This window comes from Paenibacillus sp. D51F (genome assembly GCF_053345695.1).
In genome coordinates this window covers 390,805-448,475 of the sequence record NZ_JBKFAO010000002.1, presented here as the reverse complement: position 1 = coordinate 448,475, position 57,671 = coordinate 390,805, and the positions used below count along the sequence as shown (strand labels likewise).

Sequence of the window (57,671 nt, the reverse complement as noted above, 5' to 3'; positions counted from 1 at the left end):
AGGAAAACTACGACGTGTCCTCGCTGGAGCCGAATATCCGGAGCTATTACACGTTCGACGGCAAGCAGTACTCGATGCCATTCAATACGTCCAACCCGATTCTTTATTATAACAAGGATCTGTTCACAAAAGCCGGACTTGATCCGAACAAGCCGCCTGCGACTTACCAGGAGGTAGCCGAAGCGGCCAAGAAGCTGACCGGCGGCGGCGTGACGGGAGCTTCCTTCGCCATCTACGGCTGGTTCGTGGAGCAGCTGCTGGCGAATCAGGGCAAGGATCTCGTCAACAACGGCAACGGCCGCGACAGCGCCGCCTCCGAATCGCTCGTGAACCAGGAAGCGGCCGTCAACACGTTGACCTGGTGGAAGGGCATGGTCGACGACAAGTCCGCGCTGAATCTCGGACGCAAGACGGACGACACGAAAAAAGCGTTCCTGGCCGGCCAGATCGGCATGACGCTGGATTCGACGGCCTCGCTGCGCGGCATCGTCGACGGCGTCGCAGGCAAATTCGAAGTCGGCACGGCTTTCCTGCCTAAGCCGGACGCATCCTCCGAAGGCGGCGTCGTCGTCGGCGGCGCGAGCTTGTGGGTTCTGAACAACAAGCCGGCCGAAGAGCAGAAGGCTGCCTGGGAGTTCATCAAGTATTTGGCTGAGCCGGCAGTACAAGCAGAGTGGCACATCAACACCGGCTACTTCCCGATCACGACGAAAGCTTACGACGAGCAGATCGTCAAGGACAATCTGACGAAGTACCCGCAGTTCCAGACGGCAGTAGACCAGCTGCATGCCTCCAAGGCGGGCACGGCCAGCCAAGGCGCCGTCATGGGCGTCTTCCCGGAAGCGCGCCAGACGGTTGAAGGCGCGATCGAGGAAGCGTTCACGGGCAAGAAGGACGTCAAGGCCGCGCTTGACGATGCGGCCAAGCAGATCACCGAGAAGATCGGCATCTACAACAAGACGGTAGCGAAATAAGGGGCGAAAGCTTCTGAACAATCAAATAGCCCTGGGATCGATGATCCCGGGGCTGTTTTTTTATCAGTACCGCCGGTCTCCGTAGGAGCCGTCGCCGCGAATCAGCAGATAGACGATGAGTCCGAGCATCGGCGCTACGAGCAGGGCGAGCAGGACGATCAGCGCGTATTCGCTGCTGTGCCCGCGCCTTCTCGCATCGCGATAAGCCCATGCGCAGAGGGCGACGTGGAGGGCGAAAAACAGGAATCCGATGAATAGAAATCCGATTCCGAAAAGTCCGACTCCCGAATACATTCAAATCACTCCTTAATATTCCAATGATAAGATAAATTTACATACGCTGAATCCATCCAGAGGTTTCGAACCGATCGAATCGGGAGCGTCCCGTCCGGGAATCGGAGGGCCGTTTATGGTATGATGGAAGCAACCATGAACAGGACGAGGTGCCCAATGGACAAGTGGATATTGATCGACGGCAACAGTATTGCCAACCGGGCTTTCTACGCCATGCCGCCGCTGACGAACGCAGCGGGATTACATACGAACGCCGTATACGGCTTCACGACGATGCTGCTCAAGGTTCTTGAAGAAGAGAAGCCGACGCATGTGCTCGTCGCCTTCGACGCCGGCAAGGTGACGTTCCGCACCGAGAGCTTCGCGGATTACAAGGGAACCCGCCAGAAGACGCCTTCCGAGCTGTCGGAGCAGTTCCCGCTGATCAAGGAGGTCGTGGCTGCGTTCGGCATCAAGCAGTTCGAGCTGAGCGGCTACGAAGCGGATGACATTATCGGGACGATGACCCGGCTGGCGGACGAGAAGGGGGTCAAGACGATTGTCGTGTCCGGAGACAAGGACATGCTGCAGCTGGCCTCGGAGCAGGTGACGATCGCCGTGACGCGCAAGGGCGTAAGCGAGACGGAGCTTTACGATCCCGCAGCCGTCAAGGAACGCTACGGCCTCGTGCCCAGCCAGATCATCGACCTCAAGGGCTTGATGGGCGATACGTCCGACAACATACCGGGCATTCCCGGTGTCGGGGAGAAGACCGCGCTCAAGCTTCTGCATGAATACGGCACGGTCGAAGGCGTGCTGGAGCATTCCGGCGAGCTGAAAGGCAAGCTGAAAGAGCGCGTGGAAGAGAACCGTGAAGCCGCGCTCATGAGCAAGCAGCTGGCGACGATCTTCCGCGAGGTTCCTCTCGAGGAAGAAACGGCAGACTTTCCTTATAGCGGCTTCGAGCCTTCCGTGCTGGCGGATGTGTTCGGCCGGCTTGAATTCCGCTCCTTGATGGAGAGGCTGGACCTGTCGGCTGGCGCAGGTGGAGGAGCTGCGGATACGGCTCCGAGCCGTGAGCTGACCATCGTACCGGTCGAGATCGGGGATTCGGAGGCCAAGTCGGCGCTGGAAGCCGCGCTGGATGAATCCGGAGGCTTTTTCCTGGAATCGCATGGGGACAACCCCCATCATGCCGATATTCTCGGAGCGGCTTATGCGGTGGAGGACCAGGTGTTCGTCATGGATGCGGATTGGCTCGCGAGCGCGGACGCGGACGGCTTCAAAAGCTGGCTTGCCGACCCGTCCCGGCCGAAGACCGGCTGCGATCTGCACCGTGCGGAGCTCGTCCTGAACCGGATCGGCGTCCATCTGCAGGGAGCCGGCTTCGACATCGTCCTGGCCGCCTACCTGCTCGACCCGACGGATACCGACCAGAGCGTCACCGGCATCGCCGCCCGCAGCGGCCTTCCATCCGTGCCGTCGGACGAGTCGGTCTACGGCAAAGGGGCCAAGTTCAAGGTGCCGGACAAGGAGACGCTGTACGCCCACCTGGCAGCCAAGGCCGAAGCCGTGCGCGGGCTTGCGCCGCTGCAGCGCGAGAAGCTGGAGCAGAGCGGCATGAACCGTCTCTACTTCGAGCTGGAGCAGCCGCTGTCCGGCGTGCTGGCGGACATGGAGAAGCTCGGCATCTGCGCGGATGCCGGCGCGATCCGCGAGCTGGGCCAGGAGCTCGAGAAGGGCATCAGCGCCGACGTGGCCGAGATTTACCGCCTTGCGGGGACGGAATTCAACATCAACTCTCCGAAGCAGCTTGGCGAGATTCTGTTCGACCGTCTGGGACTGCCCGTCATGAAGAAGACCAAGACCGGCTATTCCACGGACGCCGATGTGCTGGAGAAGCTGGAGCCCTACCATGAGATCATTCCGCTCATCCTGCATTTCCGCCAGCTGCATAAGCTGCAGTCCACCTACGTGGAGGGCTTGCTCAAGGAGATCCGCGAGGACAGCGGCAAGATCCATACGTACTACCGGCAGACGATCGCGGCTACAGGCCGGCTGAGCAGCCAATTCCCGAACCTGCAGAATATCCCGATCCGCCTGGAGGAAGGACGCAAGATCCGCAAGGCGTTCGTGCCTTCCGAGCCGGGCTGGAGCATCCTGGCGGCCGACTACTCGCAGATCGAGCTTCGCGTGCTGGCCCATATATCGGGCGACGAGGGACTGACCGAAGCTTTCACGCATGACATGGACATCCATACGAAGACGGCCATGGACGTGTTCGGCGTGCAGGAGTCGGAGGTCGATTCCAACATGCGGCGCTCGGCGAAGGCGGTCAACTTCGGCATCGTGTACGGCATCAGCGACTTCGGCTTGTCCCAGAACCTGAACATCACCCGGAAGGAAGCGTCGCGTTTCATCGAGCAGTACTTCGAGGCGTTCAGAGGCGTGCGCAAATACATGGACGATATCGTCCTGGAAGCGCGCAAGGACGGTTATGTGAAGACGCTGCTGGAGCGCCGCCGCTATTTGCCGGAGATCAAGGCGTCGAACTTCAACCTTCGCTCGTTCGCCGAGCGGACCGCGATGAACACGCCGATCCAGGGAACGGCGGCCGATATCATCAAGCTGGCGATGGTGAAGATGCAGGAGCGGCTGCGGACCGACGGCATGAAGAGCCGCATGCTTTTGCAGGTACATGATGAATTGGTGTTCGAGGTGCCGCCGGAGGAGCTGGAAGTCATGAAGAAGCTCGTGCCGGAAGTGATGGAGAGCGCCTTGGAGCTGAATGTGCCGCTGAAGGCCGAAGTCAGCTTCGGAGCCAACTGGTACGAGGCGAAGTAGCCCCCTTGCAGTCAGAATCTGAGCAATGCGCCGCCAGGATGGTTCCGGTATAATAGAAGCCTAAGAGGTGATGACATCATGCCGGAATTGCCGGAGGTAGAGACGGTAACCCGAACACTCAATATTCTCGCAGGGGGCAAGACGATCGAGAAGGTCGTCGTCAGCCTGCCGCGCATCATACAGCGCCCCAAGGAGCCCGAAGCGTTCGAGGCTGCCCTTGAGGGCCATACGATCCTGAACGTGGAACGCCGGGGCAAGTTCATCCGTTTCGTTCTGGACGGGCTCGTGCTCGTCTCCCATCTGCGCATGGAGGGCAAATACGGACTGCATGCTGCTGAGGACGAAGTGGCGAAGCATACGCATGTGCGCTTCCGCTTCACGGACGGAACCGAGCTGCGGTACAAGGATGTCCGCCAGTTCGGAACGATGCATCTGTTCAAGCCGGGCGAGGAATTCACGATGCCCCCGCTGCTGAAGCTCGGGCTGGAGCCACTGAGCGAGGAGTTTACGTACGAGTCGCTGGTGGCAAGGCTTGCCAAGCGGACGACGCGCATCAAGCCGCTGCTGCTGAATCAAGAATATATTGTGGGGCTTGGCAATATTTATGTGGATGAGGCGCTGTTCCAGGCCGGCATCCATCCCGAGCTGACGGCGGACCGGCTGAAGCCGGCCCAGTGGAAGCTGCTTCACGCGGCGATCCGCGAAACGCTGCAGAGGGCCGTCGATGCGGGAGGCTCCTCCATCAAGTCCTATGTCAACGGACAGGGAGATCCCGGCAAGTTCCAGCATGAGCTGCTTGTGTACGGCCGCAAGAACGAGCCTTGCCGGAACTGCGGCAGGCCGATCGAGAAGAGCGTCGTCGGCGGGCGCGGCACGCATACTTGCGCGGTTTGCCAGCCGCTGCCGAAGGCGCGCGTCCGCAAGAGCGGCTGACGCGCCGCCAAGCAGCGCCGAAGCCGGTGTCGCCCGGCGCACGATGAAGCGACAGGAACAGACGCCCATCCCTTGCATATGATGATCCTAAGTCAAATGCAGGGAGGTAGGGCTGGAACGTGTTCGCCCACATACTGCCGCTGTTGCTCTTGTCATTTGCCGTCAGCGTGGATGGATTCGGCGTAGGAGTCACATACGGGCTGAGGCGTATCCGCATCCCGATGCTGTCCGTGCTGATTATTACGGGCTGTTCGGGCATCGTCATTCTGCTCGCCATGAAGGTCGGGGCTTGGCTCTCCGGATTCGTATCCCCCGAAGGGGCGAAGCTGATCGGGGCCGCCATCCTGGTGCTGATCGGATCTTATACCCTTGTGCAGCAGTTTCGGCGCGGCAAGGAGGACAAAGCCAAGCCGGATGTGAGCTCAGCCCGCGACAATCCGGATCCGGCAGCGATGCCGGGGGTCGGCTCGAACGAGGCTCCCTTGCCGCCGGCCGCGGTGCTTACGTTCGAAATCAAAAAGCTTGGCCTCGTCATTCAGATTCTGAAGACGCCGCAAGCCGCCGATATGGACAGCTCGGGAAGCATAAGCGCGGGCGAAGCTCTTCTGCTCGGCTCTGCATTGTCGCTGGATGCATTCGGCGCAGGTCTCGGAGCCGCTATGGTCGGTCTCGTACCTTGGGTCACGGCATGCTGCATCATGCTGGCGAGCGGACTTTTCCTGGTGGGGGGACTGCGCTTCGGCTTCCGGTTCTCCGGAGTCAACCGGATGAAGGCGCTGAGCTTTCTGCCCGGCGTCCTGCTGCTTCTGATCGGATTCGGCAAACTATGGTAACATCTCCCTATCCCTCCCGCGGCGGAGGGATATTGGGCTTTACAAGAGGAATTATGGCTGCAAAAAGGAGGTTCGCATCTCTTGAGAATAGGACTTACAGGCGGAATCGCCAGCGGCAAGAGCACCGTAGCCCGCTTTCTGCGCGAAACGGGAGCCTTCGTATCGGATGCCGACGAGGCGGCCCGGAAGGTTGTTCTGCCCGGAACGCCGGCATTGGACGACATCGTTGCGGCTTTTGGCCGCAGCCTGCTGCTCCCGGACGGCATGCTCGATCGGGCCGCCTTGGGGCGGGTCGTATTCGGAGATCCGGACAAGCTGAGGCAGCTCGAGTCGATCCTGCACCCGGCGATACGCGCGCAAATGAAGGAAGAAATGGACCGCGCCGAGGCTGAATCTCCCGGAAGGCTCATTGTGGCGGATATCCCGCTCTTGTACGAAACGGGACAGGACAAGGCTTACGACGGCGTCCTGGTCGTTCATGTGCCGCATGAGCTTCAGGTCAAGCGTCTCATGGAGAGAAACGGCATGGACCAGGCGGAAGCGGAGCGGCGAATCGGCCTGCAAATGAGTCTGGACGAGAAAAAGCGGCGAGGGGACTGGGTCATCGACAACAGCGGCAGCCTGGAGGATACCCGCGCTCAGATCGGGCGATGGATGACGGAGCTTGTGCCGGCATGAGATGGCTGGCCAAGAAAAGGGTGCTGCTGATCGTGCTGACGGGATTCGTCCTCCTGCTTTTCCTCAAGTCCGACTGGATGGGCCGGATGATGTATCCGATCTCTTTCGTCGAAGAGATCCAGGCCGGCGCTTCCGATTATGAAGTCGATCCGTATCTCATCGCGGCCATCATCCGCGTGGAATCGAATTTCCATACCGGCAAGGTCTCGAAGAAAGGAGCTGCGGGGGTGATGCAGCTGATGCCCGATACGGCCCAGTGGATCATCGAGACGGCCAAGCTCGAGGCTTTGACCGCAGAGGGAGTGACCTCCGATACGAAGCTCAGCATCCGGGCCGGCTCCTGGTACATACACTCCCTTCATCAGCAGTTCAAGGGCAATTCGGTCGCGGCGGTCGCAGCCTACAATGCCGGCCCCGGCAAAGTGTCCAAGTGGCTGCAGAACGGGACTTGGGACGGCACGCTCAAAAACCTGAGCAGCATTCCATATGGAGAGACGCGCCACTATGTACAACGTGTCGATTATTATTATAATAAGTATAGGGATTTGTATCCCGACATGGCCAGCGAGTCAAGCGCTTCAGGCCGGCTCAGCTGAATGCAAAAAAAACCCGGAACGCCTCCCGTTTCGAGGAGACGTTGCCGGGCTTTCCGATATCAGGCCATAGTATTTGTTTGACCTGCCAGGGATTGCTCGCCGATCGTTACCAGGCGTTTCGTGATGTAACCGCCAAGGGAACCTGCGTCATGCGTCGTGAAGCTGCCGTAGTAGCCGTCCTGCGGGATGGCGATACCCAGTTCTTGAGCAACTTCGAATTTCATTTGATCCAGTGCCGCGTTTGCGTTTGGCACGAGCAGTTGGTTGCGGCTGCCGCTGTTGTTGTTAGACATTGTTGTTCACCTCCTCGCTGTTAGTAAAAGTATTATGTGCGGAATTTGCCGGATCATACGGCGAGCTCGGCAATAATTTGTCCGACAGTCCACCAATTCCGCAACCGAGCGGATTTCAGATGAAAAAAGGCCATCACACCGAATCAAGGGAGGGAATCCCCATGAAATGCCCATATTGCGAGCATTCCGGAACGAAGGTGCTGGATTCCCGTCCCGCCAACGGGGACAAGTCCATCCGCAGAAGGCGCGAATGCGAGCGCTGCAGCCGCAGGTTCACGACCTTCGAGATGATCGAGGAGACCCCTCTGATCGTCATCAAGAAGGATGGAAGCCGGGAGGAGTTCAGCCGGGACAAGATCCTGCGCGGGCTTATCCGTGCCTGCGAGAAGCGTCCCGTCCCTGCCGAGAGGCTGGAGGAGATCGTCTCCGAGGTCGAGAAGGAAATCCGCACGACCGCCCAGGCGGAAGTCGAGAGCCGCGATATCGGCGAGATCCTCATGCAGCAGCTGTATCCGGTCGACGAAGTCGCCTATGTGCGCTTCGCATCGGTGTACCGGCAGTTCAAGGACATCGACATGTTCATGAAGGAGCTGTCCAGCCTGCTGTCCAAAAATCCGGCGGATGCTTGATTTTCCGGCAGATGAAAAGACCTTCGCTGCTTGCAGCGAAGGTCTTTTGCATGGGTCAAAGCAAGGAACAGAACGCCTTGCGCGATGTCTTCCGGCTTGCCGAGGCAGGCAGCGGAGTCTGCATCAGAAACCATTGAACCATCTGCTCGTCCTTCATCAGATCGACGGTCATCGGCGTTTCGATGGAGCCGCCTCCTGCTTCGATCATATGAGGAATTACATATTTCTGGCCAAGGAAGATGCTCGTGACGTTGACCGTCATCATGCGCTCCCAGCACTCAACGCTCTGATCCATGAATGGAACTGCGTCGGAGATGCCGGCGTTGTTGACGAGGACATTTTTCTGGCCGAACTTGGCGATCGCAGAGACGACGACGGATACCCGGTCCTCTTCGGAGGCAACATTATGCTTGAGGCCCAGCGCGTCTCCGCCGAGGGCTTCGATTTCCTTTACAACTTCCTGGATTTTTTCTTCCTGGAGGTCGGTGATGACAATCTGTCTTCCTTGGCGACGGTTTAGGTTTCTTGGATTCGCTTATGGAGGTGGGTGATAAATTTCTTCATACGATTGGATCAGGAGATCCATTTCCCCGGATGAAAATTCGGTCCACAACCCCTCGGTCAGCTGCATGAATCGGGCTATAAGTCTTTGCTCGGCCGCATGACCGACTTGCGTAATGCGAAGATTCACTTGTCGCCGGTCTTCTTTGCTGAAGACGCGATCGATGTAGCCTATGTCTACGAGCTTGCCGCTCAGGTTCGTCACGGCCGACGGGGTCACGCAAGCATGGCTGCCAGCTCGGAAGAGGTTTGCTGCCCTCATGGGCGAGCGTCTGCAGGATGGAGTACTGAAGAGCCGTCATGTCGGCATCCTGCAGCTTGGCGTAGCTGTCGACAATCGTCTGCATATGGAGACTGATCAGTTGGGATATTAGTCGATCCTGCTATTTCAGATAAACCTGACTGAAAGCATGGTCAATTTTTTTAATTAACAGTTGACACTTATAATATTCCCATGGTATGATCTTTCTTGTCGCGGTACTGGTTTGTTTGAGGGAATGGAGAACAAATACATAGTCGAGACCGATCATAAGGGGCCTTAGCTCAGCTGGGAGAGCGCATCGCTGGCAGCGATGAGGTCAGGGGTTCGATCCCCCTAGGCTCCACCAATACTTTAAACACAAACGGCAGAGATGTCGTTTTTTTTATTTTGATTAATATGTTTTCAAATTCCACGCATGTGGAGTTTCAAATATTGATGGTTCTAAATCAATAGATAAGCAGTGGTAATATCTTGCTCATATATTATTGGGGGAATTGAATATCAAAACACAATTTAGCAGACGCAATGATTTAGATTGGATCCGGGTGCTGGTAACGCTCATCGTTATTTTGTATCATTGTTCAATGTTTTTTAATCCGTTACCTTGGCACCTGAAAAATAATGAGCTTAACTCGACTTATATATACGCCTACACGCTTTTGGTCGGGAATTGGATGATGCCGATTTTCTTTGCGGTATCAGGGATTAGCGCCTATTATGCCTTGCAAAAAAGGAGTGCATCCAATTTTATTAAGGAACGCTTGCTACGTCTCGGCTTGCCACTATTGTTTGGTGTATTTATTCTATGTCCACCTCAGGTTTATATGGAGCGAGTGAGCCACAACCAATTTACCGGGTCGTTCTGGCAGTTTTTTCCTCACTACTTCGACGGAGTATATCTCGATATTGGTGGACAAGGGAACTTCCCGTTTTTCGGTCTTCATCTTTGGTTTTTGTTTGTTTTGCTTACTTTTTCGATCATATCGGTGCCTTTATTTGTGAGGAAACGAGAAACTAACCCTCAAAAGCAATTCAGTGCGACAAGGTTTGTGTTCTTACTGCTGCCGTTGCTCGTTCTAGGCATGATTTTAAATGATATCGCCAACTTGGGCGGATGGGGAATAATTTTTTATTTGGTGATTTTTCTGTATGGCTATTTCGTTTTCTCGGATCTGAATTTTATCGTATTTGTAAGGAAAACGGGCATGTGGACAGGGGCAATTTCGCTAACCAGTACGATCGTATTTATGGGATGGGTGCTTGTTTTTGACATACCTCAGAACGGGTCGATCACTTCACTGCTCTTCTCACTGTTACGGGTGTTGAATGTTTGGTTTATATTATTTTTCATTTTTTATTTGGCGGATCGCTATTTGACGGGGTCTAATCGTTTTTTACAATATACGAGTGAGGCGTCCATGCCACTCTATGTGCTGCATCAGCCGGTCATCGTCGCGCTGGGCTTTCTGATTTATACATTGGATTGGTCGGTTGCGCTAAAAATCTTATTTTTAGCATCGGCGACGTTCATGATAATCTTCTTTTTATATCATGTGATTATTAAGAAATTAGACATATTCAGAATGTTGTTTGGAATGAAAGGTGAAACACATAAGGTGAGGAATTCCAATCGGATAAGCGTATAAGGTGGTTTTTCTTTTGGTCAAAAATCAATAATAAGCACTCGACACATGTTGAGTGCTGTGTGTTGCTCGTGAGAGCATAGTATTCGGAGCCGCATTTACCCGAATGTACTATAATTTGTGCCCCAAGCGGACAAACGCTTGGGTTTTTATTTTTTTCACGCCTAGCCAGGCTAGCACAACTAGTCGGTGTAAGTCTGATCGAGGTAAGAGACAAGTCGCCTCGTAGCTGACAGGCAGCTGGTGGAGAGATCCTAAGGTTGAGGCCCTCTGACAAAGTAACTCCGAGAGGAGTGCGAGCAAAACAATAGGCCGTAACATCAAGGGAATCCTGCCGCGCAGTCAAAAAGAACCTGAAAAGGACAAGAGAGAGTCGAGCCCCGAGAAAATGGGTGAAGACCATGGAATGCGTGATGCCCTTGGAAGTGCAGCGCAGAAGAACTCTCCGACATATAGGGAGCGGCATGTTGTGAAAGTTGTGTTTGGAACTAGGGAGACCCTCCCCCGCACAAGATTTTTATTTCGTAAAGAGCGAACCTATAAACCCGAAAGGTGAAGTGGCGAGCTGCGGAAAGGGAGTCGGAGGGGGTTGTATTACCGATGAAGTGAGGACAACAAAACCTCATGGAGGGAAGAACCCCTGCTTTGTTCAAGCAAGTGGAGGAGGTAAGAGGGAGTGAATTCAGTTAACCCTGCTAACTACGCCAAAGTAATAGCTCAAGAACTTCAAAACAAGCTATATCTTGCCGCCAAGGAAAATTTAAAGCGAAGGTTTCATGCTCTCTGCGACAAGCCGCACACGAGTTGAGAGAACATGCAGGCACTCAGTTTGACCCCCAACTCGTACAGTTCTTTATCTTGTGGATCGAGAAAGCTTCCGCAAGGGACTCTCAATAAACCTAAAAAAACCCTAAAAAACCCTAAAAACCCGAAATAGACTTATCGGCATACGTGTTTTTACCGATATATAAAATAATATGATCAGAAGAGGGGAATTGCTAGTTTATGAGAAACATGAGTATCGGAACCAAAATAAGTCTAATCGTAATCGGTATTTTGTTGGCATTTTCGGCAGTCATAGCTTATGACGTGATTGGTGAGGTGCAGAAAGGGATTAAAACTTTCGCAACGGAGAAAGCCAAAAGTGATCTTGAATTGGCGCATGGCTTCGTTGAGCATAAATATCCCGGTGACTGGCAAGTGAAAGACGGTCAGCTTTATAAGGGCAATACAAAGTTGAACGAAAATTTCGATTTGGTCGATGAGATCGGAAACATGACGGGAGATACGGTAACGATTTTCCAAGCGGATAAGCGAATTGCTACCAACGTCATGAAAGAAGGGAAAAGGGCCGTTGGAACCACGGTTTCCCAGCAAGTAGGGGATGTCGTTTTAAAACAGGGTCAAAAATATTTCGGCGAAGCGGTAGTGGTAGGACAAAAATATCAAGCGGCCTATGAACCGATCAAAAATCAAAAAGGTGAGATTATCGGAATTTTCTATGTAGGCGCCTCTCAAAAATTGATACAAGATATCGTTAAGTCGGTTATGAACAGCTTTTACGTTGTTTTTGCAGTTTCCATTGTGATCGTCGTTTTAATTATTGTGTTATACATACGAAAAGTGAAAACTAGAATTGTCCGGATAGCTAAAGCGATGCAAGGCGCCGGGTCTGGCGATTTCACCATCACGATTACGGACAGAACCAACGATGAGATCGGTCAGCTCAGCACCAGCTTTAACCATATGAGAGAAAGCTTGAGGGAGCTTATACAGCAAGGACTGACTGCCTCGAAGAAAGTTGCTTCTTCTACCGATCAGCTGATGACCATTGCAGAGCAGACCACCAAAGAATCGAAGCAAATCGTTTCGTCCATTGAACAGGTGGCGGCCGGAGCAGAAAGTCAGACGCAAAGCACGGCAGAAAACTTAAGTGCCATGGAAGAAGTTGCGGTGGGAGTACAAAAGATCGCCGTGAGTGCGGCAGATATTTCGGAGGCTGCTGTGTTTTCCAAACAGCAAGCGGAAACAGGTGAAGAGCTCGTTCATAAAACGGTCGGGCAAATGGCAAATATTCATCAATCCGTTCAGGAAACCGATGCTGTGATCAAATTGCTTGAAGAGAAATCAAGGGAGATTACGGGCGTTGTTGAGATTATCAGCGGCATTTCAGTTCAAACCAACCTGCTGGCATTAAATGCCAGTATTGAGGCTGCCAGGGCAGGAGAACACGGCCGGGGATTCGCAATTGTAGCTTCCGAGGTCAGAAAGTTGGCGGAACAATCCGGACAATCGTCGGATCGTATTGCTGATTTGGTTAATGAAATTGAAAGCGACATGAGGCATTCTATTCAAGCGATGACTCAAGTGATACATGAAGTAGAGACAGGACTTCATCTTACGAATGAAACCGAACGCAGTTTTATCGGGATCGTGAATTCAAACGGGCGAATTGCAGAGCAGATCGAAGAAATGGCGGCAACCGCCGAGCAGATGTCAGCGGGTGTGGAGCAGATAACGGCTTCTGTCACAGAAATCGCCCAAATTGCTAAAGTCACCAGCTCAAATTCTCATCAGGTGGCCGCTTCTACATCAGAACAGCTGGTGGCGATAGAGCAAATTACTTCATCCTCAGCTTCCTTGTCGGAAGTGTCAGATGAACTGCAGAGGACACTTGGAAAGTTTAAAATATAAACCGGCAGCCGTAATCAATGCCGTGCACAACCTTATAAATTGATTGTATGAACTCCCCATGTTTGCTGCATCAGCAGAATGGGGAGTTTTTCTGTCCAAATGGTAAAAGCGGTCCGTTTACTCCGAGATTCGCTTGGAATGCCAATCCGGGGTCTTGCATCTTCAAACACAGATTGCCCAGGTGGCCCCTCCGTACATTGACTTCCCGGCATGGAAAAGATGACAACTTTGTTCTCGAACCCATTGCAATGTCGGAGAATGGTTCTATTCGGACAGGCCAAAAAGGCTGCTCCAGCAAAAGATTTGCGCTGGAAGCAGCCTCGAACCTCGATAGGCTTGGTTAAGCTTCTGCTGGAGTCTGCTGAAGCGCCTGGAAGGCCAGCTTGGAGATGCCAAGCCTATACCCGTAAGAGCGGTAACGGATGCGCTGGTTCCCATCTATCGCGTAAACCGCTGGCAGCGCGGCGCTTTCTTCCGCTCCATCTTTATCTGCGATCCCGTTCGGAGTTACAGTCTGCTTGAGGAACGTAATCGTCGAGGGCAGCGAATCGTCGCCCAAAAGCCCCGAGGAGGCTTCCCATTTCTCTTCCCCGATCAGGCAGGCAATCGCAACGCCGCTCGCTTCCCATTGATCCTTCATCTCGCGCAGCTCCCGGAGCAGATGCTTGGAAGGCTCGCGATCCGGCTCCAGCCACGCGAGAAGAATTCCTGCATCTCCGCCAAGACCCGGGAAGGCTTGCAAATCGGCCGCCCCCAGATCGGATATTTCCTTCTGCGCCTGTCTGAATACAAGCGGAATCTCTAGATGCTCCGCAGGGGCCAGCTCGAAATGATGCAGGCGGACGAGCGTCGTGCCGTCCTCGAGCCGGACGCCGGTCGTAAGCCGGTAATGTCCGGCTTGCAGCTCGAACGGTTCGTTGAACACGTCCGTTTTTCCGAACTCGTAGGTCAGCGTCCGATAGACGCCGTTCTCCCATCTGGCCAACGAGAAATTCAAGAAATAGGCCGCTTGTTCGCCGGAGTCGACGTCTCGGATCCAGGATACAGTACCTTTGGCCGATGAATCCTGAGGCTCGGCCTCATTGTCGCTTCCAAACCGGGCATCGATCCAATCCCCGCCGCTTAGAAATTGGGGACGCTTGTCGCTTGGCTCCAGGCGGGCGGGAATGCCGCAGCTGCGGGCAGCAGCGACAAAGAGAATGTCGCGTGACTGCCGGTCGCCCTTCATCAGCTTGCAGCTGCCGGCTGGAGTGGCGGATCCCTTGTAATGCGTCAGGTCGTCGATAAGCTCGAACTCGCCGCCGATCCACGCGGCAAGCTGTTGAGGATCATCTGCATACCTCGACAAGTCCTGGCTGCTGATTTTCTGGCGGAAGAAGGACCGATAAGAAGCAATCATCTCGAAATCGACGCGCGGGTTCAGGATGTAGGAGGCGAACGTGGAATCATCCCATTGTCCCTGCAGCGGCAGGGAATGGATCAGATGGTCTTCCAGCACTGGGCGGAACGTATCGGTCATATCCTTCTCTCTCATCGCCTCGAGCAGACGAAGAGGCCATTCGCCGTAAGCAGGCGTCTGTTCGCGGAGAAACGCAGCGATCTCATGGCTGTTGCCGCGTGCGGGGCGCAGCACGCTCCAGACGCGTTCCGCCGGCAGTCCGCACTCGGCTGCAAGGGAAGCGGCATCCTGCTCATTCAAGAACGTTCCCTCATAAGCGGCCCGGATCGCAGCTTCTTGCTTGATTCTGGCTTCATGGATTGTCCTCATGTCATCCGAGACAGGCTTGCCCTCGAAGTCGGGCAGCTCCGGCGGCGGCACCATGTCAAGCTCTTGCGTCGTACCCGAAAGCATACGAGACGACAGCCGGATCAGAACCTCTTTCGTCTCCTCCATTCGGAATTTGGCCTGTCCCCAGCCGCAGCTGCCGCTCGCCCATATGAACACATCGCCAAGGCCCAGCGTAACCGACAGCCGGCCGAATTCATCCGTCTGCATCGGGACGATCGTATAAAGCTCGGCCTGGTTGTAAAGCTGCAGCTCCACTTTGGCAATGGCCGGATCGAAGTTCTCGTCGACAACGGAAATGGCGAGCTTGCCGGTGGCCGCATAATTGTGCAGCAGGTTCAGCTCCGAGTACCACGGCCGGGCAAGCGTAACTTCCTCCGGACCCGGATAGTTCACTGCGGTCCGGGTATGGACGAGCATAGCTCTGCGGGCTGGCTGGCGGAACCAGCCTTGGTCGAGCACGGGATCCGGCTCGCAGGCTCCGAGGAAGCGCCAAGTCCCGTCGGCCCAGGCTTCAACCCAGGCATGGTTCGAATCGCAGTGTGCCCAACGCGGCGTATACACCTGTCGGGCCGGGATGCCGATGCTCCGCAGCGCGGCGACGGCAAGCGTCGACTGTTCGCCGCAGCGGCCGAGCGCGGTACGCATAAGCGTGAGAGGGGACACAGTGCGGATATCGTTGCCGGCATAGTTGGCTTTCTCATGGCACCAGTGGTTCGTTTCCAGAATGGCATCGTACATCGACATATGCTCAACGCGCGGATAAATATCGGCGAACAATAAAGGACCCGCCGCCTCAATATTTTCGTTGTTCACTCGGTATGGCAGGACGAAATGGAAAAACAGCGAGTCGGGAATACGCTCTCCCCATGGTACCGTATTCCGAACATGCAGGGCATGCCTGACATGGGCAAGAAACAGCTCGCCGTCATAATCGGCCATATCGTTGAGCGGCATATAGGCATACAAATATTTGAGTGCGAGCAGCTCGTCATCAGTAAGTAGCTGGCTGAAAACGCCGAAAAGCTCGGTCTCCCTGGCTGCGCCCAACTGGCGCTTGTAGGCCAGCTTCTCTTCGATCACTTCCATCAGTTCCAGATCGTCCATCCTAAGGGGTCTCATTTGTCCGTTCAAGCCATTCACTCCTTCCATACTTTACCTTCGTGGTCGATATATAGCCGGGCATCTCCATCCGAGGAGGGAAGGGAGGCGAGGAACATGCGTGCGGTTGTCTCCAGAACGAGCTCATCGAGCGGTACCCGAATGGAATCCCCTACAAGCTCTCGGAGGGGAGTCTTAGCGGACTCTCGTCCAAGCTCTTCATGCCGCTGCATTTCGAGCTCCATCACCAGCTCTCCTTGTTGCAGCTGCTCCAGCTCCCGCGCCCCGGCCGCGAACCGTCCGTGCTCAGCGAAGAAGCGGCGCTGGCGATAATACAGCCGCCTAAGCTCCCATTTCCGATGCTCATCCTCCGGCAGCTCAGGCAAAACCTCCCCTGGTGTCTCGTCGCCGAAAAAGACATACCCCCACAGCTCGGGATAATGCATGTTGACGATTCCCATCGGCGACCAGACCCAGTTGTCCTCCGGATAGGGCCGGCCGGTGGCAGGATCGGTTCTCTTCACATAACTCCCGTCGACCGTGTCGACCTGCCACTGCACTCGGGAAAAGTTGACCCTCCAAAACTCGCCGGGAAGAGGGGGACGTCCGCCATGGGCGCATTCCTTCAACGCTTCCCACGGCATCGCTACTTCCACGCTCCAGGACCGGTTCGGAGCGGAAGGATCGTTGAGACGGCCGTCGATGTGGACGGCTGACTGCAGGCCGCGGATATCCCAGCCGTTCACGGGCGGCCCTCCGTCCCGGTAAGGCTTGACCAGCAGCAGGTCCCAGACCGTGTTCATGGCGTTCATTTCAAACTCGTAGTAGCGGTGGGTATCTCCGTCGGGATCGATAAAGATTTCAAAATCGTTGTCATGGAAAATGACGGAGTCCCGCTCGGTCAGCGTCGCCCAGATCTCATCGTCCTCAAGCTCGGCGCCGAAGTAAAAGAAATGGTCGTCCCAAAGCATTTTGACTCTCGTTCGTTTGGACGGGACAATGTCGCTCGCGATATCGACGAAATCGCCGCTCCATTCGGCCGCGTTCCAGAACGGCTTGTCCAGTCGGCCGTCGAGCTCGCCTGCAGGATGAATCGCCCGGCGGCATAGATACCGCCTGGGAGCATATACGGGAATGTGAGGCTCCGGTACCGCGCTTCCGATGACAATCACGCTCCTCATTGGATATAACCGCTTATGGGGAAGATGGAAATCTATGGTCTATGATAGATCATGGACAGCCCTCTTGTCATCCCGGCAGTTGATAAAAAGGTATATTTAATTTAAACTATACTTCAGAACTAGGTATGACCAAAGAATCAGATGAAAATGCAACGGAGAGAAGTGAACGGCGTGACATCGACCAACAAACCGCTATATATGAAAATATTGGAAGAACTGAAAGGGAAGATCCAGGGCGGCGAATACGAACCGGAAACGCAGCTGCCTACGGAGGTGGATCTCGCGGACCAATACGGGGTCAGCCGTATCACCTCCAAGCGCGCGCTGATCGAGCTGGAGCGGGAGGGACTCATCTACCGCAAGCGCGGAAGCGGCAGCTACGTCAAGCAGCAGGAAGGGCCGGCGAGCTATGCAGGCATTCAAAGCTCGAGCCCGATCATTGCCATGGTCCTCCCTTATATGGCGACCAACGAGCTGGCTTACATCAAGGGAGCGAGCGATTGCCTGGATGCCAAGGGGTACTTTTTGAGCATTCACAACAGCAACTGGAGCAAGGACAAGGAGAAGGAGCTGCTCATCAAGCTGCAGAAAAGCGGGATGACGGGCGTGATCCTGTATCCGATCAGCACGATCGGCAACGTTGAAATCGTCCACGCGCTGAGCAGCAACAATTATCCCATCGTGACGGTGGACCAATATTACGACAATCTGTCGGTGAGCAGCGTCGTGTCCGACAACTTCCAGGGCGGTTATGATGCGGCGTCGAGGCTCATCGGGCTCGGGCATCGGCGGATCGCCTTCGTGTCGAGCATCGGCATCGAATACCGCAGTTCGGTGCGCGACCGTTATATGGGGTACTGCCAGGCGCTCAAGGAGAATCGGATCCCGATCGACCCGGAGCTTGTCTACACCGACTTCTACCGCGATGTCACGGAGCACAACGCAAAGGAATTCTACCAATCGCTTCTGCAGAAGCTGCTGGATGGGCAGGCTACGGCTATCCAGGCCGAGCATGACTATCTGGCGGTCGAGCTGCTCAAAAGCGCAGCGGAGGCGGGAATCCGCATCCCGGAGATGCTATCGATCATCGGGTTCGACGACGCCGACTTCACGAAGCATCTCGAAGTGCCGCTCTCGACCTTGGCGCAGGATTACTACACGCTTGGCCGGCAGGCGGCCGAGCTGATCATGGAACAGATCGAAAAAGGAAACGCGGAAACCCGCCAAGTAAAGGTTCCGGTCACGTTGATCGAGCGCCAATCCATCGGAGACCGGATGGAGCCGAGCGATCAAGCGGAGGTTCACTCGATGCCATGATCACCGAATTCGACAGGTAGGCCCAGACAGCCGCATGAGGCGGCTGTCCGGGCTTTTTTTGCATGGATTTGCCTTCGCCTTGGATTGGCACGGGTTCGCTTAGTTTGGCAAGGATGCGCTTGGAATTGGCATGGATTCGCCTAAAATCTCCTTCGATCGAAAGGATATATCAAAACGGGTTATATCCACAGTTGAATATTTTTTAAAATGATATATTCTATATTTACAAATTCATACACTAAATATATAATGGGCTCATGCTTCAAATGATATGGTATATCTAATTAATGAGACAGAAGATTCCTGCGTTGGGAGGCGGAGGAGAGCTTTACCGGGCAAGCAGCATGGCAGCTGCTTGCAGGTACGATACTTTCAAACCATTTCGAGATCATGGAGGGGTTTAAAAATGAAAGCGCTTAAATCATCTTTTCTCACTGCGGCTGCTCTAACGCTCGTGCTCTCCGGCTGCAGCGGCAATGGAACGAATGAGGCAGCCAACGCAGGCAACAATGGAGCTTCGAACGAACCTGCCGTCAATTCCGGAGCAGCCGGCAATGCCTCTGAGCCGGCGGTCAACAATGCGTCTCCCGAGCCCGAGCCGGCCGCGGCCGATCTGGGCGGGCAGACCGTGAAAATCGGCGTCTGGTGGGACGGAGCTGATCCCCGGACGGTGGCCGAAGCCGAACGAACCCCTGCGGTCGACCTGCAGATCAAGAAGATCGAGGAAGTCGAGAAAAAGTACAACGGCAAGATCGAATTCGTCAAGTTCGGCGACTACGGCAAGTATGTGGAGAACTTCACGACGACTTCTCTGGCCGGCCAGCCTTTTGCAGACATAGTCGTCATGGAGCTGTTCTGGGCATTCCCGACGCTCGTCAACAAAGGCTTTATTCAGCCCATCGATCAATGGATCGACGTCAGCGACAAGAAATACATCGACTGGATGAGGGACGGCGGCAGCTACAAGGGGCAGCAATACGGCATGGTCGACTCCGCGCCTTCTCCGTACGGCTTCTTCTATAATAAAACGCTCGTGCAGAAGCTTGGCCTGGAGGATCCGTACGAGCTGCAAAAAAGCGGCGCATGGACGTGGGATAAATTCCGCGAGTATGTAAAAGGCGCGACCAAGGATACGAACGGCGACGGCAAAACGGATGTATTCGGCGTAGCTGGCGCTTATGGCAAGGTTAAAGCCCTCACGGAGCAGTTCCTGTACACGAACAACGCGGCCGTCGACAAAGACGCCGGCGGCGACATCAAGTTCTCGCTGAACAGCGAAAATGCGATCCAGGCGCTGCAATACGTATCCGATCTGTACAACGTCGACAAGTCGATCATGCAGCCGGTTCCCGAGGACGCAAGCAAGGAGTTCATCGCCGGCAAAGGCGTGCTGTACGGCGGCTTCAGCTGGGAGCTCAGCGGGCTTATCGACAATATGAAGGGCCAGGAGATCGGCTACGTGTTTTTCCCGAAAGGTCCGAAAGCCGACAAATACGTATCCTATACGCCGTTCGGCAACATGTACATGGCCGCGAAATATTCCAAGAACGCGGAAGTGGCCGTGAAAATGTTCGATGAGATTTCCCTTCACCAGGAAGGACGCGATCTGTCCCGCCAAGGCTGGGAGACAGCATATCCTTCAGCGGAATCGCTCGATACCCGCATCCAGATGGCGGACAGCATCAAGTACATTTCCTACTACGCGATTCCGGACGGCGAGAAGCTGTTCGAGGGCGTGGTCAAGGACATCACGACCGGCAAGGTGTCGCCGGCTACGGCGGTCGACAAGGTGAAGCAGCAGTACGAAGCCAATATCGCCAAGCTTGTGGATGCAAGCAAATAACAGGTGAGCCTGGCAGGCGCCCCCAATCCCACAGGCACGCATCGTGGCGGTTGGGGGTTCTGCTTACCGAGAGGAGGAAGGCCATGCGGCGGCCGATCATCCGCACTGCACTCGTAACCGTCCTGCTCGCTGCTGCAGGCGCGGCATTGCTTTCATGGCAGGGCAAGCCCGATGCCGGGACCGCCTCGGCTGCATCCGGAACGGCCCGATCGCTGGAAAGCGTCCAGATGGAGGGGGCTTACCGGAAAGGAAGCTACGACGAATACCGCTCGCAATTTCCAGCAGGAGCGTCGACCGGTCAAGCCGGCTTGACGATTGAAGGCGAAAGCTACATAAAAGCCGAGAATATGCAGGTCTCGCTGGCGGACGACGCGGCCGGGCGGCCAGGGAAGGCGATTGTAACCGGGGAGTCCGGAACGGTGGAATGGCGCTTCGAGGTCCCTGCGGAAGGGCTGTACAATCTGCGGCTGAACTACGACACGCCAACAGGAAAAGAGTCGGATATCGAACGGGAGCTGCTTATCGACGGCAAGCTTCCATTCTCCGAAGCCCGAAGCATCGTACTGGCCAGAAGCTGGAAGAACGATACGAACGACTTTACCCGGGACGACCGGGGCAACGAGCTGATTCCCGGACAGCTGGAAGTATCCGGCTGGAGGGAGACGCTTCTCAAGGATACGACGGGTTATTACACCGAGCCGTACTTGTTCCATTTCACGAAAGGGAATCATACCCTCTCGCTGAGATCGGTCAAGGAGCCGCTCACGATCGATTCGATCCAGCTGACAAGCGAAGACTTGCTGCCGTCTTATGAAGAGGCGGCGGCTCAATATAAGGAGGAAGGGCTCCGCAGCGTCCCGGATGTGATGCTTAAGATCCAAGGAGAGCATGCGTCCCTCAAGTCATCGCCGACGCTGCTGCCGTATAACGACCGCTCCAGCCCGCTCGTCGAGCCTTTCCATGTCTCCAAGCTCCGCAACAACGCCATCGGCGCATGGTCATGGAGAATGCCGGGCCAATGGATCGAATGGGAAGTGGATGCGCCTGAGGACGGCCTCTACCAGATCGCGTTCAAGAACCGTCAAAACTATCTGCGCGGCCAATCCGCGCTCCGTACGCTGTCGATCGACGGCAAGGTTCCGTTTGCGGAGGCGAAGAGCGTGGCTTTCCCTTACGGCCGCGACTGGCAAATGAACGTAATCGGGAAAAGCCCCGGAAGTCCGTACTTGTTCTATCTGAAGAAAGGCGCCCACAGCGTCAGGCTCGAGGCGACGCTCGGCGAGATGGCGCCAGTCATACGTGTCGTCGAATCCAGCATTCTCGAGCTCAATGCGATGTACCGGCAGATCATCAGCTTCACCGGCACCGTTCCGGACACGTTCCGCGATTATCAGCTGGAGGAACGGATACCGGACATGACAGCGTTGTTCCGGAAGCAAAGCAAGCTGCTGCGCGAGGTCGCAGCGGTCGTCGAAGGCCCGGGCGGGGAGAGCAGCGAGCGCACCGCCATGCTCAATACGCTGGCTTACCAGCTTGAAGACATGGCGCGCAAGCCGGAGTCTGTGCCCTCCCGGATCGACCGCTTCAAGACGAATGTCGGAGGCTTGGGAGACTGGCTGTTTTCGTTCAAGGAGCAGCCGCTCGCCATCGACTACTTGCTCGTAAGCACGCCGGATGCCAAGCTGCCGGATCCGAAGGCTTCGGCCTGGAAAAAGCTTGAGGCCGGCTTTCAATCGTTCTTCTCTTCGTTTACGGAAAATTATGACGATTTCTCGAGCGAGGATGACAGCAGCGGATCGGTCACAGTGTGGATCACCTCCGCCCGCGACCAGGCGCAAGTCGTCAAAAGGCTTATCGACGACAGCTTCACGGCCAAAACCGGCATTCGCGTCAGCCTGAAGCTCGTCTCCTCCGACGTCGTGCTGCCGGCGACCGTAGCGGGCAAAGGGCCCGATGTGGCGCTGCAGATGGGCAACGAGACGCCTGTCAATTACGCCACCCGCAATGCGGTCCAGGATCTGTCGGCGTTTCCCGATTTTGGCGACGTCCGGTCCCGCTTCCTGGACAGCGCCATGGTTCCGTATGCGTACAACGGCAAGGTGTACGCGCTGCCGGAGCAGATGACGTTCCCGATGCTGTTCTACCGCCGCGACATTGTGGTGGATGAGCTGAAGGAGAGCATTCCGCAAACCTGGGATGACCTGTATGAGCTGATTCCGCGTCTGCAGAAGCATAATCTGGAGTTCGGGCTGCCGCAGAAGCCTCTCAATATGTTCGGCAACGACATTGCGACGACCGACATTATGACGCTGCCGCCGAGCCCGTCTCTGGCCATGCTTCTCTACCAGAATGACGGCCGGTTCTACTCCGAGGACGGACAGGCTTCCGGCCTGGATTCGGAAACGGCGATCCAGGCTTTCAAAACCTGGACGGATCTCTATGTGAACTACAAGCTGCCGATCAGCGTCGATTTCGCCAACCGCTTCCGAACGGGCGAGATGCCGATCGGAATCGCGGATTATACGATGTACAACAAGCTGAGCGTGTTCGCTCCCGAAATCAAGGGCTTGTGGGAATTCGCCCCCGTTCCCGGCACTCCGACGGCCTCCGGAGGCGTGCGGCGGGAAACCGGAAGCGGCGGCTCGTCGACGGTCATGTTCAAGCATGCCAAGGACAAGGATGCGGCCTGGACGTTCATGAAATGGTGGACCAGCCCGGATATCCAGCTTGCCTTCGGCAGGCAGATGGAGATCCGCCTCGGCACGTCGGCGCGTTATCCGACAGCCAACATCGAAGCTCTGTCGCAGCTCCCATGGCCGAGCGCGGATTTCGCCATGCTGCAGGAGCAGATGAAGTGGGTGCGCGGAATACCCGAGGTGCCAGGGGGTTACTTGACCGGCCGGCATATCGACAACGCGTTCCGCAGGGTCGTCGTCCAGGGGGATGACGCCAGGGAGTCCATGGACAACTACGTACGCTACATGAACGAAGAAATCACGCTTAAGCGGAAAGAGTTCAAACTTCCCTACAAGAAATGAGGGGATCGTCATAAAAACGGTTGTCGAGCTCAACAACTCCAAGCCTGATGCTGCCTGGCTGGCGCCGTTCAAAAGAACGGCCGTCGAAATGAGGAAAACGAAGCACGCCTATATTTTGATGGCGCCGTATTTTCTCATCTTCCTTACTTTTACCGTCGTTCCCGTCGTCATGTCGCTGGCGCTCAGCTTCACGCATTTCAATATGCTGGAGCCGCCGCAATGGGCCGGCCTCGACAATTACAAGCGGCTGTTCGTTCAGGACGACATCTTTTTGATCGCGGTCAAAAATACGCTGCTGTTCGCGGCGATTACCGGACCGATCAGCTATATGGCCTGTTTTCTGTTCGCCTGGCTGATCAACGAGTTTCCGCCCAAGGTGCGCGCGGTGCTGACGCTGGTGCTGTACGCCCCGTCCATCGCAGGCAATACCTACCTGATCTGGCAGCTGCTGTTCGCTGGAGACTCCTACGGCTTTGCCAATTCATTCCTTATCAAATGGGGCTTCATCCTCGAGCCGATCCAGTGGCTGCAGGATCCGAGATACATGCTCGGCATCCTGATCCTCGTCCAGCTGTGGCTCAGTCTCGGAACGTCGTTCCTGGCGTTCATCGCCGGCCTGCAAGGCGTCGACCGGACGCTGTACGAGGCAGGCGCCATCGACGGCATCCGCAACCGCTGGCAGGAGCTGTGGTTCATCACTCTTCCGGCCATGCGGCCGCAGCTGCTGTTCGGCGCGGTCATCCAGATATCCATGGCCTTCTCCGTCGCGGAGATCTCGATCTATCTGATCGGCTTTCCGAGCGTCGACTACGCCGCGCATACGATCGTCACCCATCTGATCGATTACGGCTCGATCCGATTCGAGATGGGCTACTCTTCCGCGATCGCAACCACGCTGTTCTCGATCATGCTTCTGACGAACCTGGTTACCCAGAGGCTGCTGAGGAAGGTGGGCGAATAGATGGCGATCATCAAAGCCAAGGCGGCCAAGCGGCTGAACCGTTCCTGGGGCGTCGACCTGTTCCTGTTCGCGCTCATCGGCGCCGTAGCCGTGTTCATGTCGCTGCCGCTGGTGTTCACGGTCAGCAATGCGTTCAAGCCGATCAGCGAAATCTACCAGTTTCCGCCGAAGCTGATCGTGCGCAATCCGACGCTCCGCAATTTCAGCGATTTGAGCGGCATTTTCGCGGATTCGTGGGTGCCGTTCTCCCGCTACGTGTTCAATACGTTCCTGATCGCCGTTATCGGCACGGCCGGGCATGTCGTGCTGGCATCGGCTGCGGCGTATCCGCTGGCCAAAATCAAGTTTCCCGGGCGGAGCCTCCTGTTCGGCGTCGTCGTTTTGTCCCTGATGTTCACTTCCTACGTGACGCAGGTTCCGAACTACATGACCATATCCTGGCTCGGCTTGATCAATACCTACTGGGCGATCATGCTGCCGGCGTTCGGCATGACGCTGGGGCTGTATCTCATGAAGCAGTTCATGGAGCTCATTCCCGACGCGCTGCTGGAGGCGGCCAAAATCGACGGCGCGAGCGAGTACCGCATTTTCTGGCAGATCGTAATGCCGATGGTGAAGCCCGCCTGGCTGACGCTGATCATCTTCTCGCTGCAAGCCCTATGGACGAACGGTTCCGTGACGAGCCACAAATACATCTACAGCGAGCAGCTGAAAACCGTCGATTATGTGTTCAGCCAAATCGCAAGCGGCGGGCTTGTCCGGACGGGGCCGGTGGCGGCGGTCACGCTGCTCATGCTGCTCGTTCCCGTCACCGTGTTCATCATTACGCAAAGCAACATCATCCAGACGATGTCCACATCCGGACTGAAGGATTGACAGGGGGGAGCTGCTTGAGGAGAACAATCGCGCTGCTGTTCATGCTGGCGCTCTTGGCCGGAGCGGCCGCCGCTCCAGCGTCAGCCGAACCGGCGGACAGCTATACGTATGACTATTGGGGGAAGGCCGCGCCTGCGCCAAGCCCTTACGTGCTGCAGCGGACCGTGAGCGGACGCGAGCTCGGCATCGCCTCCTTCTCTTCGCCGAGGGATCTGTTCGCCGGACCGGGAGGCCGGCTCTATATCGCGGATACCGGGAACAACCGGATCGTCGTCCTGGATGCGGAATTCCGGGTGGAGCGGATCGTATCGTCCTTCGATCGCGGAGGGGCGAAGGATTCGCTGAAGCAGCCGGAGGGCGTGTTCGCGGATGAGAAAGGCCGCATCTACGTGGCGGATACGGGCAATCGAAGACTGGTCGAGCTGACGGCCGAGGGAGCGTGGGTCCGCGAGATCGGGGCGCCGCAGTCGACGCTGCTGCGCCAAGGCTTCCAGTACACGCCCGTCAAAGTGTCGGTCGATCGGGCCGACCGCATCTACGTCGTCAGCCGGGGCTCCTACGAGGGGATCATCGAGCTCGATTCGGACGGCGCGTTCGAAAGCTTCGTCGGAACGAACCGGGTCAAGTTCTCCCCCGCCGATCTGTTCTGGAAGCGGATCTCGACGAAGGCTCAGCGGGATCAAATGGCGTTGTTCGTGCCGCTGGAATTCAACAATCTCGATCTGGACGAGGAAGGCTTCCTGTATACGACGACGTCGGAGGAGAACGCCGATCGGCCGCTGAAGCGGCTGAACCCGGCCGGCGCGGATATTTTGCGGAGCCGGGGCTATTTTCCGCCCAAGGGAGACGTCTATGCGCCGGATGCAGGCAGTACGCCGGGAAGCTCGATCCTCGTCGACGTAGCGGCCGACGAAGGCGGCATGTACAGCGTGCTGGATAGTAAGCGCGGGCGGATATTCGCCTACGACAAGGACGGCAACCTGCTGTATGAATTCGGAGGGCTCGGCAGCCAGCGCGACAAGTTCCGCACCCCGTCGGCGCTGGACATGCTGGGAGACCGGGCCGTGGTGCTGGATCAGGACAACGCCCGCATCTCCGTATTCGAGCCTACGCGGTACGGCAGCATGATCCGCGAAGCCGTCGTCTCGCTCTACAATGGCCAGGCTGAGGCGTCAAGCAAGGCTTGGAGCGAAGTGCTGCGGATGAACGCCAACATGGACGTCGCCTATATCGGACTCGGGAAATCCCTTCTGAAGCGCGACGAGAGCCGCGAAGCGATGGCCTACTTCAAGCTCGGCGGGAGCCGGGACTATTATTCGGAAGCGTTCAAGCGCTATCGTCAGGAATACGTGCTGGATCATTTCGGCAAGATCGTGCTCGGGATCGGCGCTGCCGCCGTCGTCGCGATGGCTGCCGTCCGCATCGGAAGGCGGCGTTTCGCAGGCCGGCATTACGAGGAAATCGGCATCATCCGCAATCCGTTCTATACGATGACACATCCGTTCAACGGCTTCTGGGAGATGAAATTCGAGCAGAAGGGCAGGGTCAAGGTCGCGCTCGGCATCCTGCTGCTGCTCACCTTTTTTGCGATCCTGAAGGCGCAGTACAGCGGATTTGTCGTGAACGGCAGCAACCCGAGAGAGTTCAACAGCCTGGACGAACTGAAGTTCATCCTGCTCCCGTTCGCGCTCTGGTGCGTGGCCAACTGGTCGCTGACGACCCTTATGGACGGTGAAGGGAAGTTCAGGGAAATCGTGACCGCGACAGGTTATGCGCTGATGCCGTTTGTGGTCGTCTACATGCCGCAGCTGCTGTACAGCCGGATCATCACCGCAGACGAGAGCTCGTTCTATTATCTGCTCGACGCCATCGCGATGATCTGGTTCGTCTGGCTGCTGTTCGTCGGCACGATGACCGTCCATCAATACTCCGCCGCCAAAACGGTCGTGACGATGCTGCTGACGCTGGTCGTGATCGGGATTCTGATGTTCCTTGGCGTGCTGTTCTTCAGCATGCTGCAGCAGATGCTGTCCTTCGCCGTGTCGATCTACAAGGAATTGTCGTTCCGCTACTAGGTAGGCGGCTGCGCAGGCGGAGTGTTCAATCGCTGCGCAAGCGGAGTGTTCAATCGCTGCGCAAGCGGAGTGTTCTTCCGATCGCTGTTAAGTCCGGATTTCTTGGAACGATTCCCTTGCAGGGGAAATCCGGGCTTAAAGGCGAGCGCTGACGCTTCTCCAGAATCACTCCGCCTGCTCCGCATGGTGGTTATAAATCTAGAAGCAATCCGCTCAACAGCGATCTGAAGAGCCATCCGTTTTTCGATGTTGTTTATGGAAGGAGGGATCGCCGTGACGAAATGGAAACAAACGGCGGCGGGCCTGCTCTGCGCCGGCCTGCTGCTCGGGGGAATCGCCGGGCTGGGGAGCTGGAGACGCGGCACGGATGACAAGCTGCCGGCCGAGTCCGCTATAAGCGCCTCGTCCTCTGCGTCCGTCGGAGAATCGAAGGCAACGGTGCTGAAGGCCGGAAGCTCCTCCTCATCCGCGCCATCCGCGGTGCCGGCAACGGCGGCTATTGGAACAGCAGAGGCTGCGCCGGCGGACCGCCAGTTGTTGTCGGCGAATACGAAGGAGGAGCTGGCCGCGCTGGCGGCCATGGAGCCGGCGGCGGACAACGGAACGCTGGCGCTCTATGTCAACAGGGCTACCGCCGAGATCGCGGTGAAGGATAAGCGGGACGGCTATGCGTGGTTCTCGAATCCTCCCGCCAGGGACTCCGATCCCAAGGCGTCGGGATTGTACAAGGCCGAGCTGGCGTCGCAGGTGCTGCTGGACTACTACAATGACAAAGGGCAGAGAAACAGCATGAACAGCTTCACCGACAGCGTGCAGAAGAACCAGTTCACGATCGAGAAGACGGATCGGGGACTGAAGATCCTGTACCGGATCGGCATGGTGTCCTCGGATTACGGCAATATCCCGCGCAGAATCGGCAAGGAGCGGTTCGAGCAGGCCATTTTGGCCAAAATCGCCGATGAAGCCGAGCGGAAGGATGTCGGCTACAAGTTCCGCTACATCGAGGCGGAGCAGGTGTACGAAATCCGCAAGCTCCAGGATTACTCGCTCAAGGCCTTGTCGGAGAAGCTGGCCTCGATCGGCTATACCGCGGAGGAAGCGGCGCGCGACAACGGAGAAAGGGCAGGGAGCGCCGCCTCGGCCGACAAGCCGGAATTCACCGTTCCGCTTCACTACGAGCTCGACGGGGAGCATCTGCTCGTGCGCGTCCCCGCCTCGGAGCTTGAGTTCACGAAGACATATCCGATCGCTTCGCTGCAGGTGCTGAAATATTTTGGAGCTGCGGATGAGAAGAAGGAAGGCTATATATTCGTCCCTGACGGCTCGGGCGCGCTCATTCATCTCAACAACGGCAAGCTGAACGCCGAGCCGTACATCATGCCGGTATACGGAGAGGACAGCGCGTTCGACGTCGAGGAGAAGGTGCAGCGGAACGAAACGACGCGTCTGCCGGTATACGGCATGAAGCAGAACGACCACGCCTTTCTCGGCATGATTGAAGGCGGGGACGCCATGGCGGACATAACGGCGGATATCGGCGGGCGGAACGACTCCTACAACACGGTGAGCCCGAAATTCCGGATCGTGTCCATGGATTTCTATACGATGACGTCGGGCACGAAGAGCAGCTCGGTGCCGATGTTCCAGCGGGCATCCCATCAAGGGGACCTGCAGGTGCGCTACGGCTTCCTCGGCGGAGCCGCAGCGAGCTACAGCGGGATGGCCGCCCACTACAGGGACTTGCTGGTCAAGGCATACGACCTGAAGAAAAGACCGCAAACGGACGCGCCTTTCCTGCTGGAAGTAGCGGGCGCCATAACGGACCGGCGCTCGTTTCTCGGCATCCCCTATGAATCGACCGTGCCGCTGACTTCCTACCGGGAGGCGCAGAACATGCTGAGCATGCTGAAGGAGAGGGGAGTGGAGAATATCGCCCTCCGTTATGCGGGCTGGTTCAACGGGGGCATCCGCCACGACTCGCCCTCGAAGATCACGCCGGTCGGCGCGCTTGGAGGAAGCCAAGGGCTCCAGGAGCTGGCGGCCTACGCACGGCAGAACGGAATCGGCTTTTATCCCGATGTCGCGTTTTTGGAAGCCTATGAAAAGCCCGCTAAGGCCGCTTCCTTCCTGGATACGCGGCAGGCGAAAATCTATGACTACGATCCGGTCGCGCATGTAAAGGACATGAGCTCATTTTCCCATTATCTGCTGTCCCCGACGGCGGCAAGCGGGCTGGTCGACCGCTTTCTCCGCGCCTACGGGCGGCTCGGCATCGATGGGATATCGCTGAGGGATCTCGGGGATGAAGTCCATTCGGACTTCAATCCCTCGCATCCGGCCAGCAGGCAGGAAGCGAGGACTGCCGGGACGGAGGCGGTGAAGCGGTTCAAGGAGCAAGCGATAGACGTCATGGTGAACGGCGGCAACGGCTACAGCCTGCCGCTTGCGTCCATCGTCGTCAACGCACCGACCGGAAGCAGCCGCGCGAATATCACCGACGAGGATGTCCCCTTCTATCAAATCGCACTTCACGGCTATTACGATCTCGCAGGAACGCCGTTCAATGCGGACGAGCGGATGGATCCGCGCTTCGCGATGCTCAAGGCGCTCGAAACGGGCTCGAATCTCTACTACCGATGGTCTTACAGCCCGTCTTCCTCGGTCAAAGGGACGCGTTATGACGGACTTTACTCCCTCCATTACGCTGATTGGCTCGAGGAGTCTGCGTCTCTGTATGCGGAAGCGAACCAATTCTTGAAAAATGTCCGGGGCATGGCGATTGCGGATCACCGCAAGCTGGCCGATCAGGTGTTCCGGACGACGTTCGAGAACGGGGTCACGATCATCGTCAACTACAACAAATTCGAGGTTCAGGTCGAAGGCGCGCCAATCGCCGCCCTCGGCTACCGGCAAGGCGGTGGATGACAGCATGCTCAGGAAACCTTTGAAGCTGACGCAGGCCAAGGCGATGTGGGGCTTTGTTTTCAGCCTGCCGCTCCTCTTGGGCATGATCATGCTCTTTATTTTGCCGATGATCCAGTCGTTCCGCTTCAGCTTGAGCTCCATCGAGCTTGTGGCGGAGGGGTTCTCCGTCCGCCACCGAGGCTGGACGAATTACAGCAGCCTGTTCACGTCCAATGCGGACTTCCCCCGTGCCTTGACGGAGTCGGTCGCCAACATGGTCGTCAACGTGCCGGTCATCCTGATCTTCAGCCTGTTCGCCGCCGTGCTGCTCAACCAGAAGTTCCACGGGCGCGCTCTGGCCCGGGCGATCTTCTTCCTGCCGGTCATTCTCGCTTCAAGCGCGATCGCGAATCTCGACATCAGCAGCTTCGTCGGCTCGGCGGCTTCGTCGGCCGGGGACGGGGCTTCCGGACTGCTGGAAAGCTTCGAGCTGAAAAAGACGATGCTGGACTCGGGCTTCGCTCCGTGGATCGTCGATTATATTACGGGCGCCGTCGACCGGATCTATGAAATCATCAGCTCGTCCGGCGTCCAGATCCTTATTTTCCTAGCGGGCCTGCAATCCATCTCGCCGTCGCTTTACGAGGCTTCCCGCATCGAAGGCGCTACCGGCTACGAAATCTTCTGGAAGGTCACCTTTCCGATGATGACGCCGCTCATTCTGACCAATCTGGTGTACTCCATCATCGATTCCTTCAGCAGCAACGACATCAACGTCCTGATCTCCGAGACGGCGTTCCGGCAGTTCGAATTCGGACTGAGCGCGGCGATGTCCTGGATCTACTTCGCGGTTGTCGGCGTCATCCTGGCCGGCTCGACGGCCATCATCTCGAGGAAGGTGTTCTATTATGACTGACGGGAAGCCAAACGCCGTGAAGCGGCCGGCCGCTTACGCCGAACAGCTCGTCATCCGGTACAATCCGCTGGAAAAAGCGAAGAATTGGGTCTGGAAGATAGTCAGGGCGCTGCTCGTGACCGGCTTCTGCTTCATCATCCTGTTCCCCCTGTTCCTCAGGCTCTCCGTCGCTTTCCGCAGCAAGGTCGACATCTATGATCCGACCGTGCTGTGGATCCCGCGCCACTTTACGCTGGAGAACTTCAGAGTGGCGATGGAATCGACCGATTACTTCTCGACGCTGCTCAATACGCTGCTCCTGGCAGGCGGGACGACGATCGTGCAGCTGATGGCCTGCGCGCTTGCCGCATACGCCTTCGCGAGACTGAAATATCCCGGCAGCAGCCTCGTGTTCGGCCTCGTCATCTTCACGATCGTCGTGCCGCCGCAGACGATCATGGTTCCGCTGTACTTGACCTACCGGTACTTCGACGGCTTGGGGCTGGTCGGACTGCTTACGAACAGGAGCAGCTTCAATCTCATCGACACGTTCTGGCCGTTCATCATCTCATCCGCGACGGCTATGGGCTTGAAAAACGGATTGTACATCTACATCTTCCGCCAGTTTTTCCGCGGCATTCCCAAGGAAATCGAAGAGGCTGCGCTCGTCGACGGAGCGGGCGTGGCGAAGACGTTCTACCGCATCATGCTTCCGAACGCCGTTCCGGCGGTCGTGACCGTGCTGCTGTTCTCCTTTGTCTGGCAGTGGAACGACAGCTATTACGTCTCGTTGTTCCTGAGCAAGGTGAAGGTGCTGTCGACCGGCCTGATGGACATGGGCGTGGCGGTCGGCGCCGAGCCGGATCCGGTGTACCAGTCGATGCTCCTCAACACCGGCGTGCTGCTCATGATGGCTCCGCTGCTGATCTTGTATTTGTTCGTGCAGCGTTATTTTGTCGAGAGCGTGGAGCGCACGGGCCTTGTCGGCTGAATTCCAAGACATCATCGATACAACGATAGAATTGAGGTTATTGCAGATGCCGCAGCCAAAAACCGTGCATGTCATTTCCCATACGCACTGGGACAGGGAATGGTACCTGCCGTACGAGAAGCATCATGTCCGGCTGGTCAAGCTGATGGATACGCTGCTTGAGACGCTGGAGCGGGATGCCGATTACCGGAGCTTCCATCTGGATGGCCAGACGATCATGCTCGAGGATTACGTGCAGATCAGGCCGGAAAAGAAGACGCAGCTGGAGCGGCTCATCGCCGAAGGCCGCATCCATATAGGGCCCTGGTACATTCTCCAGGACGAATTCCTGACGAGCAGCGAGGCGAATGCGCGCAATCTGCTCATCGGCCACCGCGATGCCCGGACTTACGGAGCCGTCACGAGAATCGGGTATTTCCCGGATTCGTTCGGCAATGTAGGGCAGGCGCCGCAGCTGCTCCGGCAGGCCGATATCGGCAACGCCATCTTCGGGCGCGGCGTCAAGCCTACGGGCTTCAACAACGAGGTGATCGAGACGCAGGCGTACGAGTCGCCTTACTCCGAGATGTTCTGGGAAGCCCCCGACGGATCGCGCGTGCTCGGCATCCTGTTCGCCAACTGGTACAGCAACGGCAATGAGATCCCTGCAGAGGCCGAAGCGGCGCAGCCATATTGGGACAAGAAAATCGCTGAAGCGGCCCGGTACGCGTCGACGCCTCATCTGCTGCTGATGAACGGCTGCGACCATCAGCCGGTGCAGACGGACCTGCCGCAGGCGCTGCGGACAGCAAGCAAGCTGTATCCCGAGATCAGGTTTGTCCATACCGGCTTCGAGGATTATTTGGACGCCGTCGCCGCAGAGCTGCCGGAAGGGCTGTCGGTCATCCGCGGCGAGCTGCGCAGCCAGCATACCGACGGCTGGTCGACGCTCGTGAATACGGCGTCATCCCGCGTCTACATCAAGCAGATGAACCAGCGATGCCAGGCTCTGCTTGAAAAAGCGGCCGAGCCTCTGGCAGCGCTCGCTCATATGCGGGGAACGCCTTATCCGCATCATTTGCTGACCTACGCATGGAAAACGCTGATGCAGAATCATCCGCATGACAGCATTTGCGGCTGCAGCGTGGACGAGGTGCACCGCGAGATGGTGACCCGCTTCGATAAGAGCCGGCATGTCGCCGAGTCGGTCATCGACGCCAGCATGGAGGCGCTTGGCGCGAGCATCGATACGAGCATTTTCGAAGCTTACGGGAGCAATCCGCTGCCGCTCGTCGCGGCCAACACGACCGGCTGGAGCCGGACCGGGGTCATTACGGCACAGATGCAGCTGGCAAGGGGCTACTTCCGGGATGGAGACCTGGAGGAAACGAAGTCGAGGCTGAGGGCCGTCCCGCTGGATGGCCTGGCGCTCGTGGACCCTGAAGGGCATGAGATCCCGTTCCGTCTGGAAGACAAGGGAATCGGCTTCGGCTACGATCTCCCGGAAGACCGGTTCAGGCAGCCTTATTTCACACGGAGCGCGCTCTTGACGTTCGAGGCGGACGATGTGCCGGCGCTCGGCTACAAATCGTATGCGCTTGTCCGGCGCGCCGGCGCTGCGGCTGCAGCGGGATCGTCGCTCCTGACCGCCCGCCATACGATGGAGAACGGAGTGCTGTCCGTCAAGATCGAGGAGGACGGCTCGCTGTCCGTGAAGGAAATCGCGACGGGACATGAATACCGGGGACTTGGCGTATATGAGAATACCGGCGACATCGGCAACGAGTACATGTACCGGCAGCCGCCCGGCGACGTTCGGATCACGACCCGCGGCGTTCCGGCCCAGATCCGGGTTGCCGAGGATACGCCGTTCCGCGCTGCTGTCGAGATCGTTCATCGGCTTGAGATTCCGGCATCCGGAGACGAGCTTCTGGACGAGGAGCGAAGGGAGATGGTGTGGTTCACCAGCCGCCGCTCGGGCCGCTCCTCCCGCATGCTGCCGCTCGTCATCCGCACTCTGGTGTCGCTGGAGCGGAACGGCAAGGGAGTCTCCGTCCAGATCCGGTTCGACAATCAAGCCAAGGACCACAGGCTTCGGGTCTTGTTTCCGACCGGCCTGGCCTCTCAATCCCATTATGCGGACTCGGTATTTGAGGTTGTCGAGAGGCCTAACAGGCCTTCAGCAGAGTGGAGGAATCCGAGCAACTGCCAGCATCAGCAGGCGTTCGTGTCCGTAGCCGACAGGGAGCGCGGGATTACGATCGCCAATCGCGGGCTGAACGAATACGAAATTCTGGGAGCGCCGAATGCTGCCACGATTGCGGTTACTTTGCTCCGCGCAACCGGAGAGCTCGGCGACTGGGGAGTGTTCCCCACTCCGGAAGCCCAGTGCATCGGAGAGCAGGCAGCGGAATACTTGATCATTCCCCATTCCGGCAGCGCCAGCGGGTCCGGGCTCGAAGGCGACATGCCCGCCCACATGCATGCCGCCATCATCGAGGCTTACCAGTACCAGGCGCCTTGGACCGTACGCCAGACCGAAGCGCATGCCGGCGAGCTCCCTGCGGCTCATGCCTTCTTCGCCTGGTCGGGAGAAGCCATTGCGTTCTCATCGCTCAAAATTGCCGAGTCTTCGGGCAGCCCGGTCATGCGCTGGTACAATCTGTCCCGCACCAGCCGGGCGCTGGCGGTGCGGGAGCTCGCAGCCGGAGGCGCCGCTTATCGAAGCGATATTCTCGAGCGGCGCGGAGAAGAACTGGGGAACGGAACGATCGACATGCTGCTCCGTCCGGCCGAGATCGTCACGATAGGCTGGGAGCAGCCAGACAAGGAGGACGGGAAATGAGCAACCGCAACCATGTGCTCGGGGGTTATGTCGGCTTGTCCTCGCTTTCTCTCGTGACGCGGGAGGATGCCGGCAAGCTGACGCATCTGTTCGTTGCCTTCGGTCACGTCCAGAACGATGAAGTCGTAATGCCGCCATGGGAAAATACCGGCGTGATCGCCAAGCTGAAAAGGGACAATCCGGAGCTGTGCATCCTGCTTTCTGTCGGAGGGTGGGGAGCGGGGGGCTTTTCGGAGGCGGCTGCGACCGGGGAAGGGCGGATGCGGTTCGCGGCATCGGCAGCGAGAATAGCAGTCAAGTACGGCTTCGACGGCATCGACCTGGATTGGGAGTATCCTTGCTACGGCCAGGCGGGCATCGCAAGCAGTCCGGACGACAAAGCCAATTTCACGCTGCTGCTGAAGGAAACGCGGACCGCATTGGACCGCTCGGGCGAGGCCGCGGGCAGACGTTATCTGCTCACGATCGCTGCCGGCGCCGACCAGTATTACGTGGATGGAACGGAAATGGACAAAGCGCATATCTATCTGGATTTTGTCCAGCTCATGACGTACGACATGCGGGGCGGGTTCCAGACCCTTACCGGACATCATGCCAATCTGTTCACGTCCACCGGGGACCTGTTCCGCATCAGCGCGGATGCTTCCGCCACCATCTTCATGAAAGCCGGCGTACCGCCGGAGAAGCTGGTGCTCGGGGCGGCCTTCTACTCGCGCATGTGGAAAGGAGTGCCCGACCGCAATGACGGCTATTTGCAGATGGCCGCTTCCTCCGGAGGCTACGGTCCCGACTACACCGCCTTGGAGTCGGACTATATCGGCAAAAACGGATTCATCCGGCACTGGGACGACGAGGCCAAGGCGCCTTATTTGTTCGACGGGTCCACCTTCATCAGCTATGAAGATGCCGAATCCCTGCAGAACAAAGCGCGATACGTAAAAGAAAAGGGCCTTGCCGGCATCATGTTCTGGGAATACAGCTGCGACCGCACCCATCGGCTGCTCGATACCCTTTACCGCATGCTGGCGGCGGATCCTATGAAGGGCCGGCTGTAAAAGGAATCCTACCGACAAGCGTGCTCGACCTGTTCATCGATTCAGGATGAACCCGGTCGGCACGTTTTTTGGCATTCCGGGAGAACTTTATTTGCATCCGTTGAAATTCAATGAATTCCGCCCCGGTTCACATTCAGTTCACAGAGATGTTTTATCCTTCATGCAGAATCATTTGGAGGAGGAACCTGCTGTGAACCATAAGGATAGGAAAGAGCCCAAAGGAGAATGGGCTGTCGAGGCCAGGGGGCTCGTCAAGACGTTCGGCGACAACCGGGCTGTGGACGGAGTCGATCTGAACGTGCGGGCCGGGTCGATCTACGGCGTTCTCGGGCCGAACGGAGCGGGCAAGACGACGACGATCCGCATGCTGGCCACGCTGCTTAAAGCCGACGCCGGATCGGCGAAAATATTCGGCCACGATACGGTGAAGGAAGCCCAGATCGTCCGCCAGCTGATCGGCGTGACCGGGCAGTACGCGTCGGTCGACGAGTCGCTCAGCGCGACGGAGAATCTCGTGATCTTCTCCCGCCTGCTGGGGCTCGGACGCAAGGAGGCGAAGCGCAAGGCGGAGGAGCTGCTGGAGGAATTCGGCTTGACGGAAGCGGCCAGAAGGCCGCTCAAAAACTTCTCCGGCGGCATGCGCAGGCGGCTCGATCTGGCGGCAAGCCTCATCGCGCAGCCGCCGCTCATCTTCCTGGACGAACCGACGACCGGCCTCGACCCGCGCACCCGCACGCAAATGTGGGATACGATCCGCCGCCTCGTGAAAACGGGATCGACGGTGCTGCTTACGACACAATACCTGGACGAGGCCGATCAGCTGGCAGACCGGATCGCGGTCATCGACCGGGGCTGCGTCGTCGCCGAAGGCACTGTCGACGAGCTGAAAGCCTCGGTCGGCACCTCATCGCTGCATCTGAAGCTTGAGAATACGCTCAAGATCGGCAGCGCCAGAAGGATCGTCGACCGCGTGCTCGGCGTCGCATCCGTCCTGTCGTCGGAAGCCGGCAAAATCACCGCGCCGATGGCCAACGCCGATGTCATCACCGACCTGCTCATCGAGCTTCGCGCAGAGGAGATATCGCTGTCGGAGCTCAGCGTGCAGAAACCGACGCTCGACGAGGTGTTTTTGACGATTACAGGCCATGAGGCCAAACAGGAAGTGGAAGCCGCTTCGGGCAAGGAGGCAACGGCATGAGCCAACCAACCGCACGCACGCTCAAAAACCATACGAGCTTGGGCCAAACGATCCGCAATTCGCTCACGATGGCCTACCGGGGGCTGCTGAAGATCAAGCGCACGCCGGAGCAATTGTTCGACGTCACGCTTCAGCCGATCATCTTCACCCTGATGTTCACGTATATATTCGGAGGCGCCATATCGGGCGATGTGGCGAGCTACCTGCCGATCATCATTCCCGGCATCCTCGTGCAGACGGTCATCGGTACCTCTGTCGTCACCGGCGTCCAGCTGCGGGAGGATATGGACAAAGGCGTATTCGACCGGTTCAAATCGCTGCCGATCGCGCGCATCGCGCCGCTGGCGGGAGCGCTGCTCGCCGATACGATCCGCTATACGATCGCAACTGTCCTTACGTTCACGATGGGCTTCATCATGGGCTACAGGCCCGAGGGCGGCCTGGGGAGCATCGTCCTTGCCGCGCTGCTGGTCATCGCATGCGCCTGGGCAATCAGCTGGATCTTCGCCTTCTTCGGCGTCATCGCGCGCACCGCATCCAGCGTTCAGGGCATCTCGATGCTCGTGCTGTTCCCGCTGACCTTCCTATCCAATGCTTTCGTCCCGGTCGACACGATGCCGAACTGGCTGCAATTTTTCGTGAAGATCAATCCCATCACCCATCTCGTCAGCGCTGTCCGGCAATTGGCCAACAACGGGACCGTGGGCTGGGATCTAAGCCTCTCGCTTATCGGGGCGGCCGTCATCGTCGCCATATTCGCTCCGATCACCGTCCGCGCGTATATGAAGAGGACCTAAAGGCGCGAGCCGCTTGAATTCCTTTATGGACAGCTTGACATTTAGGACGGCGATTCTTTAAGTGGGAGTAAAAGAGGGACATAAAAACCGCCGCTTGCCGTGGCGGTTTTTTGCATCCATTTGAATCCATTGGCCATGGAAGACCGGCACAAGCGCAGGAGACATGCCGGATTCACCCATGCATAGCGGCTATCGCGGAGGGCAACCTAGCTGTGTTCGCTATTATAAGATCAAATGGAGGTCAACCAATGAAAAAGCTCGCTCTTACGCTCGTGGCTGCAGCCGGCATCGCCGGAACGCTCGCCAGTCCCGCATTCGCCAACAATAACGATATGATGCGGAATACTGAACGGGGAATGAATGCCGATTGTTACCATGCCGCTGGGACGAACATGATGGACGGCAAGGGCGTCAACCGTATGGGCATGAACGACATGGGCATGAACGACATGGGCATGAAACGTGCAGGCACGAACGGAGTCGGGTTGAACGCCACTCCCTGCTATCCGAGCACGTACGGAACAGGCTTGAACCGCACTGGCACCGGCACTGGCACTAGCACTGGCACTGGCACTGGCACCGGCACCGGCACCGGCACCGGCACCGGCTACGGAATGAATGGCGTCTCCTCGTATGGAACCGGGTTGGACGGCACCCGCATGAATGATTACCGGAACAACAGCTACCACACAAACTTTGCCGCCAGAAATTACACGGCCAAGGCCGCTACCGGCAAAAGCGGCTCCAACTGGGGCTGGCTCGGCTTGCTTGGCCTGTTCGGCCTTGCGGGCATGAGAAGCCGCAATCCGGAACGCCATTAATCAAAAGCAATGGCCGCAGCGGACGCTGCGGCCTTTTTGGCTGAGTTCATCTGGAACAGAAGGGCAGGGCAAGGAGGACAACCTGCACGAATGAAAGACAGAGCAGAGCTCGGAGTCTTTCAGCTATTCCATCGGATCCGCTTTTCTTGTAAAGGAAAGAACGATGTCCTGAGCATGGTCTCCGAAGTCCGAGCCGAACAGGTTGAGTCCACGCGCGTTGGCGGCATCCTCGGCGATCTCGAAGCGGATGCGGACGGGCTCGCTGAAGGAAAGCCCCAAGGCATCGATGGAAAGGTCTCCGCAAGGAGCTCCATTGATCAGGCTTCCCGTACGGGTTACTTTCCATTCCGTCAGTCGGCCATACTCGGTATTGCCCCGCCATTTCTCCGGCGTGAACCGGCCTTTGCGGTCGCCGAAATCGCCTGGGCTCGTCCAGGTTCCGACAAGCAGATCATTCATATAGAGCGATATGTCGGAGGGCCAGTCTTCGCGGAAGCCCGGCGCCTCCGAACACAGCTCCGCTGTCAGGCTGATTTCCTCCAGCTCGGTACCAGGCGGCATTGGATTGGCGAAGCGATACTCGAGGCTCCCGCTGCCGGAGAACCATACCACGGAGGCATGAATGCGGTCCGGCATGTAGAAAACCCTCGGATCGTCCGGCGATCCGATTCCGGAGCCGTCGCGTGAAGCCATGCCGCAAGGCGGCTGGACGGAGCAGGCGGAGAACATGCCGATCGGCATGCGGATTTGTTCCGTACGGTGCAGGGCATCGCCGGCTCTGGCCGGCATTTCCAGCAGGATGGAGCGGTAATTGACCGAGCAGATCTTCTCCCGGGCGGAACCTTGGCGGCAAGCGATCAGCTCGGCCTGTTCCAGCGTCTGCACGTTGATGGATATGGTCGGCTGCGCCGCGCCGAGCACCTCCGCCAGCTGGCTGACGCTCATCGCCTTCTCCCCGAGCGCCTCCAGAATTCGCAGCCGGACGTCGCTGGAGAGAGCCTTCGCCACGTCGATCATCCGGGAAGCCGGAAAGCGGATCAGTTCCTGTTTCGTTTCGCTCATGTCAACGCTTCCTTTACATAAATGGATAGCTTCAGTCTACAAGGAATATGATATATTGTAAAACCATAATGTACATTGCCTAATTAATATATACCTGCTAGAATGGGATCAATTCCCATTCGAAAGGTGTGTGCCGAATGCTTGAATCCTTAACCGCCCATGCAGGCCTCATGATTCCCCGTCCTGAATATCCCCGCCCGGATTGGGAACGGGGCGATTGGCTCAATCTCAACGGATCCTGGTCTTTCCGGCTGGATCAGGAAGGAATAGGCGCATCGGAAGCCTGGCAGTTCAAGGATGAGAGCCACTTCGGCTCGACCATTATGGTACCGTTTTCATGGGCAAGTCCCTTATCCGGAATCGGGGAGAACGTGAAGGGTACCGGATGGTATCGCCGCACAGCAAGCTGGGCTCCCTCGGAAGCCGGCTCCCTCGTGTTCCTCCGCTTCGGCGCGGTAGATTACGAATGCGATATCTGGGTGAACGGGGAGCATGCCGGTTCCCATCAAGGCGGATACGGCACGTTCGAGTTCGATGTTACCTCTGCATGGAAGACTGCGGAAGAGAACGTGATCGTCGTGCGCGCGCAGGATGAGGATCATAACCACCAGGCGAGAGGCAAGCAAGGCTATGGAGAAATTCGCGGCATCTGGCAGACGGTATGGCTGGAAGCCCGTCCCGAGGCCTATATCCAGAATGCGGAATTCCATACCTTCGTAGATGGACGCGTGAAGATCAACGCGCGCATCAGCGCCGCACAGGATGGCGAAGCGCGGCTTGCGCTCGATTTCGCGGAAGGCTGCGTCACGGCTCAATCGGTGCATCAGCTGAAGAAGGGCGACAATGAAGTCTCGGTGTCCTTCCAAGTAGCGGAGCCGCAGCTGTGGAGCCCGGAAACGCCTCATCTGTACGAAGGGGCCATCACCTTGACCTCCCTCTCCGGAGAGGACAGGGTGTCCACGTACTTCGGCATCCGCGAGATCGGAACGGCCCGATTCGGGGAGCGCGGCTACCGCTGGCTGACGCTGAACGGCAAGCCGGTCTATCTGAACGGAACGCTCGACCAGGCTTATCACAAGAGCGGCTACTTCACCTATCCGAGCGACCAGGACATGCATGACGAGATCTATATGATGAAGCGGCTAGGCCTGAACTTCGTCCGCATCCACATCAAGCCGGAGGAGCCCCGCAAGCTGTATTGGGCCGACAAGCTGGGCATTCTCGTCATGGAGGATATGCCCTGCTTCTGGGGCGATCCGGACGAGACGGCTCGGGCGTCGTATGAGCGCGAAGCGCTGGAGACGATCCAGAGGGATTTCAATCATCCGTCCATCTTCTCGTGGGTCATGTTCAATGAAACCTGGGGGCTGAAAACGGACAGCAGGACGGTATCCGTGACGGGAGACGCGGAACAGCGGCAGCTGTACCTTCCCGAGACGCAGGAGTGGGTCAGGGAGCGCTACCGGTGGGCCAAAAGCATCGATCCGACGCGCATCGTGGAAGACAACTCCCCGTGCAACTGGGACCATGTGGAATCGGATATCAACACCTGGCACTTCTACATCAACGGCTACCGGCAGCTGCGCGACCACTTGGAGCATGTCGCCGCCGGAACCTTCCCGGGGTCGGAGCTGAACTATATCGGAGGCAACAAGCAGTCGGACGCGCCGCTGATGAACAGCGAATGCGGCAACGTATGGGGCATCGAGGGAGGGGCCGGCGACAGCGACCTGGCCTGGCATTACCGGTACATGCTCAACGAGTTCCGGCGCCACGACAAGCTGTGCGGCTTCGTGTTCACGGAATTCCGTGACGTCACCAACGAATTCAACGGCTACTATCGGCTGGACGGCTCGGCCAAAGACTTCGGCTATGATGGCATCGTGCCGGGCATGACGCTGCGCGACCTGCATGCGGCAGACTTCATCGTCGTGGATGCCGCTCCGTGCGTGACGGTGGATGCCGGAGCGGAGGCGACGGTTCCGCTGCTTCGCTCCAGCTTCTCGGACCGCTATCATGGCGAGGGGCTGACGCTGGAATGGGAGCTCGCCTATGACGAGCTCGGGGTCCGCCGGGTCGAGAGCAGCGGCGCCGTCCAGCTGCAATGGGACGGCTACGGAACCTCCGAGCTGCAGCCGCTCGTTCTGACGATGCCGCAGCGCGACGCTCTGGCGATCCTTGGCCTGCGTCTCGTGGACGGCCAAGGGACGGTCGTGACGCGGAACTTCACTTCGTTCGACGTCCGGAGCGGGCAGCAGGGCGGCGGATACGGAGCGGACGGCGGCACGCTCAGCATTCCGGTCGGCTCGTTCTCGGAGCACAGCTTCGCTTATCAATGGGAGGCGATCGGCGGCCACAAGCAGAACGGAGGCAAGGAAGGCTCGTTCGTCTTTGACGCGGTGCTGCCGGATTCCGGAGAGCATGCCTTGATCACGGATGTGGACATCTGGTTCGAAGCCAGCTCCAAGCGGCTGCTCGCCCGCAACTGCGAAGGCGGCAAGGAGCAGCGGACCGACATCAATTATATGCACGGGGATTCGGCGGACGCCGAATGGAACATGAACAGCTACCCCATGACGGGAGAACAGAAGCATGAATCCCGGGTCGAGGTGCTGATCGACGGCGAATCAGCAGCGAGCTTCGCGTTGCCGGACGATCCCGCCGACGCGCGCGGCATTCTCTCCTGGCATCATCAGCCCGTTGACAACAAGCTGGACGAAGCCGGTTCCTATGGCTACCTGTGCCGGGCATCACTGCCGCCGAGGCTGGCGGCCAAGCTGAACTCAGCCCGCCGCTTCAAGCTGGAGCTGAGGGCTGCGGAGGGCGGCCTCGCCCTGTATGGACGCAACGCCGGCCGGTATCCGATGGATCTGGTTGTCCGCTATCGTTAAGGATCGGCTGAACCTGAAGGGGCATCCGCCCGAAAAGAGGGGATGCCTCCGTTGAAGGAGGAGACATGCATGAGAGGAATCGTGAACCCGGTCATACCGGGTTATTATGCCGATCCGGAAGCCCGGATCTATGAAGGCAAGTTTTGGATCTACGCGACCCGTTCCTTCACGGCCTACACCGACCAGATGAATCTGGACGCATTCAGCTCCGACGATCTGATCCACTGGCACAAGCATGAAGGCATTGTCGAGATGGAAGGCTTCCCGCATATCTGGAGGGCGGTCTGGGCGCCTACGATCATCGAGCGCGCCGGAAAGTACTATCTGATCTTCGCCAGCAACGACATCCAGTCGGACGAGGAGACCGGAGGCTTGGAGATAGCGGTCGCGGACAGTCCGGCAGGCCCGTTCCGGGCCTATCTCGGCCGGCCGCTCGTAGACCGCTTCGTTCATCGGGCGCAGCCGATCGACGCCCATCTGTTCAAGGACGACGATGGAGCGGTCTATCTCTACTACGGCGGCTGGAAGCATTGCAACGCGGCCCGCATGAATGAGGAGATGACCGGCTTCGAGCCGCTTGAAGGCGGGGAGGAGATCCTTTCCATCACGCCGCCGGGGTATGTGGAGGGACCCTGCATGCTGAAGAAGGACGGCCTCTATTATTTGATGTGGTCGATGGGCGGCTGGACCAACGGCACTTACCGCGTCGCATACGGCACAAGCGGCAGTCCGCTGGGACCGTTCGAGAACAAGGGGACGATATTGGAGAGCCAGCCGCCGGTCGCCGAAGGTCCGGGCCATCACGGGTATCTGCATCTGCCGGAAGAGGACGAATGGCTGATCGTGTACCATCGCCGGATCATCGGCGACCGCGATCCCGGCAGCCGGATTGTCTGCATCGACCGGATGCGGGTGGAGGACGGCATCATCAGGCCGGTCGTCATGACGGATGCCTGGCAGGAGGCATGAAGGCCGAAGATCTGACGGCAGCTCGTGTCGATCTTCAGCAGCTTGGTCTCCGTGCAGCGGTCGTAGACCGGAACGAATTCCATCTCGTATCGGCCGTCGTCGCTGGTGGCTCGATTTTCAAGCCGTTCAAAAGAGGTCTGACAGCAGAACGCAGCCCATATAGACGCCAGTTCCCCACATCATCAGCGCGGAAATACGGTTGATCCCCGTCCGCATTCGTCCGGATGAATCCAGCCTCGCCGCCGATCTGCCGGCAACGCCAAGGCCGATGAACCAGAACCAGGAGACGGCCGCGCAGACGATCGTAAAGGCGGCCTTCTCATAACCGGCGTAGCCGAGCGAGCTTGTGCCGACGACGCCCACGGTGTCGAGCAGGGCATGCGGGTTCAGCAGCGAGACCGATGCGGCGAAGGCGATCTGCTTTTGGGCTGGCATCGCGCCGCCGGCTGCCGCGCCCGGGACGGCGGGCTTGGTTCTCCAGGACGCGGCGCCCATATACATCAGGAAGAAAATGCCGGCGAGATAAAGGATGATCTTGATCTCCTGATTGTCGAAGATGATGACGGAGACGCCCCATACGGCGAGCAGAATGAGCATCGTGTCGCATAGTCCGGCGGCGATGATGGCGGGCAGCGCCCGGGCGAACCGGGCTTGAGAGGCTCCTTGATTGAAAATGAACACATTTTGCGGCCCTAAAGGCAGAATGAGCCCAAGCGCCAGCAGAAATCCGTGAATGGCTGCAGTCAGCATATGATCCTCCCGATTGGTGATAGAGCCATTGTAAGAGCAATCCGGCCGGGAGTCTCCATCCAATCGGTTGGCGGCAGAGCCAACCAATTGCTATAATGTCCCCACTGAAGCGGATGGAGAGTGGGGTATTCATGACAGAGGATTGGAAGCTGGACAAGCGAGGGGCCGGGCCGCTCCACCAGCAGATCTACGATTTCGTGAAGGGGAAAATCAGGAGCGGCGAATGGCCGGTCGGGATGAGGATTCCTTCCCAGAGAGAGCTGGCAGCGGCGTTGGCGGTCAACCGCAGCACGGTGGTCCATGCGTTGGACGAGCTGGCGGCCGACGGGCTGGTCGAGTCCGCCGTCGGCCGGGGAACGGTCGTGGCGAACAGCACCTGGAATCTGCTTGCCGGTTCCAGGCAGCCCGATTGGGGGCGCTATGTCCGCTCCGGCGCCTACCGGCCGAACCTGTCCTTGATCCGGCGGATCAATGAAGCCGAGCCGGATCCAAGCCTGATCCGCCTCGGAACCGGAGAGCTGTCGCCGGAGCTGCTGCCGTCGAGCCGGATCGCGGAGCTGCTGGCGGGCAGCGTCTCCGGACCGCTCAGCCTGGGGTATCCGGAGCCGAAAGGCAGCTATCCTTTGAGGCAGGCTTTAAGCTCGTATCTGAAGCGAAAAGGGATCGCAGCCTCGCCATCCTCCATTCTGATCGTGTCGGGGGCGCTTCAAGGCCTGCAGCTGATCTCGCTCGGGCTTCTGCGCCCGGGTTCCGTGATTTTAGCCGAAAATCCGACCTACTTGAATTCCGTCCATGTCTTCCAGTCCGCAGGCATGGAGCTGAGAACCGTCCCTATGGACGATGACGGCATCCGGCCGGATGCCGTCGGGAGACTGATGCGCCAGCACGGAGCTTCCTTGCTCTATACGAATCCCACTTACCGCAATCCGACCGGCGGCGTGATGACGCAGAAGCGCAGGGAAAGCTTGATGCAGGCATGCGCCGAGGCGCGGCTTCCGGTCGTCGAAGACGATGCCTACGGGGATCTGTGGCTGGACGAGCCGCCTCCGTCTCCGCTCAAATCGCTGGACAGCCAGGGACTTGTGCTGCATATGGGGAGCATGTCCAAATCGCTGGGACCGGGGCTGCGCATCGGCTGGATTGCCGGACCCGAGCCCGTCATCGAGCGCTTGGCCGATATCAAGATGCAGACGGACTATGGATCCAGCACCCTTTCGCAGCATGCCGTCGCAGAATGGCTGGCGGCCGGCTGCCATGAAGAGCATTTGTCCTTCTTGCGCGGCAAGCTGAGGGAGCGCAGGGGGATTGCTTTGGCAGCCCTGGAGGCCTCCTTCGCCGATCTGGCGGATTGGACGATTCCGCGGGGCGGATTCTACATCTGGCTGCGGCTCCGCAAGCCCTTGGACATGAGGCGCCTCTTCGAGCTTGCGCTGCAAGCCGGAGTCCTGCTCAACCCGGGCAGCATCTACGACCGGGAGGACCGGCAGCATTTGAGGCTGTCCTATTCCTATGCATCCTTGAGCGAGCTGAGGGAAGGCTTGGCGGCATTGTCCAGCCTGATCCGATCGTTGGCTGCCGCCGGATAATACAATGCCTGCTTAGCTGTCTATCACTTCGCTGATCGGCGCCAGCTCTTCGGCGGATTCTCCTGCGCCCAGCCGAACCTCGCTTTCCTTTCCTTCCAGGCGGTGGGTCGAATTGGTTTGAAGTCAAACTGTACCTGTACAATCCGACTTGTAAGTGGATACAATAAAAGAACTGCGCGCGGCAAATCTCCATGGATGGAGGAGCGCGCCCGATAGGAGGTGAAGCAGGTGAACCGCGAATTGGTCCATTCTATCGTCAGCCGGCTGCCCATTGCCATGGCTGGCATCGTGCATGATTTTTCCGCGAACGGGATCACTCTGTCCATGTTGCCTTGTTTGAACCACCCAATCGCGAGAAGACGCCTGCCCTAACCTCTACGGATCGCCATGCCATCCCGAAGAGCCGCGGCCAGCTGCGCGGCTCTTTTTTTGCGCTGTGGCGCAGCGTCTTCCATAACCAGGAGGATGAATGCCATGATTATCGTCAACGCTCAGAACGTAAGAAAATACCACGCCGCCCATCTTGTGCTGGACGGAGCCGCTTTTCAAATCCAGGATGGAGAGAAGGTAGGCCTGATCGGCCGCAACGGCAGCGGCAAATCGACGCTGCTGCGGCTCATATCCGGCCGGGAGCATGCCGACGAAGGCATGCTGACGGTGCGCAGGGATGCGCGCATCGGATATTTGCCGCAGATTCCCGAAGCGTACGAATCGATGACGGTGTACGAGGTGCTCGCCAGCGGATTCGGCAGCTTGATGAAGGCGAAGGAAGAGCTTGCCGGGCTGGAAAGCCGGATGGCCGATCCTGCTCTGACTCCTTCCGCGCTGGAGCGGCTGCTCGTCCGCTATTCCGAGGTTCAGGAGATGTTCGAGCAGGGAGGAGGCTACGACATGGATACCTTCATCGATCAGGTCGCGAGCGGCCTGCAGATCGACCGCAGCCGGGACGGGCGGACGCTCGGGAGCTTGTCCGGCGGGGAGAAGACCCGGGTCGTGCTGGCTTCCCAGCTGGTGACACGTCCCGATCTGCTGCTGCTGGACGAGCCGACCAACCATCTGGATCTGAAAGGGATGGAGTGGCTGGAGCAGTTTTTGCGAGGGTATGCCGGCTGCTGCGTGATCGTCTCCCATGACCGCTATTTCCTGGATGCCGTCGGGACGAAGATGATCGAGCTGGAGGACGGCGAAGCCCATACCTATCTCTCCGACTACAGCGGATACCTCAAGCAGAAGGAGGAGCTTCTGCTGCGCCAGTTCGCCGAATTCCAGGAGCAGCAGAAGGCGATCAAAAAGATGAAGGAGACGATCCGCAAGCTGGAGGAATGGGGACGGATCGGGGACAACGAGAAATTTTTCAAGCGCGCGGCTTCGATCCGCAAGGCGCTGGATAAGATGGAGGCGGTCAAGCGCCCCGTCCTGGAGCCGAAGACGGCGGAATTCAGCTTGAATCCGCAGGACCGGTCGGGGAAGCAGGTCATCGCCTTCGAGCGGGTTTCGAAGCGGTACGGTGACCGCATCCTTCTGCAGGGGGCCGAAGGAAAGCTCCTCTATGGGGAAAAGGCGGTGCTGATCGGGGACAACGGCAGCGGCAAGACGACTCTGCTGGAGATGCTCCTGGGCCGGGAGTCCGCGGATGAAGGCGAGCTGAAGCTCGGAACCCGGCTGGAGATCGGTTATCTGGCCCAGCAGGAACCTGCCGCGGAGCCGGAGAAGTCCGTGCTGGACTACTTCCGGACCGAAGCGGGCATGGAAGAAGGCGAGGCGCGCCATCTGCTGGCACGTTACCAGTTCTACGGAGCCGCCGTATTCCGTCCGCTCAAGGCTCTGTCCGGCGGAGAATGGTCGCGGCTTCGGCTCGCCTTGCTGGTGCGGAAGCGGCCCAATCTGCTGCTGCTCGACGAGCCGACGAACCATCTCGACACCGCCTCCAGAGAAGCATTGGAGGAGGCGCTCGAGGAGTTCCCGGGCACGATTCTGGCCGTGTCCCATGACCGGTACTTCATCAACCGCATCGCCGGGCGCGTCTGGGAGCTCTCCGGGGGCCGCATCGTTTCCTGGAATGGAAACTATGACGGGTATAAGGCGGAGCAGGTCAAGCTGCAGGCAGCAAGCGATTTGTTCCGGGAAGATAAGGCTCCGCATCGGGGAGAAGGCGCGGCTCCACAGGTCAAGCCGACCCTCTCCGGAGAGAGGATGGCGGCCAAGAGCGGCAGCAAAGAAAACGGAAAGAAAACGGAGCAGCTCGCAAAGCAAAAAGAGCAGCTCGAAAAGGATATCGCTCTTCTGGAAGCCAGGATCGCGGCAGCAGCCGCGGAGCTTGAGCTGCTTGCCGTGAACGGCAGTCCGGCGGAGCTGGAGAAGCGATGGAAGGAGCGGGAGATGAACGAGCAGCAGCTGGCCGGTCTGATGGACCGCTGGCTGGAGCTGGCCGGAGAGTAAGGCGATTGCTGCCGTTTTTGTTTTGGCAGAGAGATACGGCTCCAGGCGTATGGACTCGAGGAGGCAGGCCTGCGCCATGATAGCCGCATCCGCCAGATCGAGGAGTCCCATCCCGAGCTTGGGAGCGTACCCGATGCGAATCGGTCCGCGGTCCCTAATCGGGCAACTCTCTGTACCCGGCGCTCAGACAGGGAATAGACCTGAGAAGGTCCTTCGGGGCGGGGGAGATTCCGAAATCCAACTGCTGCTTGCCAAAGCAACCGGCCATTTCGCATGGCAATGAACGCTGATCGAAGGCGCCATTCAAGATGGCGCCTTCTTGCATTCCATTCCCTGAGAATTGACGTATAATAGTGTTCGTTCCAGCAAGTCTTTCAGCAGTAATCGGAAGAGTCGTTCATTTTCGGAGCGGCTCAAGCAAAACGACATTTTAACTTGCATAGCCGCAGAGGGGAATGGATCCAGTGCTTCAATGGGCAAAAGGGAAAATAGGACGGGGAACGGCCGTTCCGCCGGAAAAGAAGCTGAGCCGGGATGCGGTCACCTCGCTGATCATCCACAGCTGCTTCCAGTTCGGGGCTTCGATGTCGGGCTTGTTCCTCAACCTGTACTTGTGGAGGCTGACTCAGGATCTAGCGATCAACGGGCTGTACAACATCATCTGCTTCGCAATAACCCCGGCGGCGTTCGCCGCGGGAGGCTGGCTTGCCAAGCGCAAGGACCGGATGGCGGCCTACAGGCTTGGCATCGTCATGATCGCCGTCTTCTACCTGCTCGTCGTCATTGCTCAGGAGCGGGTGGCGGAATATTATGTCCTGTTCGCGCTGTTGAACGGAATATCGTCCGGCTTCTATTGGGTCGGCTATCTCGTGCTTCAATACGACGTATCTACGGAGACGAACCGAATCCGATATCTGGCGATCAACATGATCGCCTTCAACTCCGCCGGGCTCGCCGGGCCAGCGCTGGCCGGCCTCATCATCCGCCGCAGCGAAGGGCTGCAGGGATACATCATGATCTTTGCGCTTGCTTTCGTCATGTTCGCGGCCGCTGCCGCGATCAGCTTCCGGATCCCGATGCAGACCGTGCGCCACCGAACCTATTATCTGAACCTGATGGGCTTGCTGATGTCCAAGCACAGGCGATGGCGCAGGGCGCTGTACAGCTTCTTCGTCTTCGGCCTGTTCCAGGGAATCATGCTGTTCCTTCCCAATATCCTGCTGTTCCGCACCGTCGGCCGCGAGGATTGGGTCGGCTATCTCGGCGTGCTGTTCTCCGCCTTGACGGTCGCTACCGGGTATGTCATTTCCCGCTCCGCCCAGCAGGAGCATGTGCGCCTCTACCTGCTGATCTCCTCGATCGGAGTCACGCTCGGGGCGGCGCTCTTGCTGCTGGACGTGAAGCTGTGGTCCGTCGCGGCCTTCATGATCCTGTTCTCGGTGTTCAATCCGCTCGCGGTCAACACGCTGACCTCGTATTATTACCGGCTGATCGGACAGCTGCCGCTCAAGGGGCAGCTGCGCGTGGAGTCGGTCATCATGAGGGAGCTGTTCCTCAACGCCGGGCGTGTCGTATCGATCGCGCTGCTGCTCCTGTGCGCGGCCGACATGCGGCCGTCGTTCATGGCGGCGGTGCTGTTCGGCATGGCGGCTCTGCAGTTCACGCTGCTGGGACTGGTGAAGGAGCGTCAATGAATGAAATGGAAGGGTGTTCGACTATGCCCTTGCTGCATCCGCATCGCGGAGGCGACCGCGCTGCCCCCAAAGCCGTTGTTTTGGAGACAGCGACAGCGGATTGCCTGACAAAAGCGCTTTGAGCTTTCTTTCATCCATAGAAGTCAACATCAATCCATCCATTCGTCCGTAGATGTCTACTTGTCATTCATCCATAGATGTACCTATCAAGGGCAACTCCATCGGGAGGGGCTCTTTTTTTGATTGCCGCTTCTTTTCCCAGCCTGGTGACATGCAAGCGCGCCGCTCCGGTCCAGCCTGCCGTGATGATGAAGAAACCGGAAATGCCTTTTGAAAATGCCGCTCAAACGCATGGCTACTTCCTTTCATCCGGAGCCGTCAGCCGGATAGCTCCATCCGCCAGCTCCAGCTTGACCTTGTTGCGGTCCTTGGCACCGATGGACTCCAGGTAGGAGGCCGGAACCTGCAGCCGTCCGGCTTTGTCGAGGACGGCGTATTCGACATGCGAATCGTCTTCGTCCCGCGCGCCGGGAGGAATGCCTTGTTCCAGCTCCAGCAGCTCCTCGGCATAGGATTTGCGGCGGATCATTTCGGAGGAGGTCTTGCCGTCGCGGATCGCGACGACCCTCTCCACCTTCCGGGCGAGCAGCGGATCATGGGTGACGATGACGATCGTGATTCCCGTCGTCCGGTTCAGGTCGCGGAACAAGTCGAGAATCTGGTCCGACATCCGGGAGTCGAGCGACCCCGTCGGCTCATCCGCGAGCAGCAGCCTCGGTCCGCATGCCAGCGCGATCGCGACGGCGACCCGCTGCTGCTCGCCGCCGGACAGCTGGTGCAGCTTGCTGCCGCGGCGATGGCCGAGACCGACCGCCTCCAGCAGCTCCAGCGCGCGTTCGCGGCGCGGCTTCCCGCCGAGCAGGAGAGGCAGCTCGACATTTTCCTGAGCGGTGAGGTAGGGAATCAGGTTGCGGGCATTGTTCTGCCAGACGAAGCCGACGCTGCTGCGCTTGTATGCGACGAGATCACGCTCGCTCATCTTGAGCATGTCGCGCCCGTTCACGACCAGCTTGCCGGCCGAGGGGCGGTCCAGTCCGCCCAGCATATTGAGCAGAGTCGACTTCCCGCTGCCGCTGTTGCCGATGATGGCCATCAGCTCGCCGGCCTCGACCTCGAGATCGAGGCCTTGCAGGGCGAATACCTCCAGCTCGGCGGCCTTATAGATTTTGACCAGCCCTTCGCAATGAATCATTCCAATCAATCCTCCCCGAGCTTGAGCGCTTGATGGATCCGGCTTCTGGACAGCATGATCCCGAGCACGGCCAAGCCGATCAGCAGCGTCATGCCGACCATCCCGTACAGTTTGGCGAAATCGCCGGCGGCAAGGATGACCCGGAATGGCGGGACGAGAGCCGCCGGATTGAATGCCAGCTGGAAATTGGGGACGAACAGGCGGCTCGCCGAATAGCCTGCGGCCAAGCCGATCAGGACGGCCGTTCCCGAAGTGAGCAGCTGCTCCAGGGCGAGCATGCCGATCAGCTGGCGCAGCGACAGGCCGACGGCGCGCAAAATGCCGTTTTGAAGCGTACGCCCTTTCAAGGTCAGAATCCAGTACAGCATGAACCCGGCGAAGGCGACGAGAATCGAGATCAGGAACCCAAGCGTCAGGATGCCGTTGAGCGCCATGAAGAAGGGATCGTTTTTGGCTCGCGCGAGCTCGTCTCTCGTATTGACGATGCTGGTCAAGTTCAGGCCGGCATGGGAAATGCCCTCGTAGAGCCGTGCCGTGGAGGCGCCGGGCTTCATCTTCAGCCAAACCTGATAGGGCTCGAGCGCGAGCTGGAACTGAATGCGCGGCAGATGGCCGACGATGAGCATCGGCGTGCTGCCGGAGGCGGAGTCTTGTGAGGCCATCCGGCCGCCCGACGCTCCCGGATTGGGATTGAAGGACGGAAAGAAAGGCAGGATGCCGTAAACGACGAACGGCTGCGGATCGATCTTGTCCCAGCCGGCCCAGATCGTGTCGCCGGGCTTCACCTTCTTGTCTTCGGCCAGCGTCTGCGAGATCAGAACCGCGCGCGGATCCGGGGCGATCAGATTGAGATAATCGGCCAGCGGATAACGGAGGATGGAGTCGCCGAACCAGGCCGTCTCTCCGAAATCATCCGTATCGATGCCCATGAGCTCGGCGGTTCCGCCGCTTCCGCCTGCAGTGAAGGCGGCATCCTTCTTGATGAACACTTTCGCCGCGTGCTCGACTCCGGGCAGGGCCGGGTAGGCGTCGAAGGGAGGCTCCGTGTAATGAACGACGGGGGAATCGGCCCCGGCAGCCTTGGCTTCTCCGCCGCCAGGCGAGTAAGCCGAAGCGTCTGCCGGCACATCGGTCTGCCATGGGCCGGAGAGGACGAAGTCCGCTCCGTTGCGATACCGGATCTGTTCCTCGCGGTTGTTGTTGATCGTTCTGGCCGCCCCCGCGCTGAACACGCCGGAGGCGATGGTCAGGATGAGGAAGAGCATGAGGAACTGGTACTGGACGAGAGAGCGGCCCACCTGGATCAGGGAAGCGTACCAGGCCGGCGGCCACCAGCGGCGTCCCAGCCTGTAGACGGCGGCGAGCAGCAGCGGATAGAGGCGCAGCAGCAGCAGGCCGGCTCCGATCATGAACAGCGCGGGTACGACGAACTGAAGCGGATCGATCCGCAGGTCTTCCGAGCCGAGGCCGAGCGTCTTCAGGCTGTCCAGCCGTTCCCGGAACGTATAGAGGCCGTAGAAGGAAACGCCGAGCAGGATGATGTCCACGAATGCTTTGCGCCATAAAGGCGCCTGACCGGCTCTTGCCAGAGACTGCTTGTGGCCGACGATCGTAACGCGCGTGGCGCGGATGACGGGCAGCAGCGTCATGGCGAAGGCGATGATGGCCGCCGCTCCCGAATAGGCGAACGCCTCGGCGCCGACATGGACGGGAAGCCTGGAGCGTTGGACGAATTGCAGGAAGCCGCTCGATGCGCCGAGCAGCTCCGTCAATCCGGCTGCGAGGTACGGTCCGGCCGCGAAGGCGGCTCCGGCAATCATCAGCCCTTCGGCTGCAAACGCAGAGATGATCTGCAGCCTCGAAGCGCCGCGGCTGCGCAGGACGGCGATCTCGTTCCTCTGCCTGCCGGCGATGAGTTCGGACACCATGTACATATAGAAAGCCAGCATGATCAGCACCGGGATGTCGAGGGACCACATCAGCGTCGCGAGGCGCTGCGACCGCTCTCCATAGCTGTCGATCGCCGCGGCGGCCGGGACGTCGAACTTGGTTTGGCTGACCGGGACGAGCTTGCCTGCGGCGCTTCGGATCGCCTGATCGGTGCTCAGGAAAGGCTTGATATCGCGCAGCGTCATCTTCGTGTAGTCCAGCACGAAATACCAGCTGGCGGAGAATAGGGGAGCCTTGCGGGCAGTCAGCATCTCCTTGGCGAACAAGCCTTCATCCATGACGAAGACGCGGTTGTAATCATCGAGCGACGGGTCGCGGAAGAAGAGGTCGCCTTCCTGCTTGACGCCGAAGCTGCCGACGGGCTTCAGGCGCAGATGCAGGTTGCGGCTGTCGTCATCGAGCCTGACGATCCGGCCGAGCACGAAGTCGAGCTCCTGAAGCGTCCGCTGGTTGACCATGACCTCATAGGCGCCGTCCGCATCCGGCTGCGGTGAAGGCAGCCGGCCGTCGATCAGGCGGATATGATCCTGGATGCCGCTGACGGAGCGGATGGCACCGGTAGGCTTGAGCTGCTTGGGATCGGCGGCGGAGCCTTCCACCTCCAGCACAAGCTGTTCGGTCTGCAGCTCGGCCGCAGCCTGCTTGAGCGGCAGTCCGAAGCCGGGGACAGCCTCGTCATTCATGAAGCGCTCCAGACTGGAGACGGCCTGGAGCTTCTTGTCCGCCTTCATGTCCATCAAGGTGATTCTGGAGAAATAGGTGCCGGAATGCACGCCCGAATCCTGCTGCCGCCTCTCCAGGTCCTTCACGAGCATGCGGGAGAGGATGGCGTCGGAGTAGACCGGCATCGTACTGACGAGGCCGGTCGTCAGCACCATGCCGAGAAGCAAGCTGACGGCCAGCCATTTGTTGTTCGCCATCTTGCGGAAGATCATCGTCAGCAGGGCCATGTCCAGGCCTCCTCTATGAGCGGGGTGAGAGAGCGGTTATTGCAGGACAATGACCTGCCCCTCCTTCAGGCCTTTCAAAATCTCGACGTCGGTGGAGCTGGAGATGCCGGCCTCGACATCGGCTTCCCGCAGCCGCTTGCCGTCCTCCAGCAGCCGGACGAACGTCCGTCCCTGGTAAGTCCGCAGGCCGCTCTTCGGAATGACGAGCGTATTTTTGCGCTGCTCGGTGATGATGAGGATGCTTGCCTGCGTGCCGATCTCAACATTGCCGGGCAAGCCCTGGACGCTCAGATACAGGGTGGAGGCGTATTTGTCCGCCAGCGCCTTGTTCGGCGTCTGCGGAGCCGAATCCGGCGTCTGCACGACTTTGGCGGCATAGGTCTTGTCCTCGATCTTCACTTCGGCCGGCGAGCCGAGCTTGACGCCGCCGAGATCTCCTCCTGAATCGAATCCCATCGCGAGCCGCAGCCTGGACGGATCCGAGACGACGGCCAGCGTCTGGTAGGGCGCGACGAGATCTCCTTCCTGGAGCGAATCGGCAAACGTGACGACGCCGCTGAGCTTGGAGCGGATGACGGTATGGTCCAGCTGCTCCTTCAATCTCGCGTATTTGAGCCTTTCGATATCCAGCTGCAGGCTCGCCAGCCTGCGCCCTTCCTTGTCGGACGAGGGCATCCGCTTCAAGGCATACGAAGCGCGCTCCGCGGCAAGCTCCTGCTCCTTCACCTGCAGATCGAGGCCGTCCACAAGCAGCCGGGCGAGCACATCTCCGGCTTGGACGCTGTCTCCAGCCTGGACCTCGATCTTCTCCAGCCTGCCTCCTTGGCCCGACAGCTGGGCCCGGTCGGTTCTCAAGGATTCGAAGGATCCGGTGCCGCTGACTTCTTTCTGGACGGTGCCTTTTCCGGCTTCGGCCGTCCGGTAATTTTCCGATGCGGGCTTGACGAGCGGCGGCTTCAGCTCCGCTTCCTCGCGCGGAAGGAGGGAGCAGCCCGATGCGGCCAGAGACAGGACGAGAAGAGCGGCTGCAGCGGACAAGCTAACGGACTTCGGCAATGTGGCCATCCTCCAATTCGAATACGAGATCGACGATTTCCATGACGGCGGGGTCGTGGGTGGCGAGCACGACGGTCAGGCCTTGCTGGACAAGCTCGCGAAAGGCTTTCATGATCGTAAGCCCGGTGCGGCTGTCGAGCTCGGCCGTCGGTTCGTCGGCCAGCACGAGCGCGGGCCTGCGGGCGATCGCCCTGGCGATGGCGGTGCGCTGCTGCTCGCCTCCCGACAGCTCGAACGGACGGTGATGCATTCGCTCCGCGAGGCCGACCTGCTCGAGAGCGGCGATGGCGGCTGCCTGGCGTTCCTTGGCGGGCACTCCCGCTACCCGGAGCATGAACTCGACGTTCTCGTAGGCGGTCATGAGCGGCACGAGGGCGAAGGACTGGAAGATGAGGCCGATCTCGGTCCGCCGGAGCTCATCCCGCTGGCGGCCGGTCAGCTTCGTCAGGTCGCGGCCGCCGAGCTCGATGATGCCTTCGGTCGGCGTATCCAGCGCTCCGAGCAGATTGATCAGGGTCGTCTTGCCGGAGCCGGATCTTCCCTTGAGCGCGACCAGCTTGCCTGCGGGAAGCGCGAGATCGATTCCCTTGAGCACGGCGACGGAGTTCTTGCCCCTGCCGAAGATGCGGGTGATGCCGGAAGCCTGGAGAATAAGCGGGGAAGCTGCGGGCATGGTTCGTTCACCTCCCAATGTTCAATTCCTTTACCATTAATTTACTGCATCTGGGAACGGTTACAAGGTCTGGATCCACCTTGGTTATGTCTGATCTTATGATCTTGGCCTGTGGCCTGCTGGTTCGCGACATCCCTAGCGGCAGGAGGTGCGAGATCGCGACAACATGGTCCTGAACGTACTAAAGGGCCAAGTCCGGCCGTATGTTGGTATTGGCATTTCGTAAGCGCATTCATCGTGAAGCGGATATCGGGAGGGGATTCCATGAGGCCAGGCAATCGGAAGCTGCTGTCTGCGGGAGCAGTCGTCATGTGCACGGTGATGGCGATAGGCTGCAGCAGCCAGTCCGGGGACGGCGGCAAGACCAGTTCCGGCAAGACGACGGTGACCATTACGTACAGGGATGACGGAATCGGAGAGAAGGGCGTTCTCTACAAGTGGATCAAGGAGGTCGCATCCACGTTCCCGGACAAAAGCATCGAGATCAAGCCGACTCCGATCCAGGCGTCGGAGGGCGATTATTTCGCAAAGATCGCGCTCGCGCTGAAGTCCAAGGACACCGCCCCCGACATCGTGACCGAGGATACGTTCATTCTCAACTCCGACGCCGCGGCGGGTTATCTGGAGCCGCTGGACGAGAGGCTGAAGGGCTGGGAGGACTGGGGCAACGGCTCCTTCATCGAGGCGATGAAAAAAGGCGTGACGGCCAGCGACGGCAAGGTGTACGGGGTTCCTTACAATACAGATTCACGCGGGCTTTGGTACAACAAGGAGCTGTTCAAGAAGGCGGGGCTGCCGGAGGACTGGAAGCCGAAAACCTGGGATGAGGTGCTGGACGCCGCCAGAGCGATCAAGGCCAAGGAGCCGGATGTCGTGCCGATCTGGATGAACATGGGCAAGGCGACGGGCGAGGCGACCTCGATGCAGACGTACGAGATGCTGCTCTACGGAACCGGGGAGAGGCTCTACGACGACGCGAGCGGCAAATGGGTCACCAAGAGCCAGGGAATCAACGACGCGCTCTCCTTCATCGATACGGTCAACAAGGAAAAGCTGGGCCCGCCGCTCTCCAAGGTGTTGAACGGGCAAGCGGGCAATACGGCGACGCGGGAATACTTGCCCAAGGGCAAGCTCGCCATCTCGCTGGACGGCTCGTGGATTCCGGGCAACTACCTGGACGGCGGAGCCGCTCCATGGCCGGAATACAAGGATGTGCTCGGCTTCGCCCCGATGCCGACGAGCAAAGGGCAGGCGCCAGGCTCCATCACGCTGGCCGGCGGCTGGGCGCTCTCGATCCCGAGCAACGCCAAGCATAAGGACGCGGCATGGTCATTCATCAAGTACGCTCTGAATAAAGAAAACACCGCCAAGCTGGTCATCGCTTCAGGCAACATCACCGTTCGGGCGGACGTGTCCAAGGACCCGGCATACACGAAGATGCCGTTCAACGAAATCGCCACCGATTACCTGAAAAACGCGGAGTTCCGCCCTGCGCAGGATAAATATCCGGAAGTATCCACCCA

Annotated in this window: 43 protein-coding genes and 1 tRNA gene (2 of these 44 only partly in view); 32 read left to right on the top strand and 12 right to left on the bottom strand. The window is 58.5% G+C overall.

The genetic code is table 11. The features are described from left to right. Nucleotides 1-974, top strand: partial view of an ABC transporter substrate-binding protein gene (locus ACLBWT_RS05770; protein ID WP_447662084.1) — the 3' portion only. It extends 442 nt beyond the left edge of the window; 974 of the gene's 1,416 nt are visible here — the last part of the coding sequence; the start codon falls outside the window, past its left edge; its stop codon occupies nucleotides 972-974. Nucleotides 975-1,037: 63 nt separating this feature from the next. Here ACLBWT_RS05770 and ACLBWT_RS05765 read toward each other — a convergent pair whose 3' ends face one another. Further along, nucleotides 1,038-1,268 carry a PLDc N-terminal domain-containing protein gene (locus ACLBWT_RS05765; protein ID WP_447662083.1) on the bottom strand — a complete coding sequence of 77 codons (231 nt, stop codon included), beginning with the start codon at nucleotides 1,266-1,268 and terminating at the stop codon, nucleotides 1,038-1,040. A 156-nt stretch (nucleotides 1,269-1,424) separates the two neighbouring features. Between ACLBWT_RS05765 and polA the strand changes: the two genes are divergently transcribed. The 5 genes from polA (at nucleotide 1,425) to ACLBWT_RS05740 (ending at nucleotide 7,131) form a co-directional block, all read left to right on the top strand. Next, a complete protein-coding gene (gene polA / locus ACLBWT_RS05760; RefSeq protein ID WP_447662082.1) occupies nucleotides 1,425-4,091 on the top strand; it encodes a DNA polymerase I in 2,667 nt (888 codons plus the stop codon). Nucleotides 4,092-4,169: 78 nt separating this feature from the next. After that, complete coding sequence (gene mutM / locus ACLBWT_RS05755) at nucleotides 4,170-5,024, top strand: DNA-formamidopyrimidine glycosylase (protein WP_447662081.1); 855 nt, start codon at nucleotides 4,170-4,172, stop codon at nucleotides 5,022-5,024. A 119-nt stretch (nucleotides 5,025-5,143) separates the two neighbouring features. Next, nucleotides 5,144-5,857, top strand: a complete 714-nt coding sequence (locus tag ACLBWT_RS05750; RefSeq protein ID WP_447662080.1) for an MntP/YtaF family protein — start codon at nucleotides 5,144-5,146, stop codon at nucleotides 5,855-5,857. Between the two features lie 81 nt (nucleotides 5,858-5,938). Beyond that, nucleotides 5,939-6,535 (top strand): dephospho-CoA kinase, encoded by a 597-nt coding sequence (gene coaE / locus ACLBWT_RS05745; RefSeq protein ID WP_447662079.1) that lies wholly within the window; start codon nucleotides 5,939-5,941, stop codon nucleotides 6,533-6,535. Next, nucleotides 6,532-7,131 (top strand): lytic transglycosylase domain-containing protein, encoded by a 600-nt coding sequence (locus ACLBWT_RS05740; protein ID WP_447662078.1) that lies wholly within the window; start codon nucleotides 6,532-6,534, stop codon nucleotides 7,129-7,131. Before coaE ends, ACLBWT_RS05740 begins: the two co-directional genes overlap by 4 nt. A 59-nt stretch (nucleotides 7,132-7,190) precedes the next feature. Here the strand turns inward: ACLBWT_RS05740 and ACLBWT_RS05735 are convergent, their stop codons facing one another. Then, a complete protein-coding gene (locus ACLBWT_RS05735; RefSeq protein WP_447662077.1) occupies nucleotides 7,191-7,424 on the bottom strand; it encodes a small, acid-soluble spore protein, alpha/beta type in 234 nt (77 codons plus the stop codon). A 161-nt stretch (nucleotides 7,425-7,585) separates the two neighbouring features. Between ACLBWT_RS05735 and nrdR the strand changes: the two genes are divergently transcribed. Then, nucleotides 7,586-8,053 carry a transcriptional regulator NrdR gene (gene nrdR / locus ACLBWT_RS05730; protein ID WP_048745439.1) on the top strand — a complete coding sequence of 156 codons (468 nt, stop codon included), beginning with the start codon at nucleotides 7,586-7,588 and terminating at the stop codon, nucleotides 8,051-8,053. A gap of 55 nt (nucleotides 8,054-8,108) precedes the next feature. Here nrdR and ACLBWT_RS05725 read toward each other — a convergent pair whose 3' ends face one another. Next, nucleotides 8,109-8,519 (bottom strand): SDR family NAD(P)-dependent oxidoreductase, encoded by a 411-nt coding sequence (locus tag ACLBWT_RS05725; RefSeq protein WP_447662258.1) that lies wholly within the window; start codon nucleotides 8,517-8,519, stop codon nucleotides 8,109-8,111. Between the two features lie 69 nt (nucleotides 8,520-8,588). Then, nucleotides 8,589-8,876 (bottom strand): MarR family transcriptional regulator, encoded by a 288-nt coding sequence (locus tag ACLBWT_RS05720; RefSeq protein WP_447662076.1) that lies wholly within the window; start codon nucleotides 8,874-8,876, stop codon nucleotides 8,589-8,591. On the opposite strand from ACLBWT_RS05720, the gene ACLBWT_RS05715 reads away from it, so the two are divergent. The 4 genes from ACLBWT_RS05715 to ACLBWT_RS05700 all read left to right on the top strand — a co-directional run bounded on the left by ACLBWT_RS05715 (nucleotide 8,788) and on the right by ACLBWT_RS05700 (nucleotide 13,213). After that, nucleotides 8,788-8,988 carry a hypothetical protein gene (locus ACLBWT_RS05715; protein ID WP_447662269.1) on the top strand — a complete coding sequence of 67 codons (201 nt, stop codon included), beginning with the start codon at nucleotides 8,788-8,790 and terminating at the stop codon, nucleotides 8,986-8,988. The two genes, ACLBWT_RS05720 and ACLBWT_RS05715, sit on opposite strands and share 89 nt — an antisense overlap. 158 nt (nucleotides 8,989-9,146) lie before the next feature. Then, nucleotides 9,147-9,222, top strand: a tRNA-Ala gene (locus ACLBWT_RS05710). 148 nt (nucleotides 9,223-9,370) lie between these two features. Further along, a complete protein-coding gene (locus ACLBWT_RS05705; protein ID WP_447662075.1) occupies nucleotides 9,371-10,522 on the top strand; it encodes an acyltransferase family protein in 1,152 nt (383 codons plus the stop codon). Between the two features lie 1,002 nt (nucleotides 10,523-11,524). Continuing rightward, nucleotides 11,525-13,213 (top strand): methyl-accepting chemotaxis protein, encoded by a 1,689-nt coding sequence (locus ACLBWT_RS05700; protein ID WP_447662074.1) that lies wholly within the window; start codon nucleotides 11,525-11,527, stop codon nucleotides 13,211-13,213. A 340-nt stretch (nucleotides 13,214-13,553) separates the two neighbouring features. Here the strand turns inward: ACLBWT_RS05700 and ACLBWT_RS05695 are convergent, their stop codons facing one another. Continuing rightward, a complete protein-coding gene (locus ACLBWT_RS05695; RefSeq protein WP_447662073.1) occupies nucleotides 13,554-16,106 on the bottom strand; it encodes a transglutaminase-like domain-containing protein in 2,553 nt (850 codons plus the stop codon). A gap of 32 nt (nucleotides 16,107-16,138) precedes the next feature. Beyond that, a complete protein-coding gene (locus ACLBWT_RS05690) occupies nucleotides 16,139-17,281 on the bottom strand; it encodes a carbohydrate-binding family 9-like protein (RefSeq protein ID WP_447662072.1) in 1,143 nt (380 codons plus the stop codon). A 147-nt stretch (nucleotides 17,282-17,428) separates the two neighbouring features. On the opposite strand from ACLBWT_RS05690, the gene ACLBWT_RS05685 reads away from it, so the two are divergent. The 14 genes from ACLBWT_RS05685 (at nucleotide 17,429) to ACLBWT_RS05620 (ending at nucleotide 38,876) form a co-directional block, all read left to right on the top strand. Further along, nucleotides 17,429-18,598 carry a GntR family transcriptional regulator gene (locus ACLBWT_RS05685; protein ID WP_447662071.1) on the top strand — a complete coding sequence of 390 codons (1,170 nt, stop codon included), beginning with the start codon at nucleotides 17,429-17,431 and terminating at the stop codon, nucleotides 18,596-18,598. Nucleotides 18,599-19,004: 406 nt separating this feature from the next. Then, complete coding sequence (locus tag ACLBWT_RS05680) at nucleotides 19,005-20,441, top strand: ABC transporter substrate-binding protein (RefSeq protein ID WP_447662070.1); 1,437 nt, start codon at nucleotides 19,005-19,007, stop codon at nucleotides 20,439-20,441. 83 nt (nucleotides 20,442-20,524) lie between these two features. Further along, on the top strand, nucleotides 20,525-23,479 hold the full coding sequence (locus ACLBWT_RS05675; protein WP_447662069.1) for an extracellular solute-binding protein: 2,955 nt from the start codon (nucleotides 20,525-20,527) through the stop codon (nucleotides 23,477-23,479). Nucleotides 23,480-23,567: 88 nt separating this feature from the next. Continuing rightward, on the top strand, nucleotides 23,568-24,440 hold the full coding sequence (locus tag ACLBWT_RS05670; RefSeq protein ID WP_447662068.1) for a carbohydrate ABC transporter permease: 873 nt from the start codon (nucleotides 23,568-23,570) through the stop codon (nucleotides 24,438-24,440). Then, nucleotides 24,441-25,316 carry a carbohydrate ABC transporter permease gene (locus ACLBWT_RS05665; RefSeq protein ID WP_447662067.1) on the top strand — a complete coding sequence of 292 codons (876 nt, stop codon included), beginning with the start codon at nucleotides 24,441-24,443 and terminating at the stop codon, nucleotides 25,314-25,316. A gap of 14 nt (nucleotides 25,317-25,330) precedes the next feature. Then, nucleotides 25,331-27,391 carry a YIP1 family protein gene (locus ACLBWT_RS05660; RefSeq protein WP_447662066.1) on the top strand — a complete coding sequence of 687 codons (2,061 nt, stop codon included), beginning with the start codon at nucleotides 25,331-25,333 and terminating at the stop codon, nucleotides 27,389-27,391. 273 nt (nucleotides 27,392-27,664) lie between these two features. After that, nucleotides 27,665-30,316, top strand: coding sequence for a DUF5696 domain-containing protein (locus ACLBWT_RS05655; RefSeq protein WP_447662065.1), 2,652 nt, complete (start codon nucleotides 27,665-27,667; stop codon nucleotides 30,314-30,316). A 4-nt stretch (nucleotides 30,317-30,320) separates the two neighbouring features. After that, complete coding sequence (locus ACLBWT_RS05650; protein ID WP_447662064.1) at nucleotides 30,321-31,211, top strand: carbohydrate ABC transporter permease; 891 nt, start codon at nucleotides 30,321-30,323, stop codon at nucleotides 31,209-31,211. Next, the gene (locus tag ACLBWT_RS05645; protein ID WP_447662063.1) at nucleotides 31,204-32,181 is read left to right on the top strand and encodes a carbohydrate ABC transporter permease; all 978 of its coding nucleotides are present in this window, start codon (nucleotides 31,204-31,206) and stop codon (nucleotides 32,179-32,181) included. The genes ACLBWT_RS05650 and ACLBWT_RS05645 overlap by 8 nt, the downstream gene beginning before the upstream one ends. A 46-nt stretch (nucleotides 32,182-32,227) precedes the next feature. Beyond that, nucleotides 32,228-35,005 carry an alpha-mannosidase gene (locus tag ACLBWT_RS05640; protein ID WP_447662062.1) on the top strand — a complete coding sequence of 926 codons (2,778 nt, stop codon included), beginning with the start codon at nucleotides 32,228-32,230 and terminating at the stop codon, nucleotides 35,003-35,005. Then, nucleotides 35,002-36,060 carry a glycoside hydrolase family 18 protein gene (locus ACLBWT_RS05635; RefSeq protein ID WP_447662061.1) on the top strand — a complete coding sequence of 353 codons (1,059 nt, stop codon included), beginning with the start codon at nucleotides 35,002-35,004 and terminating at the stop codon, nucleotides 36,058-36,060. Before ACLBWT_RS05640 ends, ACLBWT_RS05635 begins: the two co-directional genes overlap by 4 nt. A 190-nt stretch (nucleotides 36,061-36,250) precedes the next feature. Continuing rightward, entirely contained in the window at nucleotides 36,251-37,258 is a 1,008-nt protein-coding gene (locus tag ACLBWT_RS05630; RefSeq protein WP_447662060.1) for an ATP-binding cassette domain-containing protein, read from the top strand. Then, nucleotides 37,255-38,055, top strand: coding sequence for an ABC transporter permease (locus ACLBWT_RS05625; protein WP_447662059.1), 801 nt, complete (start codon nucleotides 37,255-37,257; stop codon nucleotides 38,053-38,055). The genes ACLBWT_RS05630 and ACLBWT_RS05625 overlap by 4 nt, the downstream gene beginning before the upstream one ends. Before the next feature lie 248 nt (nucleotides 38,056-38,303). Continuing rightward, entirely contained in the window at nucleotides 38,304-38,876 is a 573-nt protein-coding gene (locus tag ACLBWT_RS05620; protein WP_447662058.1) for a WGxxGxxG family protein, read from the top strand. 123 nt (nucleotides 38,877-38,999) lie between these two features. Here the strand turns inward: ACLBWT_RS05620 and ACLBWT_RS05615 are convergent, their stop codons facing one another. Then, complete coding sequence (locus ACLBWT_RS05615; protein ID WP_447662057.1) at nucleotides 39,000-39,938, bottom strand: ArsR/SmtB family transcription factor; 939 nt, start codon at nucleotides 39,936-39,938, stop codon at nucleotides 39,000-39,002. Nucleotides 39,939-40,075: 137 nt separating this feature from the next. Between ACLBWT_RS05615 and ACLBWT_RS05610 the strand changes: the two genes are divergently transcribed. Both ACLBWT_RS05610 and ACLBWT_RS05605 read left to right on the top strand, forming a co-directional pair. After that, complete coding sequence (locus ACLBWT_RS05610) at nucleotides 40,076-42,829, top strand: glycoside hydrolase family 2 protein (RefSeq protein ID WP_447662056.1); 2,754 nt, start codon at nucleotides 40,076-40,078, stop codon at nucleotides 42,827-42,829. A gap of 69 nt (nucleotides 42,830-42,898) precedes the next feature. Beyond that, nucleotides 42,899-43,798, top strand: coding sequence for a glycoside hydrolase family 43 protein (locus tag ACLBWT_RS05605; RefSeq protein ID WP_447662055.1), 900 nt, complete (start codon nucleotides 42,899-42,901; stop codon nucleotides 43,796-43,798). Nucleotides 43,799-43,924: 126 nt separating this feature from the next. Here ACLBWT_RS05605 and ACLBWT_RS05600 read toward each other — a convergent pair whose 3' ends face one another. Continuing rightward, nucleotides 43,925-44,548 carry a LysE/ArgO family amino acid transporter gene (locus ACLBWT_RS05600; protein WP_447662054.1) on the bottom strand — a complete coding sequence of 208 codons (624 nt, stop codon included), beginning with the start codon at nucleotides 44,546-44,548 and terminating at the stop codon, nucleotides 43,925-43,927. Nucleotides 44,549-44,679: 131 nt separating this feature from the next. Between ACLBWT_RS05600 and ACLBWT_RS05595 the strand changes: the two genes are divergently transcribed. The 4 genes from ACLBWT_RS05595 to ACLBWT_RS05580 all read left to right on the top strand — a co-directional run bounded on the left by ACLBWT_RS05595 (nucleotide 44,680) and on the right by ACLBWT_RS05580 (nucleotide 50,267). Next, complete coding sequence (locus ACLBWT_RS05595) at nucleotides 44,680-46,134, top strand: aminotransferase-like domain-containing protein (protein ID WP_447662053.1); 1,455 nt, start codon at nucleotides 44,680-44,682, stop codon at nucleotides 46,132-46,134. A 228-nt stretch (nucleotides 46,135-46,362) separates the two neighbouring features. Then, nucleotides 46,363-46,506 (top strand): RAxF-45 family protein, encoded by a 144-nt coding sequence (locus ACLBWT_RS05590; protein ID WP_447662052.1) that lies wholly within the window; start codon nucleotides 46,363-46,365, stop codon nucleotides 46,504-46,506. 102 nt (nucleotides 46,507-46,608) lie between these two features. Next, a complete protein-coding gene (gene abc-f / locus ACLBWT_RS05585) occupies nucleotides 46,609-48,573 on the top strand; it encodes a ribosomal protection-like ABC-F family protein (protein ID WP_447662051.1) in 1,965 nt (654 codons plus the stop codon). 464 nt (nucleotides 48,574-49,037) lie between these two features. Further along, entirely contained in the window at nucleotides 49,038-50,267 is a 1,230-nt protein-coding gene (locus tag ACLBWT_RS05580; protein WP_447662050.1) for an MFS transporter, read from the top strand. A 355-nt stretch (nucleotides 50,268-50,622) separates the two neighbouring features. On the opposite strand, the gene ACLBWT_RS05575 is transcribed toward ACLBWT_RS05580, so the two are convergent. Genes ACLBWT_RS05575 through ACLBWT_RS05560 form a run of 4 tightly spaced genes read right to left on the bottom strand, consistent with a single transcriptional unit; the run spans nucleotide 50,623 to nucleotide 56,148 of the window. Further along, nucleotides 50,623-51,519: an ABC transporter ATP-binding protein gene (locus ACLBWT_RS05575; protein ID WP_447662049.1), complete on the bottom strand. Its 897-nt coding sequence runs from the start codon at nucleotides 51,517-51,519 to the stop codon at nucleotides 50,623-50,625. Nucleotides 51,520-51,524: 5 nt separating this feature from the next. After that, complete coding sequence (locus ACLBWT_RS05570; protein WP_447662048.1) at nucleotides 51,525-54,419, bottom strand: ABC transporter permease; 2,895 nt, start codon at nucleotides 54,417-54,419, stop codon at nucleotides 51,525-51,527. A 36-nt stretch (nucleotides 54,420-54,455) separates the two neighbouring features. Then, a complete protein-coding gene (locus ACLBWT_RS05565; protein WP_447662047.1) occupies nucleotides 54,456-55,475 on the bottom strand; it encodes an efflux RND transporter periplasmic adaptor subunit in 1,020 nt (339 codons plus the stop codon). Beyond that, on the bottom strand, nucleotides 55,459-56,148 hold the full coding sequence (locus ACLBWT_RS05560; RefSeq protein WP_447662046.1) for an ABC transporter ATP-binding protein: 690 nt from the start codon (nucleotides 56,146-56,148) through the stop codon (nucleotides 55,459-55,461). Before ACLBWT_RS05560 ends, ACLBWT_RS05565 begins: the two co-directional genes overlap by 17 nt. 264 nt (nucleotides 56,149-56,412) lie before the next feature. Between ACLBWT_RS05560 and ACLBWT_RS05555 the strand changes: the two genes are divergently transcribed. Further along, nucleotides 56,413-57,671, top strand: the 5' portion of a protein-coding gene (locus ACLBWT_RS05555; RefSeq protein WP_447662045.1) for an ABC transporter substrate-binding protein. 115 nt of this gene lie beyond the right edge of the window; 1,259 of the gene's 1,374 nt are visible here — the first part of the coding sequence; its start codon is at nucleotides 56,413-56,415; its stop codon lies off the right edge, out of view.

Coding starts and splice junctions, on each gene's coding strand:
- ACLBWT_RS05765 (WP_447662083.1), bottom strand. CDS start 1,268: ATGTATTCGGGAGTCGGACTTTTCGGAATCGGATTTCTATTCATCGGA.
- polA (WP_447662082.1), top strand. CDS start 1,425: ATGGACAAGTGGATATTGATCGACGGCAACAGTATTGCCAACCGGGCT.
- mutM (WP_447662081.1), top strand. CDS start 4,170: ATGCCGGAATTGCCGGAGGTAGAGACGGTAACCCGAACACTCAATATT.
- ACLBWT_RS05740 (WP_447662078.1), top strand. CDS start 6,532: ATGAGATGGCTGGCCAAGAAAAGGGTGCTGCTGATCGTGCTGACGGGA.
- ACLBWT_RS05735 (WP_447662077.1), bottom strand. CDS start 7,424: ATGTCTAACAACAACAGCGGCAGCCGCAACCAACTGCTCGTGCCAAAC.
- nrdR (WP_048745439.1), top strand. CDS start 7,586: ATGAAATGCCCATATTGCGAGCATTCCGGAACGAAGGTGCTGGATTCC.
- ACLBWT_RS05715 (WP_447662269.1), top strand. CDS start 8,788: ATGTCTACGAGCTTGCCGCTCAGGTTCGTCACGGCCGACGGGGTCACG.
- ACLBWT_RS05720 (WP_447662076.1), bottom strand. CDS start 8,876: ATGAGGGCAGCAAACCTCTTCCGAGCTGGCAGCCATGCTTGCGTGACC.
- ACLBWT_RS05700 (WP_447662074.1), top strand. CDS start 11,525: ATGAGAAACATGAGTATCGGAACCAAAATAAGTCTAATCGTAATCGGT.
- ACLBWT_RS05695 (WP_447662073.1), bottom strand. CDS start 16,106: ATGGACGATCTGGAACTGATGGAAGTGATCGAAGAGAAGCTGGCCTAC.
- ACLBWT_RS05690 (WP_447662072.1), bottom strand. CDS start 17,281: ATGAGGAGCGTGATTGTCATCGGAAGCGCGGTACCGGAGCCTCACATT.
- ACLBWT_RS05685 (WP_447662071.1), top strand. CDS start 17,429: ATGCAACGGAGAGAAGTGAACGGCGTGACATCGACCAACAAACCGCTA.
- ACLBWT_RS05680 (WP_447662070.1), top strand. CDS start 19,005: ATGAAAGCGCTTAAATCATCTTTTCTCACTGCGGCTGCTCTAACGCTC.
- ACLBWT_RS05675 (WP_447662069.1), top strand. CDS start 20,525: ATGCGGCGGCCGATCATCCGCACTGCACTCGTAACCGTCCTGCTCGCT.
- ACLBWT_RS05670 (WP_447662068.1), top strand. CDS start 23,568: ATGAGGAAAACGAAGCACGCCTATATTTTGATGGCGCCGTATTTTCTC.
- ACLBWT_RS05665 (WP_447662067.1), top strand. CDS start 24,441: ATGGCGATCATCAAAGCCAAGGCGGCCAAGCGGCTGAACCGTTCCTGG.
- ACLBWT_RS05650 (WP_447662064.1), top strand. CDS start 30,321: ATGCTCAGGAAACCTTTGAAGCTGACGCAGGCCAAGGCGATGTGGGGC.
- ACLBWT_RS05645 (WP_447662063.1), top strand. CDS start 31,204: ATGACTGACGGGAAGCCAAACGCCGTGAAGCGGCCGGCCGCTTACGCC.
- ACLBWT_RS05640 (WP_447662062.1), top strand. CDS start 32,228: ATGCCGCAGCCAAAAACCGTGCATGTCATTTCCCATACGCACTGGGAC.
- ACLBWT_RS05635 (WP_447662061.1), top strand. CDS start 35,002: ATGAGCAACCGCAACCATGTGCTCGGGGGTTATGTCGGCTTGTCCTCG.
- ACLBWT_RS05625 (WP_447662059.1), top strand. CDS start 37,255: ATGAGCCAACCAACCGCACGCACGCTCAAAAACCATACGAGCTTGGGC.
- ACLBWT_RS05620 (WP_447662058.1), top strand. CDS start 38,304: ATGAAAAAGCTCGCTCTTACGCTCGTGGCTGCAGCCGGCATCGCCGGA.
- ACLBWT_RS05615 (WP_447662057.1), bottom strand. CDS start 39,938: ATGAGCGAAACGAAACAGGAACTGATCCGCTTTCCGGCTTCCCGGATG.
- ACLBWT_RS05610 (WP_447662056.1), top strand. CDS start 40,076: ATGCTTGAATCCTTAACCGCCCATGCAGGCCTCATGATTCCCCGTCCT.
- ACLBWT_RS05605 (WP_447662055.1), top strand. CDS start 42,899: ATGAGAGGAATCGTGAACCCGGTCATACCGGGTTATTATGCCGATCCG.
- ACLBWT_RS05600 (WP_447662054.1), bottom strand. CDS start 44,548: ATGCTGACTGCAGCCATTCACGGATTTCTGCTGGCGCTTGGGCTCATT.
- ACLBWT_RS05595 (WP_447662053.1), top strand. CDS start 44,680: ATGACAGAGGATTGGAAGCTGGACAAGCGAGGGGCCGGGCCGCTCCAC.
- abc-f (WP_447662051.1), top strand. CDS start 46,609: ATGATTATCGTCAACGCTCAGAACGTAAGAAAATACCACGCCGCCCAT.
- ACLBWT_RS05575 (WP_447662049.1), bottom strand. CDS start 51,519: ATGATTCATTGCGAAGGGCTGGTCAAAATCTATAAGGCCGCCGAGCTG.
- ACLBWT_RS05570 (WP_447662048.1), bottom strand. CDS start 54,419: ATGGCCCTGCTGACGATGATCTTCCGCAAGATGGCGAACAACAAATGG.
- ACLBWT_RS05560 (WP_447662046.1), bottom strand. CDS start 56,148: ATGCCCGCAGCTTCCCCGCTTATTCTCCAGGCTTCCGGCATCACCCGC.